A 54,372-nucleotide genomic window follows, 5' to 3' on the forward strand; every position below is an offset into this window, starting at 1 on the left:
GATCAGCTTGCGCGGAACGCTGCTCAGGCCGTCGGCAAACACCTTGGCATGCCGCTCCAGCGTGGCGCGCGAATAGACATAGACAGGCGTGCCTACTTCTTCCGCAATGCGGGGCAGGGGGATGTCCTCGGCATGCAGCACGCCGTCTTTCAGAGCGAAATGATCCATTGTCAGGCGGGCTTCTTACTCGGGAGGAAGGTCAAACGGGTCGTCTTCACGCTCTTCGGACCGGCGGCGCAATTCCACACTGCGTTCCGGTTCCGCCAAAGTGTCTTGCGCCAACAGCTCTTCTGCATCCGGCTTGCGCTCGGTTCCAAACGGTGCAGGCGGCAGGTCTGTTCCCGCGACCGGTTTCAGGTCGGCCTGCTGGCCACAGGCAGCAACCGCTGTGGCGATCACGAGAGCGAGTAGGGTACGCATCAATCCTCCATGCCAAGCGCCTGGCGCGCTTCCCGGGCTCTGGCTTGTACCTGATCCGGCGCGGTGCCGCCATAGGACCTGCGCGCTGCGACCGACGCATCAAGCGTCAAAACCGCGCGAACACGATCATCGAGGCGACTGTCGATGCCCTGCAAATCTTCCAGCGAGAGGTCTTCCAGCGTGCAACCCTTGCTGTCTGCCAGCTTCACCGCTGCACCCGTGATATGGTGCGCCTCGCGGAAGGGAATATCGGCGGCTCGCACCAGCCAGTCGGCAAGATCGGTCGCTGTGGCATGGCCAAGGCCTGCCGCATTACGCATGCGATCGGTATTGAAATCAGCGCCCGCGATCATGCCCTGCATCGCCGCCAGGCACAGATCGAGCAGCCCTGCCGCCTCGAACACCGGTGGCTTGTCGTCCTGCATATCCTTGGAATAGGCAAGCGGAAGGCCTTTCATGGTCACCATCAGCGCGGTTGTGCAACCGATGATGCGCCCGGCATGGCCGCGCACCAGCTCGGCGGCATCGGGGTTTTTCTTCTGCGGCATGATAGAGCTGCCGGTGGAAAGACTGTCGGGCAGGCGCACAAAGCCAAAAGGCTGGCTGGCCCACAGGATCAGTTCTTCGGCCAGGCGGGAGAGATGCAGGGCGCACTGGCTGGCCGCATTCAGGTAATCGAGCGCGAAATCGCGGTCGGACACAGTATCGAGACTGTTGGCGGTTGGCCGGTCGAAACCGAGCGCCGTGGCGGTCATGTCACGGTCCAGATCGAAGCCTGTCCCGGCCAGTGCCGCTGCGCCCAGTGGGCATTCGTTCAGGCGTTCCTGCGCGGCAGAAAAGCGCGCGCTGTCGCGCCGCAACATCTCGTAATAGGCCAGCAAGTGATGGCCCAGAGTGACCGGCTGCGCTGTCTGGAGATGGGTGAAGCCCGGCATCACGCTGGCGGCATGCTCGCCTGCCCGATCCACCAATGCGCGCTGGAGAGCGGCGATCCCGTCCAGCGCGCGGTCCATCGCGTCGCGGGTCCACAGCTTGAAGTCGGTTGCAACCTGATCGTTGCGGCTGCGCGCGGTGTGCAGGCGGCCTGCGACTGGCCCCACAAGCTCGGTCAGCCGTGCTTCGACGGTCATGTGGATGTCTTCGAGATCCCAGTCCTCAGGCACCCCGTCGCGCTCATACTCGGCTGCGATGGTTTGCAATCCGCCATCGATTGCCTCTGCATCCTCGGTCGAGACGATTTCCTGCTGGGCAAGCATGGCGACATGAGCGCGGCTGCCGGCGATATCCTGTCGCCACAGGGCCTTGTCGAACGGGATCGAGGCATTGATTTCGCGCATGATGGCACTAGGTCCTTCAGCGAACCTGCCACCCCACATCTGGTTGGAGCCTTTCGTGTCCCGAGTATCGCTCACGCTATTTGCATTCCTCTTCCTGCTATCCGGTTGCGATAGGGCCGCCACCGATGCCGCGCAAGAACAGGGCGCATTGGCGGGCGAGAAGACCAGCTTGGCCGGGGAAGTGGACCGCAGCAATGCCGGTGACCTGATGCCGGCAGTCACCGTCACCGACCCTGACGGGCGGGAGCTTAACCTCGCTGCCGTTCAGGGGCAGCCGGTGCTGATGAACCTGTGGGCGACATGGTGCGCCCCCTGTATCAAGGAAATGCCGCTGCTGGACGAGCTGGCCGTGGAGCGGGCCGATGGGCTGCGCGTGCTCACTGTCAGTCAGGACATGCAGGGTGCGGAAAAGGTCGTGCCGTTCTTTGCCGAGCGCGATTTCGAGATGCTGGAGCCTTGGCTCGATCCGGACAATACGCTGGGTTTCCACTTCCAGGCCGGATTGCCGATGACGGTGCTCTATGATGCCAGTGGCCGCGAAGTGTGGCGCATCGCGGGCGATTATGACTGGACGAGCGCCGAAGCAGCTGGCTTTATCGATGAGGGGCTGGATTAGGCATCTGGACGGGCGCTTGTTCGCGCCGGCGCCTGGTGGAGCTTCCACCTGGCGGTTTGCCCGCGATAGGTCTGGGTCGCGGAAGTATGGTGGGCGATGACAGGCTCGAACTGCCGACCCTCTCGGTGTAAACGAGATGCTCTACCAACTGAGCTAATCGCCCGAATCCAATCGGAAGCCGCTCTCTAACGCCCATTCGTTCAAAATCAATTGCGATGTGGCCACTTTTTGTTTCCCGCGCTAACGGCGCAGGGCATGAGCACCGCGAAAATCCTTGTCCTCGCCACAGGCGGAACCATTGCCGGCAAGGCCGGTTCTGCGACGCGGCATGATTATCGCCCTGGCCTGATCGGGATTGAAGAATATCTGGGCAAGGTCACCGAGTTGGGCCTGGATGCCGATCTGACCGGCCAACAGATTGCCAATATCGGCTCGGAAGATATGGGCCCGGCGATCTGGGCGGCGATCCATTCGACCATTTCCGCTGCGCTGGATGATCCGGAGTGCGATGGCGTGATCGTCACCCACGGCACGGATACCGCGGAAGAGACCGCCTTCCTGCTCGACCTGACACTGCCGACCACCAAGCCCGTCGTCCTGGTGGGCGCCATGCGGCCGGCCGATGCAGTTGGCTATGACGGACTCCGCAATTTCGCCAATGCCGTGCGGGTTGCGGGCGACCCCGATGCCGCCGGGCGTGGCGTGCTGGTGGTGATGAGCGACCGGGTCTTTGCAGCACGGGATGTGCGCAAGGCCCGCACGCGTGGCACCGATGCTTTTCGCGGCTTCCCCCGCGGATCGGTGGGTCTGGTCACGCCGAGCGCGCTGGAATGGTTCGGCGCGCCATGGCGGGTTGATGAAGCGGCGCGGTTCCCGTTCGCGCTGGATCGCCCCGACGTGCCGATCCTCTATATCCATGCCGGGATCACACCGGACTATGTCACGCGGCTTGTCACCAGTGCAACGCAAGGTGTTGTAGTTGCGGGGGTGGGAGAGGGGAACATGCCTGATCCTGTCCGCCAGGCGCTGGTCGAATTGGCGGCAGCGGGAATGCCGGTAGTGCGGGCGAGCAGGCTCGATGAAGGGCTGGTGGATCGCGAACCCGAAGACGACGCAAATCGTTTCGTCGCGGCCCGCGCGCTTAATCCGCAAAAGGCGCGCGTCCTGTTGCAGTTCCTGATCGCGGCAGGCGTGAAAGAGCCCGCCGCGATCCAGGAAGCTTACGACCGGCGCTGACCGGCCAGCGCTGACTGTTCAACGCATCATCAGCGATCAGCCGTGTGGCGTGACGAGGTATTTCTCGCCCGTTTTCATCTGCCGGTAGTCAGTGATCGCACCCTTCTCCAGCATGCCTTCCAGCGTAACCTTCTGCTTGTAACTGCTGGCAAAGGTGGTGGTGATATTCTCGAGCACCCGCTGGCGCATCCGGACCATGGTTTCCATCCCGGCATTGGCCAGGAACGGGGTCAGCAGCCAGCCCGACAGCGTCCAGCCGAAGCCGTAAGACGGAGTCAGGATCGTCGGACCCATATCGAGGCGACCATAGATGAACATGCGCTTCTGCTGGTTCGAGCCATAGCGCGAATATTCGGTCATCTTGCCGACCGCGACCTGCTCCATCGCCTTGAACACGTTGTCGGTCGCTTGACCGCCACCGATCGGATCGAAGCCGTAAAACGCGTCCGTTTCATCGATGGCCGTGCGCAGCTGCTTCATGAAATCATCATCGGATGAATTGACGACATGCTTGGCACCCAGACCTTTCAGCAAGTCGACATGCTCGGCCTTGCGCACGATGTTGACCAGCTCGAGATCGTCTTCCTGGCAAATCTTGACCAGCATCTGGCCCAAGTTTGAAGCGGCAGCAGTGTGGACGATAGCCTTTTGCCCGTCCATCTTGGCATTTTCGGCAAAACCCAGCGCGGTCATGGGGTTAACGAAGGCACTTGCGCCATCTTCGGAAGAGTTGTCGCCCAGCGGCAGGCACATTGCCGCGTCGGCGAGGCAGTATTCGCTATAGGCATTGCCCGGGACACAGGCGACGCGCTGGCCCATCAGGGCCTTGGCCATATCACCGTCACCGGTGGCGATGACTGTACCGGCGCCCTCATTGCCGGCAGGCAGTTTCTGGCCGTGGCGAGCCTTGGAGCCGGTGTTGAACGGCTCGGGCATCTTGGCGACGACTTTGCCGGGCGAGTATTCGGCATTCTCGAAATCGGCAGCGCCGGTCAGGATCGCGAGATCCGACGGATTGATCGGGGCTGCTTCCATTTTCACCAGCACCTGGTTTCCCGTCGGATCGGCTACGGTCACTTCTTCAATTTCAACGGTCAGCGTGCCGTCGCTTTCCAGCGTCGTGAAAAGTTGCTTGCCGGTGGTGGTCATTGGGGTCTCTCCTGTTGGGAATCCTGATCGGGATATTCTGCGGCCACGAAGTAGAGGCCGTGGGGTGGGGCGTTCAAGCCCAATTCCTGTCTGTCGCGTGCAAGCAGAGCTTCCTTTACCCGCTCCTCGCGCCAGCGGCCCATGCCGACAAGAGCGAGGCAGCCGACCATGCTGCGGACCTGATGGTGCAGGAAACTGCGCGCGGCGGCATGGACCAGCACATGGTCCCCATCCCGCTCGACAGCGAGGAGATCGAGCGATTTGACCGGATCGCGTGACTGGCAATGGGCCGACCGGAACGTGGTGAAATCGTGTTTTCCGACAAGGGCTTGCGCAGCGCGGTGCATAGCGGTGTGATCGAGAGACTGGGGCACCAGCCAGGCGCGGTCTTTCTCCAGCGTCAGCGGCGCGCGGCGATTGGCAATGCGATACACATAAGACCGGCCAATGCAGGAATGCCGGGCGTGCCAGTCATCAGACACGATCTCGCACGCTGTCACCGCGACCGGGTCGGGCCGTAGATGGGCATTGAGGGCTCCCATCATCCGAAACGGAGTGAGGTCACTTGCGACATCGAAATGGCTTCGCATGGCCAGCGCGTGGACACCGGCATCGGTACGCCCGGCGCTGAAAAGCGTGATGTCCTGGCCAGTCGCCGCGAGCGCGGCCTGTTCGACCGACTGCTGAACACTCGGCCCGTGCTTCTGGCGCTGCAAACCCTGGAATGGCGTGCCGTCGAATTCGAGGGTTAGCGCGTAGCGGGTCACGTTAGGGATGAGCCTTTCGAAACCGGATTACCGCGCAGGAAATCGTCAAGGTCCATGGCCGGCTTGCCCGCCTTTTGCAGGCGTAGGGGCTGGATCGCACCTGTGCCGGTGGCGATGGTCAGTCGGCCGTCGAGCACAGCGCCCGGTGATGCTACCTCGCCATCCGCAACCTGTGCCCGCAGAAGCTTCACCCGCTCGCCCTCGATTTCACACCATGCACCGGGGAAAGGGGCGAGGCCATGAATATGCCGCACAGTATCCTCGGCGGGTATGGTCCAGTCGATCCGTGCCTCCGCCTTGTCGATCTTAGGCGCGTAGGTTGCGTCCTCATCATCCTGGGCGACCGGAATATGGATAGCGAGATCGCGCAGTGTGCCGACCATCAATTGCGCGCCGAGTTCCGCCAGCTCCACGGTCAGCTCGCCGGTGGTCTTGTCCTCGATCGGGGTGCGGACTGTAGCAAGCATCGGGCCGGTATCGAGCCCGGCCTCCATCTGCATGATGGTCACGCCCGTCACCGGGTCGCCCGCCATGATGGCGCGGTGGATTGGCGCCGCTCCGCGCCAGCGCGGCAGGATCGAGGCATGGACATTGAGGCAACCTTGCGCAGGCGCATCGAGGATTGGCTGCGGCAAGATCAGACCATAGGCGGCAACCACCGCGACATCGGCCTGCAGCGCCGCAAACCGTTCCTGCTCCTCTGCCGACTTCAGCGATTTGGGATGCCGCACTTCGATGCCGAGTTGCTCGGCCCGTTTCTGGACGGGCGAGGGTTGTAGCTTCTTGCCACGTCCGGCCGGGCGCGGCGGCTGGGTATAGGCCGCAACCACATCGTGCCCGGCATCATGCAGCGCCTGTAAGGTCGGCACGGCAAAATCGGGGGTGCCCATGAATGTGATGCGCATAAGGGGTGCGGTGGCCTTTCGTGAATGCTGCGCAGCCCCTATCTTTCTGCCCATGGCATCGCAAGAGATCGAACAGCTGGCCTCGGCGCTGGCGCGGCTGCCGGGCCTTGGCCCGCGCTCGGCACGGCGTGCGGTGTTGTGGCTGGTCAAGAAGCGCGACACGGCCCTGCCGGGCCTGCTGGAGGCGTTGGAGCAAGTGCAGGACCGGCTGGTCGAATGCCAAACCTGCGGCAATGTCGATACCCGGAATCCGTGCGGCATTTGCGCGGATCATCGGCGGGACCAGAAGTCGCTGTGTGTGGTCGAAGATGTGGCGGATCTGTGGGCGCTCGACCGGGCGAAGCTTTTCACCGGGCGCTACCACGTGCTCGGCGGAAAGCTCTCCGCGCTTGACGGCGTGCGGCCTGAAGACCTGAACATCGCCAGCCTGCTTGGCCGGATCGAAGGCGGCGGCATCGACGAGGTCGTTCTGGCCATGAATGCCACGCTGGAAGGGCAGACCACCAGCCATTACATTGCCGAACGGCTGGAAGATTTCCCTGTCCGCATCACCCAGCTTGCGCATGGCCTGCCAGTGGGTGGCGAGCTGGACTATCTCGACGAAGGAACGCTGGCGCAGGCACTGCGTGCGCGGCGGCCAGTGGGGTGAGCCTGCGCATCGAATCGATCACAGACGCGGATTTTTCCGAGGTCGCTGATCTATGGTTCCAAAGCTGGCTGTCGACTGGCGCGGCGCATAGCGAAGGCGTGACTGCGGCAATTCTCGAGGATCGGTTGGCAAACGAGCCCTGGGATATGTGGCTGGCGCGTATCGGCAGAGATATCGCTGCTTTTCTGGCGATTGACCGCAGTGATGCTTGTTTGAGCCAACTGTTTGTCGCGCCCGAGTTTCAAGGCCGGGGCATCGGGCTGGAGCTGTTCAATCTGGCGAAGCTGGAATTGCCCGAAGGCTTCTGGCTACGGACCGATGAGGGCAATTCGGGTGCGCGGCGGTTCTATGATCGGCACGGTCTGATCGTGGACCGTATCGAAGACGGGCGCGCATACTACACATGGTGCCCGTGATCATCGCTCACTCTGATCGCAATCGCTGACTTGCAGGCCGCCACGCCAACGCCTAAATCGCCGCCATGGCTATTCGTGAAATCCTGGAAGTGCCGGACCCCCGGCTGAAAACCGTGTCGACTCCGGTCGAAACCTTCGATGACGAGCTCAAGAAGCTAGTCGAGGACATGTTCGAGACGATGTATGCCGCGCCCGGCATTGGTCTGGCGGCGATCCAGGTTGGCGTGCCCAAGCGCGTGCTGGTAATCGACCTGCAGGAGCCGGATATGGATGCCGAGCCCGAGGAGTGCGATCACGACCACGGCGACGGTGAGGGCAGCCACAAGCATTACCCGGTCAAGAATGACCCGCGCGTCTATATCAACCCGGAAATTCTCGATCCAGACGAGGAACTGGGCACCTACCAGGAGGGCTGCCTCTCGGTGCCGGAGATTTACGCCGACGTGGACCGGCCCAAGACCTGCACCGTCCGGTATCAGGATGTCGAGGGCAAGCAGCACGAGGAAGCGCTGGGTGGCCTCCTCGCCACCTGCCTGCAGCATGAAATGGACCACCTCGAGGGTATCTTGTTCATCGATCATTTGAGCCGCCTGAAACGCAATATGGCGCTCAAGAAGCTAAACAAGCTGCGCGCTGCGGCGTAAGCCGGGGAAAACTCAACGTGCAGCCTAGAAAGAGTTCATCTCTATCGTATGATTGCGTGTCCAGCCGAATAGGCGGTTAGGACGCGGGCGTTGGGCCCGTTCGAATTTTTTGTGCGGGCTAACTTGCGGCCCTTTTGCTCCGAGCGCATCCCTGAAACCGGAATACCGGTCAGCATAACGTGGACGGGCGACCTCGGCCGCAGACCTGCCACCACTAGGGTTCGAAAGCCTTAGTAGGAGATGTGCCATGAAACATTGGGACGTCGGTCTGCGTCAGCACGAGGGAAAATGGTTTTCAGCTAGCCTCGACAATCATGGTGTTGCCATTCTCGAAATCGAGGATGGAGTAGAAACGCCCAGCGAAGCTGTCAACCAGCTTCGAGAGATTTTGAGGGCTCAGAAAGAGCAAGAAGACTGGCAAGCCTATTTATGGGCTCGCTACCGCGTGTAAGTTGCAGGGAAACGGGGGCGGCACCTGCCGACCCCCGCCGACCTGCTGGAAGAGATCATGGACACCACAGTTTTGACATTGGTTGTACTGTTGGCCGGGATTGCGTTTGGTGCCGGTGCGGGTTGGTACTTAGGCTCGCGCCCAGTTGCGGACTGGCAGGCGCGCCATGCGGAGCGTGAGGCAGAGGCGAAAGAGCTGGGCGAGAAGCTGGGGCGCATGGCTCCTGAATTGGCGACCATGTCCGAACGCGCGGCACGGGCCGACGATCTGGCGCGATCGCTCGACCAAACGCGTGAGGAACTGACCGGCCTCAAAACGCAGGCGGCGGGTTTCGCGGAACAAAAGCGGCTGCTCGAGGAAAGCCGCGAGAAATTGCTCAAGGAATTCGAGAATACCGGCGCGAGAGTGCTGGGCGCAGCGCAGGAGCGATTCCTGTCGCGGGCGGATGAGCGGTTCAAGCAGTCGGAAGAGCAGGGCGAGCAGAAGATCAAGGCGCTGCTCCAGCCGGTGGGCGAACGCCTCGCCAAATATGAAGAGCAAGTTGTTTCGCTGGAGAAGCAGCGCGTCGACGCCTTCGGGTCACTGCGCAGCCAGATCGAACAGATGCGCCTGGGTCAGGAAGAGGTGCGGCGCGAGGCCCAGCGGCTCGGCAATTCCCTCACCAATGCCCCCAAGGCCCGCGGTCGGTGGGGCGAGCAACAACTCAAGAACCTGTTGGAGCAGGTCGGGCTGGCGCAACACACCGATTTTGAACTGGAGCAATCGATCGAGACCGAGGAAGGGCGCCTGCGCCCCGATGCGATCGTGCGCATTCCGGGCGGCAAGGTGCTGGTGATCGACGCCAAGGTCTCGCTCAATGCCTATCAGCAGGCGTTCGAGGCCGACAATGACGAGGCGCGCGATGCGGCGCTGGGCGACCATGTTCGCTCGATGCGCAACCACGTCCAGCAATTGGGGGCCAAGAGCTACCAGAGCCAGTTCGAAGACGCACCCGACTATGTCGTGATGTTTGTGCCGGGTGAGCATTTCGTAGCTGCCGCCTTGGAGCACGATCCCGAATTGTGGGATTTCGCCTTCGACAAACGCGTGTTGCTGGCGACGCCCACCAACCTCGTCGCTATCGCCCGCACGGTCGCACAGGTTTGGCGGCAGGATGCGCTCGCCGCCGAAGCGCGCGATATCGGGCGTTTGGCCACCGATCTGTTCGACCGCATTGCCATCGCCGGAGAGCATCTAAAGCGTGTCGGAGGCGGGCTCGATAGCGCGGTGAAGAATTACAACAAATTCGTCGGCAGTTTCGAACGCAATGTCTTGTCATCCGCGCGCAAGCTCAAAGACAAGGGCATCGAAACGGGCAAGCGCGATGCGGAGGAGGTTCCGCTGGTCGAGGGGACGCCGAATTACAATGCAGATGATGTGGCCGAGTTGGACGCGCTCGAAGATCAGTCCAGCGCGGCCAAGACTTCGTAAGCCAGCACGGCCGCTGCCACCGCAGCGTTGAGGCTGTCGGCGCGGCCTTTCATCGGCATGGTCACGCGCAGATCGCAGGCCATTTCATAGTCTTCGGGCAGACCCTGCGATTCATTGCCGACTAGCACAAAGCATGGCGCCTGATAGGGCGCGCCGCGATAGGGCACGGCGTCGCGGAGAGAGGCGGCAACCAGCTGCCCGTTTCCTGCCCGATGCCAGGCGATGAAGTCGTCCCACGTCGCTTGGACGACATGCTGGGTGAAGACCGCGCCCATACTGGCACGCACCGATTCCACGCTGAAGGGATCGGCACAGTCATCGATCAGGATCAGCCCGCCAGCGCCAACCGCATCGGCTGTGCGCAACATCGTGCCCAGATTGCCCGGATCGCGCAGCGCCTGCGCTACGAGCCAGATCGGGGCGCTGTCACGGTCTATCTGATCCAGAGATGTGTCCCATTCGGCGAAAACGCCCGCGACAGCTTGCGGGTTCGACTTGCCGGTGATTTTTGTCAGGATATCGGCGCTGGTTTCGATAATGTCGCCGCCGGCAGCTTCTACCGCGCGTTCGAGTGCGCCCAGCAGGGGGTGCGCGTCACGGCCCTCGGCCATCACCAGCGTTTCCGGAATGCGGCCGCATTCGCGCGCATCGGTAAGCAGGCGCAGCCCCTCGGCCAGGAATTTTCCCTCGCGCTTGCGGTGCTTCTTGTCGCGAAGCGAGCGCAGAAGTTTGACCGTGGGGTTGGAGAAACCGGTAATCTGGCGGCGCGGCACCGCTGCTTACTCTTCGCCGAAGCCGTCTTCGACCAGAGCGCACATTTGCTCCAGCACGGATTCCGCATTGTCACCGGCAACGCCAATCTCGATTGTGTCGCCCTTGGCCGCACCCAGCATCATCAGGCCCAGGATCGAGCCACCGGCGGCTTCGGTCCCGTCCTTGGCAACCTTCACGTCGACCCCTTCGGGCAAGGCGGCCACAGCGCCAACAAACTTGGCGCTCGCGCGGGCGTGCAATCCGCGCTGGTTGACGATCACGACTTGTCGCTTGAGCGCCGTCATGAAGCCTTTTTCGCCGGTGGCGCCTCGTTCTGGCCCAGGAATTCGGAGGCGACCGTGATGTAATTACGGCCCGCTTCCTGCCCGGCTGCAACGGCATCCTGCACGCCCATCGACTTGCGCGCGCCGGCCAGCCGGATCAGCATCGGCAGGTTGATCCCCGCAATCACTTCGACGCGTCCGGTTTCGAGCAGCGAAATGGCAAGGTTGGAAGGCGTGCCGCCAAACAGGTCGGTTAACACGATGGCCCCGTTGCCTGTGTCGACAGTCTCGATCGCGGTAGCGATCTCCGCCCGCCGTTGCTCCACATCGTCATTGGGACCGATACAGACAGTCTCAACCGCATCCTGGTGGCCGACGACATGCTCCATCGCCTCCACGAACTGGTCGGCCAGATGGCCGTGCGTCACCAGAATAAGTCCGATCATGGGTGGGTTGGTAACTCGCTTACAGGCGTTTGTCTTTAGCGGCGAAGCGCGGGGCAGACTTCTCAGGCTTTGGGGCCTTCAAACTGGTCGGCGGCGCGAGAGGCCAGATTTCGATGGATGACAGTGGGCGAAAATCCCGCCTCGCGCAAGGTCTCGGCCATGGTCTCAGCGGTGAAGACCGAGCGGTGGCGGCCGCCGGTACACCCGAAGGCGATATGGACATAGGCTTTGCCCTGGGCGCGATAGCGCGGCAGCAATGACAGGACGAGATCGCGGATGCGCTGGAAAACCTCGTCAAAATCGCCCTTTGCGGTGATGAATTCACCTACGGCAGCATCAAGACCGGTTTGTTCGCGTAGCGTGTCGACCCAATGCGGATTGTCGAGAAAGCGCATATCGAACACCAGATCGGCGAGCGGCGGCATCCCGCGGGCGAAGCCGAAACTGCTGATGGTGACTGCTTGGCGCGAAGGGTCATCATAATCGAACTGCTCGCGAATCAGCTGCTGCAACTCGTTGGCAGCAAGCTCGCTGGTATCGATGACGGATTCGGCCCAGCGCCGCATCGGCTCCATTAGTTCACGTTCGGACCGGATGCCCTCGAGCGCAGAGTGTCCTTTGGCCATCGGGTGGCGGCGGCGGGTTTCGTTGAACCGGCGCTCTAGCTCTCCGCTCGAACAGTCGAGAAAAAGGGTGGTGATCAGCAAATCGTCACGCGACACCAACTCTTTCACCAGGTCGATGACCTCTGTCGGCACGAAGCCGCGCGTCCTGGAATCGAAACCGATCGCCAGCGGGGCGGGCTGATCATGGCTCGCGGCCTCGACGATCAAGGGTTTCAACAACCGGATCGGGAAATTGTCGAGCGCTTCCCATCCCATGTCTTCGAGCACGCGCAGGGTTGTTGTTTTGCCGGCTCCCGACATTCCGGTGACTAACAAGATGTTCTGGCGCGACGACATTTGATTCCCGATTCTTGTTTTGACGGCACTGGTCGCGCATTTGGGACGAGCGGGGAAGGGTTTTCTTGTCTCAGCCCGCGATCTTCAGCCCGTGAAGGGAGAGCGCGTACTCCGCGCGCAGGGGGGCAACCGGGTCCTTGGCCGCGAAAGCGAGCATGGGGATGTCGGTTTTCATAAGCGTGGTTGTACCAGCCTGCTCGACGAAGCGCGGTGCCGCCGGATCGAGGCGCAGGACGAGGCTGGCAGGCGCCGACAAGGCTTCCATTTCGGCAATCCCGACATTGCGGATCTCGATCATGCCGGTGATCCGTGGCGGAGGGACAACCCACAAGGTCCCGTCGCGCAATTCCAGGCCGACGCCGTCATCCCCGACCAGCTTCGCCCCGCGATCGATCAGGGCCAGTGCGAGCGAAGTCTTGCCCGATCCGGATGGCCCCTCGATCAATACGGCCCGGCCGTCGATCGCGACGCAGCTTGCCTGGTAGGTTGTCACTGGGCTTCGCTGCGGGAATTGTCAGCTTCCGGAAGGGCCAGGATCAGGCAGGCGCCAGACTTACCGTCGACACGATCTTCCACGCTGAGCGAACCGCCATGCGCCTCGGCAATGGTCTTGCCCATGGCCAATCCCAAACCGCTGTGATTGCCGAAGTCTTCGTCTTCCGGCCGGACCGAGTGAAACCGTTCGAAAACCTTGTGCCGGGCGTCCTCGGGAATGCCTGGCCCTTCGTCGCAGACAGAGACGGTAATGCAGCCATCGTCATTGGCAATCTCGATCAGGATAGCGCCGCCCTTGGGCGAGAAAGAGACGGCATTGTCGAGTAAATTTTCGACAACGCGTTCGATCCGCACCGGCACACCCATAACCAGAGGAACGTTGCCGCTCCTGGTGATTTCTACGGTGACATCGCCATCGAACTGGCGGTTCTTCCTGGTGGCGACGATATTATTGACGAGCTCTGCCATGTCGAACAGTTCGAAGGTTGCGCGCGACAATTCCGCATCCACACGGCTGGCATCGGAAATCTCGGTCACCAGCCGGTCAATCCGGCGGACATCATGGGTTGCGATTTCCAGCAATTGGGCGCGCAGCTCCGGGTCTTCGACCCGGGCCAGCGATTCAACCGCGCTGCGCAGGCTGGCGAGCGGGTTCTTGATTTCGTGCGCCACATCGGCGGCGAAATGTTCGACGGCATCGATGCGCTGGCGCAGCGCGTCCGTCATATCGGACACGGCGCGGGCCAGCAGGCCGATTTCATCGCGTCGTTGCGGCAGCCGCGGAACCTCGACCTGGCGTTCGCGGCCAAGGCGCACGCGCTGCGCCGCCTTGGCCAGGGTCTGTAGCGGCTTCACAATTGTACGGGCGAGGAATAGCGAGAGCAGGATCGAGGCAAACAGGGCAATGCCGACCCCGATGCCGAGAGTGGAGCGGGCGCTGCGCACGGCCTCGGTAATATCCACCGCGTTGCGGGTGGTGAGCAAGGTGGCCCCGTTCAGACCGACGGGCGCAGCGGCAGTGATGATCGGGGTACGGTCCGCTGCCTGGCGCAGTTCGATCTGGGACAAACCCTGATCACGTGCCCTGACCAGCTCGGGCCAGGAATCGGCCGTCTGGCCTTCGGGTTCGATATATTCCGGCACGGGTTGGGCGCTGACCACCGTATCAACGGTTTGATCCAGAAAACGTGCAAAGCGGAGGCCGAATTCATCATCACTCGGATCGTCAATCGTAAAGCTGGGCTCTGCCAGTTCGAAACTGTCAGCCCACAATCGCCCTTCCGCATCGAACATGCGCAGCCGCATACGTTGTTCCTTGCCGATCTGGACCAGGAGGGCCTCCTGCCGTTCGCGCGTTGCGCCGGCCAGCGCCTCTGCCGTGATCTGCGCCTCGATCCGCGCCAGCTTGTAACGCTCGTCGAGCAGCTGCGCGCGATAGGAATCGAGATAGAAGATGCCGCCGCCCAACAATGCCAGTGGCAGGATATTGACCGCCAGAATGCGCGCCGTCAGCGACAGCCGATCGAGCAGCTTCATGCGTTCGAGCGGCATGGTAACCCTGCTGGCCAATGGTGCCTCAGCCATCAGTGAAGCTGTATCCGGCCCCGTAGAGGGTTTCGATCGCACCGAATTCATCGTCGACAGAGCGGAACTTGCGCCGCATCCGTTTGATGTGGCTGTCTACGGTCCGGTCATCGACATAGACTTCGTCCGGATAGGCCGCATCCATCAACTGGTTGCGGCTTTTGATAACGCCGGGCCGAGCCGCGAGCGCTTCCAGGATGAGAAACTCTGTCACGGTGAGCGAAACGGTCTGGCCATCCCACATCACCTGATGCCGGGCCGGGTCCATTGTCAGGCGGCCGCGTGAGAAAATTTCTCGCGATGGCCCGCCAGTTTCTTCGCTTGCCATGCCGGATTCTTCGTCAATACCGCTACGGCGCAGGATGGCGCGGATGCGGGCCACCAGCAGGCGCAAGCTGAACGGTTTGGCGATGTAATCGTCGGCCCCCATTTCCAGGCCGGCTTCTTCGTCGCGCTCGTCATCCTTGCTCGTCAGGAAAATGACGGGGAGGGGAGAGTGTTCGCGCAACCTGCGCAGCAATTCCATCCCGTCCATACGCGGCATCTTGATGTCAAACACAGCCAGATCCGGTGGATTCTCCAGCAAGGCCTTCAATGCGCTTTCGCCTTCGGAATAGACGCGCGTGTCGTAACCTTCTTCCTGCAAGGCGATGGAAACAGTGGTCAGGATATTGCGATCATCGTCGACCAAAGCGACAACCCGCCGCTTCGCCTTCACCTCTGCTACGGTAACGTCTTGTTCCACCATTCCCTGACCATACGATGTTGGTTGTGCGTTGCCACACCCTAACCTTTCGCGGCAGGCGAAACAACGTCGTGGTATGCTGGAATAGCTTACGGGCAAGACCCTCACGCGCGGGATTTGACGGAATCGGTTCGTGCCTCTATTCGCGGCGCTGCGTACGGTGCATACCTATGCATCGGCTAGTGTTCTGCGCATGTGCCGGGCCCCGGCTTACCAGATTTTCAGGAGACTCAAGCGTGTCTGCTCCGCTTTCCACTTCGCTTGCCGATCAAGGGATTTCGACCTCGGCGACTATCCATGCCAATCTTGGCACACCGCAATTGGTGGAACATGCCGTCGACAATGGCGAAGGCAAGCTTTCCAAATACGGTTCGCTGGTGGTTGAAACCGGCAAACACACGGGCCGTAGCGCGAAGGACAAGTTTATTGTCCGCGATGCTGAGACCGAGAGCAATGTTTGGTGGGATAATAACGCCTCCATTACACCGGAGCATTTCGCCGCGCTGAAGGAAGACTTCCTGAAAGCCGTGGGCGAGAAGGAAACGCTCTACGTTGCTGACCTGTTTGGCGGTTCCCAACCAGAGCACCGCGTGAATGTGCGCGTGATCAACGAATTTGCGTGGCACAATCTTTTCATCCGGACGCTGCTGTGCCGCCCGACCACGGACGAACTGCAAGGCTTCGCGCCGGAATATACCATTATCGACCTGCCCAGCTTCCGCGCCGATCCAGAGCGCCATGGAACGCGCAGCGAAACGGTGGTGGCCGTGAACCTGACCGAAAAGCTGATCCTGATCGGCGGCACCAAATATGCCGGCGAGATGAAGAAGAGCGTGTTCGGCATCCTCAATTACCTGCTGCCGACCAAGGGCGTGATGCCGATGCACTGTTCGGCCAACATTAGCGCTGATGGACAGACGGCTGTGTTCTTCGGCCTGTCCGGCACTGGCAAGACGACGCTATCTGCTGATGCCAGCCGCACGCTGATCGGCGATGACGAGCATGGCTGGTCCGATACAGCAGTCTTCAACTTCGAAGGCGGCTGTTATGCCAAGATGATCCGTCTCAGCGAAGAGGCCGAGCCTGAGATCTACGCCACCACGCGCATGTTCGGCACGGTGCTGGAAAATGTCGTGATGGACGAACAGACCCGCGAACTGGATTTTGACGACAACACGCTCGCCGAAAACACCCGCGGTGCCTATCCGATTGAGTATATTCCCAACACCAGCGAGCATAATCTGGGGCCGGTACCGACCAATGTCGTGATGCTGACCGCCGATGCGTTTGGTGTCTTGCCTCCGATTGCGCGGTTGACGCCGGACCAGGCGATGTATCACTTCCTGTCGGGCTACACCGCCAAGGTCGCTGGAACCGAGATCGGGGTGACAGAGCCGGAAGCGACGTTCAGCACCTGTTTCGGTGCCCCGTTCATGCCGCGCCACCCGAGCGTTTACGGCAATCTTCTGAAAGAGCGCATCGCCAAGGGCGGTGTGCAGTGCTGGTTGCTCAATACTGGCTGGACCGGTGGCAAATACGGCGTTGGCAGCCGCATGCCGATCAAGGCCACCCGCGCGCTGCTGAACGCGGCTCTCGATGGCAAGATGGACGATGTGGAATTCCGCAAGGATCCCAATTTCGGCTTTGACGTGCCCGTTTCCGTACCAGCCTTGGCCGAGGCAGGGATTGACCAGACGATCCTTGATCCGCGTGCAACCTGGGCCGACAAGGACGAATATGACGCCACGGCGCATAAGCTGGTGCAGCTGTTCGTTGACAATTTCGAACCGTTTGCAGCGCATGTCGACGAAGGCGTTCGCCAGGCTGCCCCGAATGCGGAGACGCAGGCCGCCTAAGCCTCGCCGCTACAAGTTGGAGAGGAGGGCCCCGCACCGCGACATACGCGGGCGGGGCCTTTTTCTTGGTGCTCGCCCGCCTTGCGCGTATCGTTGCGGCGACTCGAACGAAAGGGAAGCACGATCATGGGACTTTTTGACGGAATTCTGGGGCAGGCCAGCGAGCATGCCGATGTCGCCAACATGGCGGAAAAGCTCGGCATCAATCCTGATGTGGCGGAGAAGGCGATTGCAGCCTTGGGCCAGTCGCATGGCGAGCCGGGCGATACAGTAGAGGGGGCCGCGGCGAAGACCGGTCTCGACACCGGCGTGCTGGGTCAGATCGTCGATCAGATCGGCGGCGAGGGTTCGCTGGGCCAATATGCCGACGCGCTGAAGGATAACCCCAAGGCGGCCGGTATTCTGGACATGCTGGACCGCGATGGCGACGGCAATCCGCTCAATGATGTGGTGGGTATGGCCAAGGGCCTGTTCGGCAAGAAATAAGTTCTCGAACCGGGGAAGGGCGGCAGGCTATGCGCCGTCGCCGCTCTTCTGCCGGTCGATATAGCCCCATATTTCTGACACGACGACGGAGCCTTCGCCGACAGCGCTGGCAACCCGTTTGACCGATCCGTGGCGGACATCACCGACGGCATAAATCCCGTCGCATGATGTTTCGAAAGGGGAGGGCCGGCCGACAGTGTCGCCGGTTTTGACAAATCCTCTGTCATCGGTTTCGGCAAGGCCTGTCAGCCATCCGGTATTCGGCGCAGCACCGATCATGATGAACAAGGCGCGTGTATCGACGCGACGATCCCCGTCGGCAGTCTGGAACGTTACTCCTTCGAGGTGGTCTTCGCCGTGCAATGCACCAATCTGGGTCCCGTATTGGATCGTGATCCGCGAATCGGCTTCCAGTCTTTCTGTCAGATAACTCGACATGGATGCAGCAAGCGAATCGCCGCGGACCAGCACATGCACATGCCTGGCCGTCCGGCTGAGATACATGGCCGCTTGCCCGGCGGAGTTTCCGCCGCCGACCACAACCGCTTCGGTGTTCCGGCAAAAGCGGGCTTCCATGTCGGTCGCGGCATAGAACACGCCTGCGCCTTCCAGTTCTTCCAGCCTGTCTAATGGCAGGCGGCGATACTGGACGCCGGTGCTGACCAGCACGGCACGCGCGCAAACCTCGTCGCCATCATCCAGAGTCGCGCAGAACAGCCCGTCTTCGCGTTTCGCGAGTTTCTCCACCCGCCGTGGCATTGCAAAGCGGGTCCCGAATTTCAGGGCCTGGATTTGCCCGCGATAGACCAGGTCCGTGCCGCTGATGCCGGTGGGAAATCCCATATAATTCTCGATCCGGCTGGACGTACCGGCCTGGCCGCCGATTGCGGTGTCTTCGACCACCAGGGCTTCGAGCCCTTCCGCGCCGCAATAGACTGCTCCGGCCACGCCGGCCGGGCCACCGCCCACGATCAGCACGTCAAACACCCGCTGGCTGCAAATGTCGAGGTCGAGGTTCATCCGCTGCGCAACCTTGCGCGGGGTTGGATCCTCGATCAGTTCGTCGCGATCCATGATGACCGAAGGTTGGTGATCGGTGAGATTGCAGACCTCCAGGGTCTCGTCGTCCGACCCATCCATGTCGTAGCTTTGGAACGGGATGCGATTGCGCGACAGGAACCGTTCCACCTGCTGCACGGCGGGATCACGGTCGGCACCGATCAGCTTTATGGAACTGTTCTTCAGCTCGAACTGCTTGCGCCGACGGGCGGCAAACACGCTGATGATGTGATCGGACAATTCGGGCACGCGGCTCATCAACGCCAGCATGTCTTCGCGCGGAGCTTCGATCGTTTTGGTCGGTTTGGCCGCACGCATAGGCAGGAACCAACTGCCCCGATTGAGGAAACCGATCTCCCCTACAAACTGGGTCGGCCCGACAGAGGCATCCAGCAGACGCTCACGCGTGTAGGGATCGAGCACTTCGATTTCGCCGTCCACGCAGTATACGAATGTATCCATCGGATCGCCGACCTCGGCGACAATATCGCCTGATTGATACGTGCACTCGTTTCCGATCGCGCGGATCGCGGCGACATGGTCCTCCGACAGCGGAACGCGCTTCATCGTTTCGAGTTCGTCGCCAAAATTTTCCATGAATTGCGCCCTGAAAGTGGATCCCGCTAATCTACGTCGGGGCCGCTAGTCTGTTCCGGGTCACTCAGTCGATGGGTCAGACAATCGCGCGAAACGTCGAAGCGAAATGCCACGCACAAAAAAGGGCGGCCGAAGCCGCCCTTTCGCAAACCAAAGCCGATGGGACTTAGTCCGTCATGCTCGACGGAACGGTGCCGCCATTCAGGGCGATTTGCTGCATCGTGACCTTGTGCAGCCAGATGTTGTCTTCCGCCGTGCCCTCATAATCGGTCCGGCCCATTTCCTCCGCCAGTTCCTTGCGGTTGGCATAGGTCGGATCGAGGCCGAGGACTTTGAACAGATCGACGATCGAACTTTGCCAGTTGAGATTTTCTGCGCCCGGCATGGCAGACAGTTTCGCCACGACGTCAACATTGCTGACGACTGCCGGCTTAGGAGCTGGAGTACCCGGCGCGGCGGTTGCTGCTGGTGCCTCGGCTGCCTTTGCCTCTTCCTCGTCTCCGCCGAAGATTGCGTTCTTGATGCTCGAAAAAATACCCATGAGTCCCTCCTGTTCACGGCCATTCCGGCCGCAGTGATGATTGGCGCGAGTCCTTTGACCTGACGCCTCTGTAGTGCCATGCATATGACAGATCGCAAGGCCTGAAACGGCCATATGAGAGGGAATAGCAAATGAATCTTGGACAGATCTTGAACGAAACCGGTGCGATCGGAAGTATTGCGCAGGAATTGGGCGTTGACGAAGGTACCGCGCGGACGGCGGCTGGAGCTCTGTTGCCTGCAATTGTGGCCGGGATGGGTCGCAGCGCGACCGGCGGAGGAGGCGGCGATCCGCTCGGAGGCCTGGGCGGACTGGCCGGGGCGATCCTGGGAGGCGGCGGTGGCGGCCTGCTGGAATCGGTCCTCGCGCCCAAGCCGACCCCGGCCCAGCAGGGCAACGATATTCTTGGCAGCATTTTCGGCAGCAAGGACGTCAGCCGTTCTGTGGCTGGCGAAGTTGCCGGGATCACCGGCCTGGACGAAGGCATGCTCAAGAAGATGCTGCCGCTGCTGGCGATGGCGGTTGCCGGCTATATGGCCCAGCGTGGCGGGCAGAGCTCCGGTTCTGGCGGCGGGAGCCCGCTCGGCGGCATTCTTGGCTCGATTATCGGCGGCCTTGCCCGGCGCTGATCAAATTTCCTGGGATGGCCGCCTGACAGCTTCGCTCGGGCGGCCGAACACGGTGAAACTGGCCCACAATTTGGGGTCCCTCAGATAGGGTTGCTGTCCATCCGCATCGCGATGATGGAGCGTTTCCAACTGTGCCCGCTGCATTGCGAATTCCGGTGCGTAGCCTGCCTTTAAGTGGGTGACGAAATTGGTCATCAGCACGCGCGTTGCTGAATCGCTGACATTCCACAGGCTGCCGACGACCTGGCCCGCCCCGGCCGTGGTCCAGGTGCGTGCGATGCCGAAGCTTCCCCCTTGAAGGAAACGGCCCAGCGCCGTCTGGCAAGCGCTGAGAACGACCAGCGGGTTGTTCTGGCGCCAGCCATTGAAACGTGCGGTGCGAATGTCGCCAGCATGGAAATGACCGCCTGACATGGCAACATACCCGCGTGTGAGCGGATTGGTCGGGTGGGATACCGCATGCGACGCGATATAGACCATGCCGGTATCTTCGCGGGCCTGGATCGCATTGATCAGCCGTCTCTGGGTGGCATCGCTGCCCAGCAACACGCTGTTGCCGGGGGTGTCGAGCATCGCGGCAACAGCCTGCGCTTCGGCTCGCGCGCCGGGCAGCGGGCTCCAGCGCCAGGCGCGGTCGTCGGTGAGATCGGGATCGCCCACGATCACAGCCTTGTTCACGTCGACGCGGCCAAAATCGAAAGTCGGTTCTTCTTCTGCCATGCTGGCGAAATCCGGGAGCACCACAAACGACCAGTTTTCGGCGGCATAGCCGTTGGCCAGGGGGAGGGCAGCGAACGGGGCTGTGCCGGTGTCGAGCGCGGGCACCACTAGCAATCTCCCGCTACGGGTCCCCAAGGCATCGCGAATAGGTCCGGGCAGGAGCAGTTTGGCTGTTTCCGAGAGCGTCGCGCGGCGTTGTTCGATGGCTTGGGGTGTGCGGTCCGCTGCGCGGGCTGCCTCGATTTCGGCCTCGCTGGGTAGAGGCTCACCCCGTTTCGCGCGGCTGCGACTGATCGCGAGCCTGCGAACCCCGAGGCCCGACGACATCGGGCCGAGCCCTTTGTATTTGCGCGTCGAGACGCCTGTCAGGACCCCGCCATCCGGACTGATCAGCCACGCTTTCAAATACCCGTTGGCATCGGTGCGATGAAGTAGCGCGTAGGTCGGGATCGACTCGTCCGACAATGTGGCAAGCAAGGACCTGGCCTGTTCCAACTGGAATACCGCCTCTTCGTGGTCGAGGGAAATCTTTGCCTGCCGGACCTCGCCATCACGTTCCTTGCCGCGCAACACTTCCTGCACGAGACCGACGCGCGCAATGTCGTCCAGCAACTCCTGTTCAAGAGCTGGGTCGATCTCGGTCGGGATGGAAACGGGTTCGGGTGCAGGAGGTATTTTGGCGAAACGCGGGGCGGCTGCGGCGTCGCCGGTGAGTTGGAACGGAGTGCTTTCGTCAGTCGAAGGGTCGGTTTGCGTGTCGCATGCAGCAATGAGCAGGCAGGCGGCCGTCAACCAAGCGAATCTCGACATTTCCTAAGCCCCTGTAGTTCAGTTCTCCAATGCTACCCGTTTGTTCTCGTCCCGATGCTGCGCCCTTGCGGCGCCAGCGTCAAATGGATTTGCAAGCCCGCTAGGCTCCTGCTCCGCGAATATACCGGTCCACATTCTTGGCCAGCACGTCCATCGGTACATTGCCGCCCAGGATGACCGCATCATTGAAGGCCTTCATGTCGTAGGCATCGCCCAGCGCGGTCGCGGCTTTCTGGCGCAGGTCGGTGATGCGGCTGTGGCCCAGCTTGTAGCCGGTGGCTTGGCCCGGCCAGCTGCAATAGCGATCGACTTCGCTGGCGACTTCCTGTTCCTTCGAACCGTTGCGCTCGACGAAGAAATTGACCGCGCGCTGGCGGCTCCAGCCCTTGGAGTGAAGCCCAGTGTCGACCACCATGCGGCAGGCCCGGAAGGCGAGCGATTGCAGGTAGCCTAGCCGGCCAACCTTGAATTCATCATAGGCGCCCAGCTCGTCTGCCAATTGCTCGCCGTAGAGTGCCCAACCTTCCGAAAACGGATTGAAGGCGAGGATCGAGCGGATCAGCGGCAGGCGGTTGGAGTATTCGCCTTCCCACACATGGCCCGGAATCGCCTCGTGGAAAGTAAGGTCGGCGAGGTCATATTTGCGGTGCAGGTCGGTGGTGCGCAGATTGATCAGGAATCGGCCCGGTATCGTGCCGTCCTTGCTGCCGGCACCGCCATAGGCGCCGGGCGCGCCAGCCTCCTCGGCAATGGGAATGCGGACCACTTCGAGATTGGGATCGACCAGCGTGTTGAACGCGCGCGGCATCTGGCCCTTGATCCAGCTGATGCGGTCTTCGATGAAGGCGAAGATTTCGGCGCGCCCTTCGTCGCCCTCTGCAAATTTGTAGCGCGGATCGGCACTGAGGCCCTGCATCCGTTCGCCCACAGAACCGCTGGTATAGCCGATCTCGCGCAGGATCGGGTCCATCTGGGCGTGCAACGCGTCGAGTTCTTCCAGACCCTGACGGTGGATCTCGTCCGGCGTCAGGGTGGTGGTCGTGCTGGATCGCAACGCCCATTGGTACCATTCCTCGCCATAAGGTCGCTCGCGCATGCCCGGTGCGCCGGTCGCCTCTGCGCGCTGTGACTTGAGTTCATCGAGCTGGCGTTGCAGCGCAGCGACAACCGGCCCGCCTTCCACTTCCAATGTTCCCTCGATCGGCGGACGCTTTAGGCCGGCTGCCCCGGACCTTTCGCTCAGTGCGGAGGAGAACAACTCGCCCTTCTGGGCGCTAGCGATGGTCAGTTCCAGTTGCGGTATGGCCTTGTCGATCAGGAAATCGGGCGGGATTACGCCCAACGCACGGGCCTCTTGCATGCGCGCCAATTCGCCATCGAGAACCGACGGGAATTGTTCGATCCGGGCTAGGAAAGCGTCAGCATCGTCTTCCGAGCGAATCGGATGATCGAGCTGCATGAAACGCGGCACGCCGAGATAGGACCCGACATTCTGGATGACGACATAGGGCGCGGTGCGCCAGCTGCCGACAGGTGTATCACCATAGGGAAGGGCAAACCCGTCCAGCGCAAGCTGGTAACCGCTTTCGAGAACTTCGAAACTGGTGCGCTGTTCGTCATTCAGCAAGTTGCGGGGATAGGATTTGGTCATTTCCAGATCGCGCCGCAGGGTCGCTGCAAAGGCATCCTGCCCGGAGGGCGACTGGTCTTCCAACGTGCTGCGCAGATTGGCGTATTGCCCGGTGTCGACGCCGAGGCTGGTCGCTCTTTCCGGCTCATGGCCCAACAGATTGTATCCGACCTGCTCCAGCCATTCGTCAGGCGTTACCGAGACCGGAGCAATGTCCGGATCGCCGGAATAGGTCGAGCACCCAGTAAGGGCGAGCGCGGTGGTCGCGCCAAGCCCGGCGAGGGTCTGGCGACGGGTGACATTGAAGCGTGTTTCAGTCATGGCGCGCAGGTGTGGCGCGCAGGAGTGGGCAAGTCAAATTGCCGCTGCTAGAGCGGCACCACGATGCTCGATATTGTCCTGTCTTTCATGATGTTCGCAGCCTTTGCCCTGCTCGCCGGGGCCTTTGTCCTGTGGCGGCGCGGTGTGCGCAAACAGGCAGCCTTGATGGTGGTGCTGGCCATCATCGCGATTGGCAATGTGCTGATCTGGACGATCCCCGACGCCGGGGGTGAGGCGCCGGTGGACCGTCTCGAGAACGCTACCGAATAGCGTCCCTACTCGGGGATTTGCCAGCGGACAGCGCTGGAAAAGGTGCCCGGCACTTTCTCGCCCTTGTCATTCAGAGCCGCCTCGAAACGGGCGCGGCGACGGACAAGTTTGCAGGTGGCTGCATCCAGCGCAGGATGGCCGGTGGAGTCCACCACAGTGCACTCTTGTACGCGGCCATTGGCCCCGATGCTCAGCCGGAACCCTGCGGTGCCGGCCCATTCGCGGTTGATCCAGCTGCTGCGATAATCGCTGTCGGTAATCCAGCGGCCTGGATCATTGCGCGGTTTGGGCGCGACCGGATCGAACACCGCAGCGGGGGCCGGACCTGTGCCAAGTCCGGGAGACGGCGACGGGATGGGGCCCGCATTAGGCATCGGCAGTGGCATCGGGTCCGGCATGACATCGGTGGTGTCGACAACCGGCGGTTGCGGATCGAGCTGGAAGGGCGGTGCGGGGGTGAATACTTTGGGCGCAGTGGAAGCCTGCGGATCGTTCACCGGTTTTGGCTCTGGAGGTTTGGGAGGCGGGGGCTTTTTGAAATTGTGGCCGATGATGCGCTCTTCGACGATTTTCTCGTACACACCGCCTGCCAGACCGGTGACAAGCGCGAGTCCCAAAACCGCATGGATAGCGGCAACGCCAATCACGGCTGGCGCGCGCGCAGATGTGTTATTGCTGTCTGTGAAAGCCATGTTCCTCTCCTTCTTCACGCGCGGCCTGAAGGAATAGATCAGGCCACGCGACCCAAGTAGAATGTTACAACATAACATATGGGAGGCAAGGAGTATCGCGTGGCGAAATGGAACTCATCGCCAGTATAGGTCAGAAGGCGAGAGGCAAGCCTCTGATAGAACGGGATAATTAAGGTCGTCTGGCGCTCGCCAGCACTTGGCGAGCCTGCCTCTCAGGTAATCGGACAGGCAGGATCGAGACGGAAATCGAGGTAATTGTCGACCGAGGCCATCAACTCCTTCTGCTCGTTCTCGAAGAAGTGGTTGGCGCGCGGGATTTCCTCGTGGTGCACGGTGATGTGCTTTTGTGTGCGCAATTTTTCGACCAGTTTGCCGACCGAACTTGGCTGCACAACCGTATCCTGCGCCCCGTGGATGAAGATGCCGCTGGCAGGGCAGGGGGCGAGAAACGAGAAATCATACATGCTGGCCGGTGCACCGATGGAGAGCCAGCCGCGAATCTCGGGGCGACGCATCAGCAATTGCATGCCGATCAAAGCTCCGAAGCTAACGCCTGCCACCCAGGTCACCTGCGCTTCTTCATGGATCGACTGGACCCAATCGAGCGCAGCGGCAGCATCGGACAATTCTCCGATGCCATTGTCGAAGCTGCCCTGGCTGCGACCTACGCCGCGGAAATTGAACCGCAAGGTGGCGAAGCCGCGATCCACGAAAGTCTTGTAGAGCTTCTGCGTGATCTGTTCATTCATCGTGCCGCCGCCCTGTGGATGCGGGTGCAGGACCATGGCCACTGGCGCGCGAGGACGCGGTGGCGGAGAGAAACGACCTTCGAGGCGGCCTTCGGGGCCGGGAAAAATCACGGTGGGCATGGATGAATACCTGAACTGTTCGCATGGGCGCGGGTGACGCGCTGTTATTGCGCGCTATATAGGCACGATTGAGAAAATCGCAATTGCGCTAACCATCGGCAGAAACCTCCATTCCCGACCGCATCTATCTCGACCATGCCGCCACCACGCCGCTGCGCCCCGAAGCGAGAGCAGCGATGGAGGAAGGATTTGCAATCTGGGCCAATCCCAGCAGTCCGCATGCCGAGGGGCGCAAGGCCAAGAATGCACTGGAAGATGCGCGCGACCGGGTGAAGAAGTCTCTGGGCTGGGACGGGGAAGTGATCTTCACCAGCGGAGCGAGCGAGGCAGCAGCACTCGCCATCGCTCATGCCAAGGTCGATCGCAGGGCAGTGAGCGCGGTTGAGCATGACGCTGTGTTCCTGGATGGCGAGGGCAGCTTCGATTCGGTGATGCCGGTCGGCGAAAATGGCCGGGTTAGCCGCGGCGAGATTTACGAAGCGCTGGCCGTTACCGGCACTTCGCCGAATGATGGCAGGCCGACGACATTGCTGTGTCAACAGCATGTCAATTCGGAGACGGGCGCGTGTTTCAACGTCAGCGGAATGCACCGTGTCCTGGGCAATTTCCACGGCTGTCTGATGCTGTCCGATTGCTCCCAGAGTGCGGGCAAGCTGGAGCTGCCCAGCACCGACATGGCCATCGTTTCAGCCCACAAGTTGGGTGGCCCGATCGGCATCGGCGCGTTGTTGGTGCGCGATTATGCGCTGCTGAACCCGACCGGCGGGCATGAGCGCGGCTATCGGCGCGGGACCGAGAATCTGCCCGGAGCGATGGGTTTCGCAGCGGCTCTGGACGCGGGGGGGTGGTTGACCACGGCGGAACAACGCGAGGCGTTCTTTGCCAGCCTTGGTGATGCACGACTCAGCTTTGCCGGGCAGGTGGACTATATTGGCGCGGTGGCGCACCCGACGATCAGCGCGCAAGCCCTGCTTATCAAGCTCGACGCGATGGGTATTGCGGTTTCGGCAGGCAGTGCGTGTTCGTCCGGGACGCTCAAGAAAAGCCGGGTTCTCGATGCGTTCGGAATCGATGACAAGACGGCGAAGCGCACCATTCGGGTCAGTATTGGATGGAACACGACGCAGCAGGATCTGGAACGCTTTTCTGAAGCGTGGGTAGGTCTGACGTGATCTATCTCGATTATCAGGCCACGACCCCGCTGGCGCCGGAGGCGCGCGATGCGATGATGCGCTGGCTCGACGGGCCGGACGGCACCGGGTTTGGCAATCCGCATTCGCCGCATCGCATGGGGCGGCAAGCGGCCGCCGCAATCGAACTTGCGCGCGACCGGGTGGCGGCCCTGTTCCCGGCGGGCGGCAAGGTGATCTTCACCAGCGGGGCAACCGAAGCGCTCAATCTCGCCATTCGCGGTAGCGGCTCGGGTGGCAGTGTCGCGGTGTCCGCGATCGAGCATTCCGCGGTCGGTGATACGGCAAAGGACGCAGGCACAGCCCATGTGTTGGAGGTCGGCAAGGATGGCCTGTGCAATCCGGCGCAGGATTTGCCCGCCGATACGCGGCTGGTTGGTGTGATGCAGGTCAATAACGAGATTGGCGTGATTCAGCCCACCCTCGAATGGCATCGCAAGGCCAAGGCTGCGAATGCACTGTTCCTGTGCGATGCCGTGCAGGCCTATGGCAAGGCCGAAGTCACCGGCGCGGATATGATCGCGATCAGCGCGCACAAGTTTCACGGGCCCAAAGGCGTAGGCGCGCTGTGGGTGCGTGACGGGATTGAGCTGCACGAAGTGCAGACCGGTGGCGGTCAGGAGCATGGCCTTCGTTCGGGCACGCTCAGCCCCGCCTTGATTGCAGGCATGGGCGCGGCAGCCGACTTGGCCCGCGAGCAAATGGCGCAGGATGCCGACCATGTAGCGCAGTTGTGGCACTACGCCCGCGATCTGTTTCACGGCTGGACGCTCAACGGCAGCGCCGATGCCCGCTATCACGGCAATCTCAACATCCGTAAGGATGGCCTCGATGTTGCCCGGTTGATGAGCGATTGCCGTGACATCATGTTTTCCGCTGGCTCTGCCTGCGCCAGTGGCTCAGGTCGGCCCAGCCATGTTCTGCGTGCGCTCGGACTATCCGATGCGGAGGCAAAGAGCTCTATCCGGTTGGGTTTTGGCCGCTACACAACACTGGAACAGATCGAACAGGCCGCTCGCCAGATCAATGCGGCCGCGGAGGCGCAAGCGTGAAAGTGATGTTCGAAACCACACGGGGCGAAACCACCGTGGTCGAGGCGAAAGAGGGCGACAATCTGCTGTCGCTGGCGCAGGCAGCCGGATTGCCGCTGGAGGGTACCTGTGAAGGCCAGATGGCCTGTTCCACGTGCCACGTGATCGTGGCGAAGGAATGGTTCGCGCAATTGCCCGAGGCAAGCGAGGACGAGGACGACATGCTCGACCTCGCCTACGGTGTCACCGCCACCAGCCGTTTGTCATGCCAGATCGACCTGACGGCGGAGATGGACGGTCTGCACGTGAATATCCCCGCCGACAGTCACGATATGCGCGGCGCCTGAGGGCGCGCGCAGGCGACGCGTTTGGCATTGCATCTGGGCCTGCGTCGCTTAAGGGGCGGGAATGCGCGACAAGCTCCAGCACTTCATCGAAACCAAGCGGTTCGAAGCCTTCATCACTGCCGTAATCGTGGTCAATGCGATCGTGCTCGGCCTCGAAACCGTGCCGTCCGTCATGGCGGATTATAGCTGGTTGCTCGGCCTGCTCGATACCATCGCGATTTCCATTTTCGTGATCGAAATCGGGCTCAAACTGCTGGTCTATCGCCTCGGCTTCTTTCGCAATGGCTGGAATGTCTTCGACCTGCTGATTGTCGGCGCGGCGCTGGTCCCCGCTAGCGAGCAATTCTCCGTCCTGCGTGCGTTGCGGATTTTGCGGGCATTGCGCCTCGTTTCGGTGGTGCCGAGCATGCGCAAGGTGATCGTCGGCCTGTTCAGCGCCATTCCCAGCATCGGCACTGTGATCATCATGCTTCTGCTGCTGTTCTATATCAGCGCCGTGATGGCGACGAAGCTGTTCGGTGCCGCCTTCCCGGAATGGTTCGGCTCGCTGGGCGCATCGTTTTATTCGCTGTTCCAGATCATGACGCTGGAAAGCTGGTCGATGGGGATCGTCAGGCCGGTGATGGAGGAATTCCCATACGCCTGGGCGTTCTTCGTGCCGTTCATTCTGCTCACCAGCTTTATCGTACTCAACCTCTTCATCGGTGTCATTGTGAACGCAATGGCCGAAGCGACCGACGAAGAGGCGCATGGTGAGCGCGAGGAAATACTGATGCAGCTGCGAGCATTGCGCGAAGAGGTCAGCGCCCTGCGCCGGCCGGGTGACTGACGCGCGCTAGCTTTCCTCAGCAGCCGGCTTGGCTTCGGCTCCAGCAGCTTGCCCGCTCTTGCGGCCGAACAGTGTCATGCCGCTCCGCCGCCACAGCCAGCGCAGGCCGAGCAGGGCCAGGATCACGGGTATGCCGCCTGCGACCAGATAGATCAGGAAGCCGATTGTCGCGCCCATGATCGATCCCATGGACTGGAACGCCTCGACGATCGGGCGGGAAAAGCTGCCGCCGGTGCGAGCGCTGGAATTGTAATCGATACTGACCCGGCTGAAGGCGACCCGGCCCCGCATTTCGGTGAGCCAGCTGCGAGCCTGGTCGATCTCTTCATTCACTTGCGCGACACCGCGCTCTGCTTCGACCAGCTCCGCCACTGTGCCACGGCGTGAACGGAGAACTTCCATCAACCTGTCGCGCAGCAGGCTGCGGGCGCGCAACCGGGCTTCGGTATCGACGATCCTTTTCGAAAGGTCCTCGCCGGAAATGGCGACATTGACCTGCTCGCCATCCACGCTCTCTGCCGCCGCAGAGAGTTCCTTGCCGAAATCACGCGCAACCCCGGCGGCCACGGCCAGCTCCAGCTTGCCATAGGCATAGCTTCCTTCGGAGCCTGATTGCTGGAGCGAGATGACCCGGCAGGTCTGCGGCCCCTTCTTTTCGCACAGATCGACATGCCGTTGGGCCAGGGTGGAGATCTGGTCCGGTGCTACGCGGTAGCCATAATCGTACACATAGGCGATTTGTGGGGCACTGACCGGGATCGATGATGAGGGAACGCTTGAGGTGGTAGCCTCTCCAGACTCCTCTGCGATATCGACTGCAACGGCACGCTCGACAGCGGGTGCCTCGGCCATGGCGGAATCCGCTTCGATGGCCTCGTAGCTGGTCTGTTCCGCGCCCTGGCTACACGCCGCCACAAGGCTGACGGACGCCAGCAGAGCTATCATTTTCTTGCGCATCATTGCCTCTCTCCTCGCTAAATTCGCTGTCTCGCCTTATTTTCGCCATAATTGCGCCACTTTCGGGAAATGGCAAGCCTGCAACAGCAAAAGGCCCCGCTGCAGACAGCAGCGGAGCCCTTTTTCGTTCGACAATTTTGGGGGGTATCAGGCGTGTTCTTCGACGCGCTCCTTGACCCTTTTTATGAGCGCATCCGAAAAAGCGGGAATATCGTCCGGATTTCGGCTGGTAATCAGATTTCCCGACTGCGCCACCTCGACATCCACGACGTTCGCACCTGCATTCTTCAGGTCGGTGCGAATGGAGGGCCAGGCGGTGACGGTTTCGTTCTTCACGATGTCCGCTTCGGCGAGTAGCCATGGTGCATGGCAAATGGCCGCGATCGGCTTCCCGGCCATATTGAAGTCCTTCACCAGAGCGATCGCGCGATCGTTCATCCGCAACACGTCCGGATTGATCTGCCCGCCCGGCAACAGCAGGGCATCATATCCGGCACAGCTCCCGACTTCATCCAGGGTCTTGTCGACAGTCACGCTGTCGCCCCAATTGCCATCCTTCCATCCCTTGATCTTGCCCTCTTCCAGACTGACCACGGTGGTTTCAATTCCGGCATCTTCCAGATTGGCCTTTGGGTCCATCAGTTCCGACTGTTCAAACCCGTCGGTGGCGAGGATCAGTACGCGCTGCGTCATAAAGTAACTCCTTGATTTGCTGTTGCTCTTCCAATGCGCGAGGGTGAGAATCGTTCCGGGGCGACGACGGATCGAGGCCTTGATGCGGTAGGCGGTGGAGAGGGTAACGGTTGACCCGAACGGGCCATGCCGCGATGCCTGTTGCAACGCGCATTGCGAGAGGGAACACCATGCTGACACGTCGAACAATCCTGCCCGTGATCGGAGCCCTGGTCCTGGCTGCCAGCGTGCAGGCGCAGGACGCCGCCGAGGATGCGCCGCCACCCGCTTTCCCGGAAACCGAGATATTCCTGTTTGACTATGATGCGGATGCCGGGGGCGATGCGCTGTCGAACGGCCGCAACGTGACCCAACGCGCGGGTTACGACAACCAGCCCTATTTCACGAAAGACAGCGCCACCTTCCTCTATGCGCGCGATGACGGGACGCAGACCGATATCTGGGAATACGATATCGCCAGTGGCACGCATAAGCAGATCACCGCTACGCCCGAGAACGAATTCTCCCCCACGCCATCGCCCGACAACCAGACAATCTCGATGGTGTTCGAGCGCAATCGGTCAATCTGGCAAGTCGATCGCGACAACCCGGGGGAGCCGAAATGGGTGCTGGAGGCTGCCGGCGTTGACGAACCGGTCGGCTATTTCGCGCGCAATTATGCGACCGGCGATATCCTGTACTGGTCACGCTATGGCTTCAACGTCGCGCTGACCAGCGCAGAGGAACCCGCCTATCACTTCATCAGCGGCCACGCCGTCCCCGCGACCCCGCATGTGATCCCGGGCAGCGCCGAAATCAGCTTCGTCCACCGCCAGACCAACGAGCAGGTGTGGATCAAGGCCTTCGACCCACAGACCAAGGCGATCCGCCCGCTGACCCCGCTGGTCGGCAGCAACGCCAACTACACCTGGACCCCCGACGGCGCGATCCTGCAGATCGAGGGCGGAAAGGTGCACCGCTGGCGTGAAGGTGGTGAAGGTTGGGAGGTGATTGGTGACCTTGCCGACTTTGGCATTGTGTCGGCGAACCGGATTGCGGTTAGTCCTGACGGGAAGCGGATTGCTGTGGTGGGGTTGACCGGCGACTAGAGCTGTCCGCTTTCAGCTGCGATATACAAGGTATTCGCTGGGGCTGAGTTTTCTGACTATGATCCAAAATTAGGGCATAAGCAATGTGGGCTGAGTTCAAAGAAAAGCCGTTCGAAACCTATTTCCTCGCCGAAATGGCGCGGATTACCGACGTACTCTTCTCACCAGATCAGACTGATGAAGGCATCCTCGGTTTCGATGGTGCCTTCTTTGTTCCCGACCCACACTTCCGTTTCCTTTTTCCCTTTACCCGATCACGGAGGTGGCCACATTTTCTAGGCATGACTGCTTCGGAGATTGGTGATCTCGGCGGTGCGCTCGACGCGCGACTGCCACCATTTAATCTCAATCTGTTCGTGCAATACAAAAGGCCTGAATGGATGCGGCGGTCTACCGCCACAGAATGGGCGAGTTGGAACGAGGCTTACTATCGCTATACGATCGACCAGAAGCAGCAAGGTTTGTTAGAGAAGGTCTTCTCAGCCGCTGCGGGTCGCGCTGCGGTCGTTTATGCTTGTGCTGCCTTCTGGACGAACAGAGACCTCTTCGCGCTAGCAGGCACTAATGAGATCATCGCGAACAGCAACATTGCGAGCGCGGACCTGCTGACGGGTCATAATCGTTTCACTTATACGGCTGCGGGTGGTCAAGGGATCGCTCATTCTGATCCGGAAAGAATAGAAAGCGCGTCGCTCGACGCCATCTTCGCTGCCGCTGCCAAAAACGAACGGTTGCCCTTCACAAAGCATGTAAAGGCGACCGCCGATTTAATCGAACGCAGCCTAGAAGAAGGTTCGGCTGATTATGTCCTTTGGCGATCGGCGCGTGATGCGATCCTTGGCGGTGATATCGCGGATGATTTTCCGCGCGCGCGAGGCACTTGGATGGATGCTGTGTTGTCGATGATGGCTTTCTCGCAAGCATTCGAAATCCGCGTCGCGGCGGTAGGCATCGAATGACAGTGGGCCGCTATCAGCATTGCTACAAAGACGTGTCTGATTGAGCTGCCTGAGGTCAACGTCAGAAAAAATAGCGCCAAGTAAACTTGGTCGCCGGTAAGTTGAGGAACAGGCTCCAAACCAACTTCGCAAAAGACCAATCCTGTGGAAACCCCTCTCCCTAGCTGCACTCCACCTTGCTAGACGGTCAGCCAATGTCCGACCCGACCGAAATCACTGAACCCGATCCCTTCGACGCCATCGTCGATGCGCCGTTCGATTCTGCGCTGGAAGAGCGCTATCTCGTCTATGCGCTTTCGACCATCACCGCGCGTTCGCTTCCCGATCTTCGCGACGGGTTGAAGCCGGTCCATCGCCGCTTGCTGTGGACCATGCGGCAATTGAAGCTGGACCCGACCAACACGTTCAAGAAAAGCGCCCGCGTCGTGGGTGAGGTGATCGGCAAATATCACCCGCATGGCGATACCGCCGCCTATGATGCCATGGTCCGCCTCGCGCAGGATTTTGCGCTGCGCTATCCGCTGGTCGAGGGGCAGGGGAATTTCGGCAATATCGATGGCGATAATGCCGCCGCCTATCGTTACACCGAAGCGCGGCTGACCCGCACGGCGATGGCGCTGATGGCGGGGCTGGACGAAGGCACGGTCGATTTCATCCCGACCTATAATGGCGAGGAAGAAGAACCCGAGCTGATGCCGGGCCTGTTCCCCAACCTGCTCGCCAATGGCGCGAGCGGGATTGCGGTGGGCATGGCGACCAATATCCCGAGCCACAATGTCCACGAGATTATCGATGCGACGCTGGAGCTGATAGACAATCCGCATGTCGAGCATGCGCGGCTGATGGAGCTGTTCCAGGGGCCGGACCTGCCGACCGGCGGCCTGATCGTCGATAGCCCGGAGGTGATCTCCAACGCTTACGAGACCGGGCGCGGGAGCTTCCGCATCCGTGGCCGCTTCCATGCCGAGGAGGCGGAGAAGCAGGCGGACAAGGATGCCGGGATCGAGCGGCTCGGCGGCGGGCAGTGGCAGCTTGTCATCTCCGAAATTCCCTACCAGGTGCAGAAGGGCAAGTTGATCGAGCAGATCGCGCAGGCGATCGCCGACAAGAAGCTGCCGATCCTCGACGATGTCCGCGACGAAAGCGACGAGCAGATCCGCATCGTGCTGGTCCCGCGCAGCCGCAATGTTGATCCCGAACTGCTCAAGGAATCGATCTACAAGCTGACCGATATGGAGACCCGCTTCGGGCTCAATTTGAACGTGCTCGACGCCACCCGCACGCCGATGGTGATGGGGTTGAAGGAGCTGTTGCAGAACTGGACCGCGAGCCAGATTGAAATCCTGCAACGCCGCACGCAGCACCGGCTCGACCAGATCGCGCGGCGGCTGGAACTGGTCGAAGGCTATATCGCGGCTTTCCTCAATCTGGACCGGGTGATTGAGATCATCCGCTACGAGGATGAGCCCAAGGCCGTGATGATGGCCGAATTCGAGCTGACCGAGCGGCAGGCCGAAGCAATCCTCAACATGCGCCTGCGCAGCTTGCGCAAGCTGGAAGAAATGCAGCTGCGGGACGAGAAAGCGGACCTGCTGAAAGAGCAGGAAGAGCTGGCAACGCTGCTGGGCTCTTCCGCCCGCCAGCGTACCCGCTTGAAGCGCGACCTGAAGGCGCTGCAGAAGGAATACGGGCCGGACACCGATCTGGGCGCGCGCCGCACCACAATTGCGGAAGCTGCGCCGGCAGTCGAATTCAGCATGGATGCGATGATCGAGAAGGAGCCGGTTACGGTGATCCTGTCGCAAAAGGGCTGGATCCGCGGTGCCAAGGGGCATGTCGACCTGGATCAGGACTTCAAGTTCAAGGAAGGCGACGGCCCGGCCTTCACATTCCATGCCCAGACGACCGACAAGCTGCTGCTGGCGGCCGACAATGGCCGGTTCTTCACGCTGGGCGCAGACAAGCTGCCGGGTGCGCGCGGCTTTGGCGAACCGATCCGCAACACACTGGATATCGATGCCGAAGCGAACATCGTGCAGGTCATTGTTCACCAGCCCAAGGGGCGTCTGTTGCTGGGCGCAACAACGGGCAAGGGCTTCGCCGCAGAAACGGCCGAATTGCTCGCCGAAACGCGCAAGGGTCGCCAGGTGGTGAATCTGAAGGGCGACGCCAAGCTGAGCGTGGTGCGCCCGATCGAAGAGGGCCACGATCACGTTGCGGTGGTAGGTGACAATCGCAAACTGGTGGTGTTCAACCTAGACGAATTGCCGACGCTCGGGCGCGGGCAGGGGGTGCAGCTGCAACGCTATCGCGATGGCGGTATGTCTGACGCCAAGACCTTCACTTTGGAGGAAGGCCTCAGCTGGCAGATGGGCGGCAAGGGAGACCGGACGCGCACCGAGAACGAGATCTGGCAGTGGAAGGTCGCGCGGGGCGGTGCCGGCCGTTTGCCCCCGCAAGGTTTCCCGCGGAACAACACGTTTTCCTGATCCACTGAATCGAAAAGGGCCGGACATCGATGAGATGCCCGGCCCTTCTTCAATGCAGATGGAGTGGCCTTATTCGGCCGACGAAGCGTCTGTCGCGCTGGCTACGGCCGCTGCGATTTGCTCAGCCGTGAACAGGGCAACCAGTGTGCCGCTGGCGTTCAGCGCAAAATGCTCGCGCTTGAGAGCCACGGAACCGTCGGTCAGGGTCACGACGACATCGTCACCGTCAATCGAGGCGACGTTGCCCAACATGGCATCGTCTGCCGAATGGACCATTGCGCCAGCCACGAGCGCAGCATCGCGCTTGGCATCGGCTTCGGCCTTCTGCTGGTCCATGATCTGGTTCAGCTGGACTTTGGTGACCGAGATTACCGGACCGTCGGGGCCATCGGCGAGGACATTGGCAGGAACCGGAGCCTGGTGCTTGCCGGTATCGATGGTGACAGTCGCGGCATCTGCGGCGGTGACTGTGCCCACTTCATTGCCTTCCGGACCGAAGACAGTCGCACCCACTTCGGGGGCGGCAGCAGATGCAGATGTGGCAAGGGCAAGAGCAGCGGCAGCGCCGGCGATCTTGATGAATTTCATGTGATAACTCCGTTTGTTTTCAAGCGCTCCTCTCCCCGTACGCTATGCGCGCGCGACCCGGTTGGTGGAGCTGGATATGATGCGATCAATGCACCAGGAGTGCGGGTGATCTGGTGTCCGGAGCACCGGACGGGCGCGTCCATAACTAAACCTCGTCCGCCATGACAACAGGCAGCTTGGTATTTCATCGCGCCTGAAGCTCGCCTTAAGCGGAATTGGCCGTACGCAGTTCTTCGGCGAGCAATTGCTGAACCCTCAGGCGACCCGGAAAACCCTCGTCGATCCACCGTGCCTCGACAGCTTGCAGGATGCGCGCGACCTGCGGGCCTGCGGTAATTCCGCTGGCCACAATCTCTCCGCCTTTGAGCGGCAATTCAGGCACCACCCAGCCATGCAGCGGCGCGACCGATGCACCTGTCAGCAGCAAGCGGTCGATCGCGTGCAACGGCCCCTCACGATAGGCCAGCGCTTGGGGCTGTTCGCTATCATGCGAAGAACGGTTGGCCGCGGTGGCGAGGCGAGAGCGCTGCGCCCGTGACAGCCGCAAGCGCACAGCGACGCTTTCCGCGATAGTGGGAACCGCAGGAAGCAAGGCGCCAAGGCGCCGCAGCGCGTCCCCGGCAATGCCGGATGCCTTCTCATGCGCGACAAGCTCCGCCAGATGCGCGACCTCCTGTCTGCCAGCCTCGGGCAGGATCACCGGCAGCACGCCCTGGTCTTTCATCCGCGCAATGGTCGGGGCGGGATCGGGCAGACCCAGAATTGCCAACAGCTCCATCGCGACGCGTTCGCGGCTCAGGCCTTTGAGCGTCCCGGCCAAGTCAGCGCAGGCTTCCTCCGCGACGGGATCAAGTTCTGCCCCGAAGCGGGCCTGGAAACGGTAATAGCGCAGAATACGTAGATGGTCCTCGCGGATCCGTTCACGGGCATCGCCTATGAAACGAACCCGGCGGGCTGACAGGTCCTCCAGACCGCCGAAGTAATCGCTGATTTCCAGCGTCTGGGGATGGGCATAGAGCGCGTTGATGGTGAAATCGCGCCGCGCCGCGTCATCTTGCCACTCGCTGGCAAAAGCTACGGTGGCGCGGCGGCCATCGGTCGAGACATCGTGCCTCAGGGTGGTGATCTCGACCGGCCCCTCGGGCAGCACAGCAGTGACGGTCCCATGATCAATCCCGGTCGGGACGACCTTGATGGAGGCGGCCTGCAGGTGCTGCGTGACGTCCTCCGGAAGCAGCGGTGTGGCCGCATCGACGTCTTTCACGTCCATACCCAGCAGCGTATCGCGTACGGCACCGCCGACCCAGCGAACATTATCTGCGCCCAATGCTGCAACAAGCTGCGCAAGATCGGCGCGCTGGGTCCATAGGCAGGTCGGAAGTGTCTGTGTCATGGCATGCCCTTACACCGGCGCTTTTCACAATGCGCGGGCAAATTCAATCGAACAGTTCGGTCAGCTCCAGCCGCCGCGCAAGATTGGCGATGATCGCCGCTGTCACGCCCCAGATGCGATACCCTTCGTAGTGCATTTCGAAATAGGTCCGTTCGGCCCCGCGCCAGAAGACGGTATTGGCCTTGTAATTCGATTGATCGAACAGCTGGACCAGAGGCACTTCGAACCAGCTCTCGACTTCGCCGGGATTGGGCACCAGCGGCAGGTCGGGCGGGACGACACCCAGAACCGGGGTCACATCGAAGCCGGTTCCGGTGATATAATTGTCGGTCGCACCGATCACCCGCACATGGTGGGGCGGCATGGCCAGCTCTTCATGCGCCTCGCGCAGTGCCGCCTCGACGGGGTTCTCACCTGGGTCGATCTTGCCGCCGGGGAAAGCGACCTGGCCGGGATGGCTGCGCAGATCATGCGGGCGCTGGGTCAGGATTACGCCGGGCTGCGGGCGATCGGTCACCGGGATCAAGACTGCTGCCGGACGCGCTTCGCTGTCGAGAAATTTCTCGTCCGTCAGCAGGTCCGGCAATTCTTCGCCGTGGCCATCATCAAACACGCGCTGGAGCCTGTCAAAAAACAGGCTCATGCGGGGATCAGCGAATAGCTCTGGCCGCTGCTCTCTACTGTGAAATCATCGCCGGTGGCGAGGGCATGTTCGACCACTTGTTCATAGGTGCTACGGTTGAGCCGTGCTTCCACGCCATTGCGGACGCCCAGATAGAGCGCCGGCGTTTCAGGATCGCCGCGCGCAACCAGCGGATGATCGGGTCCCGCAATCAGCAATTCATCGGTATTGAGGCGGAAGGCCAGCGCGCCGTCCCGTTCGACCATGTCGGTCGCAATGAAGGCGGCATCCTCGACCTCGATCGACAGCATTTCGAATGGCGAGAGCAAGTGATGCTGGCCGGCATCGTCACGCACCAGCAGGCCAGAGAATGCGCGGACCATGGCATCGCGGGTTATCCGGCCACCATCGTGGAACCAGGTGCCATCAGCCGCGATCCGCATGCGGCTGTCGCCGTTCTTTTCCGGGGCCCACTGATCAACCGGGGGTAGTTTGCGCAATTGCACCTGCTCGGCGATTTGCGACAAGGTCAGTCCGGCCAGTTCGGGGGGAGGTTGGTACGGCATCGCCACCGCATGGCAGAATGCGCAGGCAGGCTCAACGGGTCCTGAAGTCTGTTATCCGGCCTCGCTACCCCGCCCACGGACCCAGCATGCCCTCATCGGGCAGGATGCCGGGATTTTCGCAACGCAGCAGCAGGCGATCCTGCTCGAACGGGCCGGGGCAGTGCCAGTTGCCGGTGTGATCGGCATTGAAACCCCACCGCCCGTAATAGTCAGGATCGCCGATCATGACCTGCGGCAAGGGTGCGTTCCCATCTCCAGCCATAGCCTCGACCGCCCCCAGGGCCGCCCCCATCAACGCTTTGCCGTAACCTTCGTTCTGGAGATCGGGCAGGACGGCCACCGGACCGACCATGATCAGCGGGTGGCCGCGCCCATCCGGGGTCGCCAGCGCCACTGGCCACAATTGGATCGTTCCGGCGAGGAAATCCTCGTCGTCCAGCACGGCAAAGCTCAGCCCTTCCAGCCAGTGGCAATTTTCGCGAATGCGATAGGCTGTGCGCGCCCGACGGTCTTCACCGAAGGCCGCATCGAGCAATTGCTCGATCAGAGCGGGGTCAACCGCATCGAGGGGTATGATCGTCGCCATCCGGCGCGGCGGTTAGTGGGGCAGGGGGCCCGTGTCGATATACATTCGATTGGGCACACCCTGTTCCAGCTTGCCCGATCAGGGCTGACCACAGGTCAGGCGGCGGGGCTGACCTTGATCAGCTTGCCGCCTTCACCATCCTCGATCACCCAGACATTGCCGTCCGGCCCCTGCGCAATGTCACGCAGGCGTGCGCCAAAATCATGCCGCGCGACCTCGGTGGCCTTGTCGCCATCGATCGTGACATGGATGATGGCGTTGCTGCTCAGGCCCGCAGCCAGCACGTCACCCTTCCAACCGGCAAATGTGTCGCCAGTGTAGAAAATGAAGTCGCCCGGCGCGATGACCGGGGTCCACCCAATCGCGGCGGTGCGGAATTCAGGCCGCGTATTGTGGTCTGGAATGGGATCGCCATTGTAATGGTCACCGTCCGAAACCGTTGGCCAGCCATAATTCACGCCCATTTCGACACGGTTGAGCTCGTCGCCGCCAGCAGGGCCATGCTCGAGATCCCACAGGCTCCCGTCGGGCGCGAATTGCAGGCCCAAGACATTGCGATGGCCATAGGACCAGATCTGGTTGGTTGGTGCAGCCTGGTCCGCGAAGGGATTGCCGGCTGCCGGGGTGCCATCAAGGTTGAGGCGCACCACAGTGCCCAGCGTGTTCGAATTGTCTTGGGCAGGCTCCAGCTTCTGGCGATCACCGCTAGCGATGAACAGATATTGCTCGTCGGGAGAGAATGCGATCTTGTGCGAATAGTGGCCCCGCCCGGTCACCTTGGGGGCCTGGCGCCAAATCACGTCGAGGCCTTCGATACGGCAAGCGTCGGCTTCTTCGCAGATCAGCGTGCCGCGCCCTACAACTGCGCCGCGCGTATCGCCGTCACCGGCCTCGGCCCAGCTCAGATAGATCGTTCGACGGTCAAGCGTGTCAGACGCTTCGGACGGCAGGAAGGCCACATCGCCAAAGCCGCCCTGGCCGCCGTAATCGACTTCGGGAACGCCGGTGACCGTGCCGGTGCGACCGGTGGCGGTATCGACGAATTTCATCGTGCCCGCCTTTTCGGTCAGGAACACCGTCTTGGTGCCGGGTGCGAAGGCAATTGCCCACGGGCGGTCAAATTCGCCCATCGCCTCGGTCGCGATGCTGACATCGGCTGACGCTGATTGGGTATCCCCCGAATTGGTCGAACCGCAACTTGCGAGCGCGATGGCCGGGAGGGATAGAAGGGCGATATATTTGCTGTTGGTCTGGGTCATGCTTGCTGGAACTCCTCAACCGTCATTCGGGTCCGACATTGCGCCGGATGATTTGATCTTTGGCGTAGACGAGGCCGGGCGCGGCCCGCTTGCAGGGCCTGTGGTGGCAGCGGCGGTCGTGCTGTGCAAGCCTCTGCCCGACGAACTGGCAAGCGGGCTCGACGATTCCAAGAAACTGTCGGCGAAGAAACGCGGTGCGCTCGACATCATGGTGCAGGAACATTGCGGCTGGGGCGTAGGCGTAGTCGATGTCGACCAGATCGATACACTCAATATATTGGGCGCGACGATGCTGGCAATGACGCAGGCGGTTGCGCAACTGGCGGCCGTGCTGGGCCACGATCCCCGTCATGTGCTGATCGATGGCAATCTCACGCCGCAGGGCCGCTGTGACCAATGGCGCTGGGATGGCCGCCCGATCATCGGTGGCGACGGGATCGAACCATGCATCTCGGCCGCCAGCATTGTTGCCAAGGAATGGCGTGACCGGATGATGGTGGCTGCGGCCAAGGAACATCCGCAATATGGCTGGGACCGCAACAAGGGTTACGGCTCTCGCGAGCATATGGCGGCTTTGCGGCTGCACGGGCCGACACCGCTGCACCGCCGCAGCTTTGCCCCGGTGGCCCAGCTTTCGCTGATCTAGCCTGCCGGTATTTCCAGAATGGTGCGTGCTTCGTCTGCAATCAGGTCGGAGATACGGCGATACGTATCGGCAAAGGCGGTCCGTTCGCGCCACACAGCCGCGATGGATCGCGATGCCGACCAGTCAGACACCTGCAATTTCTTGACCATGTCTGATCCGCCGGTTTCTGCGCGCAGATAGAGTTCGGGCAACAAGGCCAGGCCCAGGCCTGATCCGGCCATCTGGCGCAGGCTGTCGAGGCTGGTGCCCTGGTAGTCGCGCAGCAATTGCGCACCCAGATCGGCACAAATGGCCTCGGCCTGACGGTGGAAATGGTGGGCCGGATCGATGCTCAAAAACGGTTCGCCTGCGAAATCGCGGGCTGCCGGATTGGATTTGATCGACAGGGCATGGTCCGGCGCCGCAATCAGGTGGATCGGCTCGCGAAATAGCGGCTCGACCTGCAGGGCCGGCTCGGTCACGGGCAGGGGGCACAGCATCATGTCAATTTCGCCCCGGGCCAGATCGGCCAGTTGCTGGTCCGGAATGCCTTCGCGGATATAGAGCCTCAGGTCGGGAAATTCGCGGTGCAGACGCACGATGGCGGTGGGCATCAGATACGGCCCCAACGTCGGGGTGATGCCGAACCGGATCGTGCCCGCCATGCCGCCCTGGCTGCTTTGCGCCAATTGGCGGATATCGTTGACTTCGGTCAGCACGCGCCGCGCCCGTGCAGCAATTTCGCGCCCGGTCGGGGTCATCCCCGGGGGCGATCCCCGCTCGACCAGGGTGACTCCAAGGCGCTGTTCCAGCTGGCGGAGCTGCTGGCTCAGCGTGGGCTGGCTGACATGACAGCGCGCAGCGGCCCGGCCAAAATGGCCAAGATCATCGAGCGCGACGAGATATTCCAATTGACGGATCGTAGGCATGATAGATTCTATCTATCGAAACGCTTGCATTCTTTCAATTGGGATTATCGGCACCAAACCGCCAGATCGGCTTTGCAGGGGTAACAGACCACCTGAGGAGAGTTTTATGTCCAACCATCTTGATCGTTTGCGTCGGCGTCACCGTCGCCTTGATCGGTTGATCGATACGACCAAGGCGCTGGGCAAGCAGGACGATCTGAAGACCCTGAAGCGAATCCGGCTGAACTTGAAAGACCGGATCGCTCGTTTGAACCCCGAACCCCGTTCCTCCCTGAACGGGTGAACCTGCGGCGCGCGAAGCCTAACCCTTCCCATCCCCTCCCGGGCTCGCGCGCCGCACCCTTTTCGGGTAGGGGCACCCTCCACATTTCGTATTTCCGGAGAATCCGATGCTGGCTACTGCCGCCCAGTCGCTGCGCGACTTTCTGAGACAGGAAAGCGCCGGTGGCATCGTCTTGATGGTTGCCGCAGTCCTGGCCCTCGTGCTTGCCAATAGTGGCGCAGCCGATGCCTATTTTGCCGTGCTGGCGACAGAGATCGCCCTGACTGTCGGTGGTTCGGGCATCGAGAAGCCGGCTTTGCTGTGGATCAATGACGGGTTGATGGCGCTGTTCTTCTTCCTCGTCGGGCTGGAAGTGAAGCGCGAAGTGCTGACCGGCCAGTTGTCGAGCTGGAAACAGGCCTCCCTGCCGCTGATTGCTGCGCTAGGTGGCATTGTGCTGCCAGCTCTGGTCTTTGTCGCCATCAACTGGAGTTCGCCGGAGAATATTGACGGCTGGGCCATTCCGGCTGCGACAGATATTGCGTTTGCACTGGGCATTCTCGCCCTGCTGGGCAAGCGTGTGCCGGTTGCGCTCAAGGCCTTGCTGCTCGCGATTGCCGTGATTGACGACATTGCTGCGATTGCCATCATCGCCATCTTCTACACGCCTGGCGTCGAGCTCGCGATGCTGGGTGCTGCAGCCATCGTGTTGCTGGTCCTCAGCGCCTTCGGACGGGCGAAGGTCGGTTCTTCCATTCCTTATGTCGTGCTGGGCATTGCCTTGTGGTTCTTCGTCCTGAAATCCGGCGTCCATGCGACACTGGCCGGTGTTGCGCTGGCGATGACGGTGCCGATGGTGGATCGCAAAGGGAACCAGGTGCTCGAGCATATGGAACATGCGCTGCATAGCTGGGTCGCCTTCCTGGTGGTGCCGATTTTCGCACTCGCAAATGCCGGCGTTTCGTTCGACGGTGTCGAGCCTGCCGCCCTGCTGGCCCCGCTGCCGCTGGGCATTGCGTTGGGCCTGATCGTGGGCAAGCAGATCGGTATCCTCGGCTTTGCCTGGGTGGCGGTGAAGAGCGGCTTTGCTCAATTGCCGGAATCGATCAACTGGCCGCAGGTCTGGGGCCTGTCGCTGATCGCCGGGATCGGCTTCACCATGAGCCTGTTTATCGGCAACCTTGCCTTCATGGACCCTGACCAGATTGCCGCGGTCAAGCTGGGCGTGCTCTCTGGCTCGTTGATTTCAGCAATTGCCGGGGTGACAATCCTCAAGCTGTCGGCCAAGCGCGCTGCATGACTGAAGCGATCATTGCGATTGTCCTGGGGCTGCTTGGGCTGGCCTTGGGCGGTGAACTGCTGGTGCGCGGTGCCGTGGGCATCGCGCGCAAGCTGGGCATATCGAACCTGCTGACCGGGCTGGTGATTGTCGGCTTTGCCACCTCGATGCCGGAAATGGTCGCCAGCGTAGAGGCCGCCCTGATGGGCTCGCCCGAGATCGCATGGGGCAATATTGCCGGGTCCAACCTCGCCAACTCGCTGCTGATCCTGGGCGCGACCGCGCTGATCGCGCCGATTGTGGTGACCGGCATTGGCAAACGTGATGCCGCGATCGCACTGGGCGTATCTGTTCTGCTGTGGCTGATTGCATTCTTCCAGTTCGGCATGTTCTGGATCGGTGCCGGCCTGCTCGGCTTGCTGCTCGCCTATATCGCTTGGCGGTATAGCCACCCGCAAATCGCGGATCACGAGGAAGAGGGCATTCCGATGCCGCATCTCGGGCTGTCGATTGGCCTGACTGCGGGTGGATTGGTGGCGCTGGTGCTGGGTGGCCAGTCACTGGTCGGCGGCGCGATCGACATTGCCAGGCTGGCAGGGCTGAGCGAGACCGTGATCGGCCTCACCATCGTTGCCATCGGCACCTCGCTGCCGGAACTGGCGGCATCGGCTGCGGCGGCGTTCCGGGGCAAGCCGGGCCTGGCGATTGGCAATGTCGTGGGGTCGAACATCTACAACATTCTTCTGATCGGCGGGGCGACCATGATGATCGCTCCGGTCCCGATCCCGTTCGAACTGGTGGATGTGGAATTGCCGCTGGTGATCGGCACCGCGGTCCTGATCTGGGCGCTGCTCGCTCGCGGGCAGCGGATCGGCCGGATCCTGGGCGCAGTGTTGCTGCTGGGCTTCACCGCAACCATGGCGGGGCAGTTCGTCTAGAAAAAGCTGCGGGCGCGAGTCCTCAATGTCACACCCCATCATATCGAGTCTGGGTAAACGGTGCAGACTCAACATCTTGTGCGGGACTCTTTTTGTTCCGACTAAGGTTACTGCCTGTTAACCATAGCTGATCGATAATCCCTGCTTGACGTGGAGTCCCGATGGACTCACCCTGTGGATAAGTCTGCAAATGGGGAAGATGGTATGGGGGTCGTGGAGACCACGAAACAGCGCACTGCGCGCAAGGCAAAGCCGGTTGCGGTGCCCAAAGAGGCGTTGCCTCTGGGGCAGATCCTGTCCGGCGATTGCATCGAGGCCATGCGCAGCCTGCCCGACGCCAGCGTCGACCTCGTCTTCGCCGATCCGCCCTATAATCTCCAGCTTGGCGGCGATCTCAACCGCCCGGATGGCAGCCATGTCGATGCGGTCACCAATGACTGGGACCAGTTCGACAGCTTCAAGATTTATGACGATTTCACACGCAATTGGCTGACCGAAGCCAAGCGCATTCTCAAGCCGGATGGCGCGCTGTGGGTGATCGGCAGCTATCACAATATCTACCGCGTCGGCGCGATCCTGCAGGATCTCGGCTTCTGGATCCTCAACGATATCGTCTGGCGCAAGACCAACCCGATGCCCAATTTCCGCGGCACCCGCTTCACCAATGCGCACGAGACGCTGCTGTGGGCGAGCCAGGGCGAGAAGGCGAAGTACCAGTTCAATTACAACGCGATGAAAACGCTTAATGACGAGCTGCAGATGCGCAGCGACTGGGTCATCCCGATTTGCAACGGCGGCGAACGGCTGAAGGAAAACGGCCAGAAAGCGCATCCGACGCAAAAGCCGGAGGCACTGCTCTATCGCGTGCTGCTGGCGACGACCGAGAAAGGCGACGTGGTGGTCGATCCGTTTTTCGGCACCGGCACCACCGGCGCAGTGGCCAAGCGTCTGGGCCGCGAATGGATCGGCTGCGAGCGCGAGGATTTCTATCGCGGCGTGGCGCAGAAGCGGATCGACAAGGAACTGCCGCTTGACGAAAGCGCGCTCAAAATCATGCAAAGCAAGCGCGCCGCGCCGAAGGTGGCGTTCGGCGCGCTGGTGGAGGCCGGCTTCCTCAAGCCCGGCACCGAAGTGTTCGACAAGAAACGCCGCTGGGTCGCGACTGTGCGGGCCGATGGCTCGCTCGAATGTGGGAAGCAGACCGGTTCAATCCACGGCCTCGGCAAAGATCTGCAAGGCGCCCCCAGCTGCAACGGCTGGACCTTCTGGCACTACGAGGATGAGGGCGTGGTGAAGCAGCTGGACGCCGCGCGGCAGTTGTACCTGCTGGCCGTGGAGGATTGATGAGTGCTATTCTTGTGGTGGTAGGCTCGTAAATCCTTCGTCGCCGCGTCTGAGGAATGTGTTGAAGAACACCGCGCTAATCACTGATTGGGGACAATTGAAATCCCGTCTTGAGTCTCGCAAGTCCCATCCCTGAGCGATGAACCTTTCTGCTTTTCTTTGGATTGCGCCCACAAAGTTATTCTTGCCACGATATCGTGGAATTCCCTCTTTGACATTGTAATCAGTAACGTCGCGAACTGCTTGCCAAGTCAGATTGTAGATTTTTGAAAGAGGAAATCTTTCTATTAGAAAATCGAATACAGTGTGTGTTTTCTCTCCAATAGCATCTATCTGATAATCCCGCTGCTCCAACAGGTGAAAATAGTACTCGAGGGCTTCTTCCTTCACAATTTCGCGCCACAAGCCCGCGATGTCATCCAGCCATTCTTGCTTCCATTTTGCGTCAATGAGTTCGGCGAGCTCATTGAGAAATGCACGTTTATGGTCTTCTTCGATGGCTGGCAAAAAATGCCAATCAACCTTGGCGGGATAATACTCCGGCGCACGGGTGAGCTCGTCGTCGAATACAAATGCCTCAATTGAACTTTCAGTGTCCACGCCGATCAGGTCTTCGCGGTAGAGATGGCGAACAATGCTTCGCACGTGGCCGTGGGTCGGAGCGAGCGGAGGAGAGTGCATTTCATAAGGCGTTGCAAATTTCAGGTCTTCGCTTGTTGCATAGCGCGCCAATGCAGAAACGTAGACTGCGTCACGCAGTGTGAGCTCGCTTAGGTCGCGACGTGCATAGTCTCGACCATAATCCTCACGAATTATCTCTCGCTTGATTTCATCGAACCTTTTTCGCTCCCATTCTTGTTTGTCGCGACAATTCTGACAGTAGCAATTTCTGACTTGCTTATGGCCGCAACTTGGGCATTCGGGCGATGGATCGTGATGGCTGCTCTTACTCGGTCGTCTGGAAATCATAGGCTCGTCCGAACAGTACGGGCAGAGCAGGTCATCATGAACTAGCGGGGGAAAGAGGCTGACCAATCGGCTTGGGTTAACGGAAATGTTATAGCGCTCAATCAACTCAACATTTGAGAGTCCCGACTTATAGTACTCTCGAACCAGGTTTTCGATTTCTTCATTGGTAAGATGCTGAAGTTTGGGGCTGATCTCCATTCGAAGAAAGTAGCGTCAGAGCGAAGTGGCTGTCCAGTTGGCTTACCTGAAACGTGTTGTCTTCCTGTGCAAGAATTCTGCTCGCCCAATTGATCCTTCCACACTCTCCTACACCCCCACACCCGACGATACACCCGTGCAAATGCACACCCACGCCCCTTCCAATCCGCCCCACAAAAGGCGACACGCACCCTCTGGCTTTTTCACCCCAGGACAGTGGTCCATGCGGTCCATGTCTCCCAACAAACGCAGGTGCGTGCCCCTATGACGACCGAATCGATCTACATCCGCCCGATTGGCTTTGTGCCGGGTCCGCAGGCGGAGGAGGGGGATGCGATCCGGTTGGCGGGGAGCATGGTCTATGCGCATCGCTTTGCTGTGATCCTGCGCCGGGATGGCCAGGTGGCGGAAAGATGGACCTGCTCGCCCGAGCATATCGCGCAGGTGCTGGGTGAATTGCCCGACAGCGTGGGGGCGGAGGCGGAGACGCAGTGGGCCAACCTTACAGTGGCGCATCCGCCGCTGTCGCTGGGCGAACGCACCGTGCGGCTCGACCAGCCGCAGGTGATGGGCATCCTCAATGTCACGCCCGACAGTTTCTCCGATGGTGGCAAGTTCCTCGACGATCCCGAAGTCGGCAAGGCACAGGCCGCCGCGATGCTGGAGGCAGGGGCCTCGATTATCGACATCGGCGGGGAAAGCACCAAGCCTGGCGCGCAGGCCGTGTTCGAGGATCAGGAGATCGAGCGCATCCTGCCCGCGGTACAATATTGTGCCGCAATGGGCGCTGCGGTCAGCATCGACAGCCGCCGTGCCGGTGTGATGGAGGCGGCGCTGGATACGGGCGCGGGTATCGTCAACGATGTGTCCGCCCTGCAATATGATCCGCGCAGTGCTGAGTTGGTCGCGGCGCGCGGATGCCCGGTGATCTTGATGCATGCGCCCGGAAGCGGGCAGGATCTGCATGAGGGCGGCGATTATGCCAGCGTCGTGTTCGACGTGTTTGACCAGCTCAAGGCGCGGCGCGATGCGGCGGTGCAGGCGGGCATTTCTGCGGATCGCATCATGCTCGATCCCGGTCTCGGTTTCGGCAAGACACTGGCCGACAACACGGCACTGATCAATGCGCTGCCGCTGTTCCATGCGCTGGGCCATCCGGTCCTGCTGGGGGCCAGCCGCAAGCGGATGATCGGTGCGCTCAGCAACGAGGCTCCGGTCGAGCAGCGGCTGGGCGGCAGTGTGGCGCTGGCGATGGCGGGCATGGATGCCGGCGCGCATCTGCTGCGGGTGCACGATGTCGCCGAGACAGTGCAGGCGCGCAATGTGTGGCGCGGCCTGCGCGATGCGGCACTGACCGACTTTTCCGATCTTGCTATATAGAATTATCGATCAAACCGATTTGTAGTTGGCCGTAACCGATAGCGAATTCCATCCGAAACCGAGCCTGACCGCGCATCACCCCCAAGAACCCCGATGCGCAGCACGATCAGTTTCATTCAAGGAATTCCCCCATGCGTATTGCCACAACCCAGATTTTCTCGCTTCTGCTCGCCACCGGCGCGGCGATCCTCCTCCCCACCGCAGCCTTCGCCCAGGACGGCGGCGACGAGCGCTTCGAGCCCGAGGGCGGGTTCTATGTCACGCTCAATGCTGGTGTTACCTCGCCAAGCGACGAGACCTTCGAAGGGATCCAGGCTCCTGTCGCGCCGTCGCCCGGTGTTGCTGGTGCTCCGGCCAATGTCGCGGTTGGCTTCGATGACGACTTCACCTTTGCCGGTGCGGTCGGCTATCAGATTCCCAAGCGCCTGTTCGGTGTCTTCCAGCCGAGTGTGGAACTGGAATACAGCTATGCCAGCCCCGATGTATCCGGCGGTGCCTTCAATGGTGGCAACCAGACCTTCGAAGGTGACATCGACGTCAACACCTTCACCATCAACTACCGCTCCGAACTGCGCCTGAAGGACGATCAGCGTGTCGTTCCATTCTGGGGTGGCGGTATCGGGATCGCCGATGTCGACGCCAATGTCGGCTATTTCCCCAATAATGGCGTTGCAAATGCGCCGACTTTCGGAGTGCAGGGCAGTGACACCGGGTTGGTGCTGCACAGCAATGCGGGTGTCAGCTTCCGTCTGACTGACAAGATCGATCTGGAGGCGCGCGTGCGTTACCAGCGCGTGTCGGGCCTGGATTTCGAACGCACCTTCGTTGCCGGCGGCAACAGTGCGTTCAACGCCGATGTTTCGGGCCGCTATGAAACCGTCTCTGGCCTGGCCGGATTGCGGTTCCGCTTCTGATCCCTCGATGCAAGGTCGCCCTGTCAATCGGGCCGGGCGACCTTGCGTCAAATTCTTGTCACTTTATGGGGTCACTCATGCGGTGTTTTCGCCGCCACTTGAGGAGTTCCCTGCGATGCGCTCGATATTTGCTGCCCTTCCGCTGGCCTTGGCTGCACCGGCCATGGCCCAGGATGCCCAAGTGACGGTCGGCCCCGACGCCTTCCTCGAAGGCTACTATGCGAGCATCAAGGATAGTGTCGCCATGCCGACGGCCCCGGTCGGTGCGCCCCTGCCATCCAATGTCGCGACGATCACCCGGATCGCCTTTGGCAGCTGCAACCACCAGTCGCGCAGCCAGCATATGTGGGACCAGATCGCGGCAACCAACCCGGACATGTTCCTGTTCATCGGCGACAATATCTATGGCGACCAGACGTGGTCGGGGGATGCGGCGCTGACGACTTTGCGTGAGGCCTATGCGAAACAGGCGAGCCATCCCGAGTTTATCCAATTCCGTTCGACCATTCCGATGATGGTTTCGTGGGATGATCACGATTTCGGCTTCAACGATGGCGGCGGCAATTTCGCATTTCGCGGTTTCGCCGAGGATATCTACGAAACATTCTGGGACTCGTCGGAAGAGGTAAAGGCGCGCCCGGGCATTTATGAAAGCAAGGTTTTCGGCAATGCAGGTCGCCGGGTCCAGCTGATCATGCTCGATACGCGCTTCTTCCGGGCCGATTTCGAACGCATGCCGTTCCGCGAAGAACGCCCGCCATTGGGGCCGTATGTGCCCAGCCAGGATGCGGGCAAGACCATGCTGGGCCAGGCGCAATGGGCGTGGCTGGAACAAGAACTGGCCAAACCTGCGGACCTCCGCATCCTGGTCAGCTCGATCCAGGTGCTGACCGATGCGCATGATTATGAAAGCTGGGAACAGCTGCCGCTGGAACGGGCCAAGCTCTACAAAATGCTGGGTGCGCGCGCGGATAGCGGGTTGGTAATCCTGTCAGGTGATCGCCACGCCGGCGGCATCTATACCGACACGCCGCTGGCTGCCGGCGAGCAATTGTGGGAGCTGACCAGCTCCTCGCTCAATCTCGCGTTCAACAGTACCGAGCGCAACACGGCACGCGAGCCTGATCCGCGCCGCATTACCGACTTCATCTCGGAGGAGAATTTCGGGCTGGTCGAAATCGATTGGGACGCCGAACAGCTGACCCTGTCGCTGCGCGGGGCGGCGGGTGAAGTGCGGGTGACCGAGACAATCGGGTGGGCGCCGCCGGTGAGCGACGCCCCGCCGATCATGGGCGAACCTGCGACCTCAGGATCCCGGTGACGCTGCCGATCCGGCCAGCAAACCGCCATCCAGAGTGAGCTCGGTCCCGGTCATGTAACCGCTTTCGGCGGACGCAAGGAAGACGCACAGCGCGGCGACTTCCTCAACCGTGCCGAACCGCTTGAGCGGGGTGTCGGCTACCAGAGCCGCCATCTTCTCTTCACGGTCCGGTCCGTCGCCCAGCATTGGCTCCCAGATACCGGTCAGGATTGCGGCCGGGTGGATCGAGTTACAGCGGATCTTCCATCCCTGCTGCGCACAATAGAGCGCCACGGATTTGGAATGGTTGCGGATCGCTGCCTTGGAAGCGGCATAGGCGGCTGCGCCGGGGATACCGACAAGGCCCGAGCGGGAGGACATGTTGATGATTGCGCCTTCGCCCTTCGCCTTCATCGCACCAATCGCATAGCGACAGCCAAGGAACGTGCCGTCCATGTTGACCGCGTTGACAGCACGCCAATCGGCGAGCGATGCGTTCTCCGGATCATGCGGACCAAGGCTGTCTTCAAAGCCGGTCACACCGGCATTGTTGAACAGCACATCGATCTGCGGGAACGCGCGGGCAAGTGCATCCCAATCGCCTTCTTCACGCACATCGAGCTTGTGAAAGGTGCAGCCCAGAGCGTCTGCCGCGTTCTGGCCGGCGTCTTCGTCGATGTCCGTCAGGACGACGTGTGCGCCTTCCTCGACAAATGCCTTGCAAGTGGCACGGCCAATACCTTGCGCGCCGCCAGTTACGACGCACGTCATTCCATTCAATTTTTGCATAGTACCTCAGGGGGTAGAAATGATTCCGCAGGCATATCTGCCCATCGTTTCAGGATGTCCGCTCAGCGGTTGCGCTTGGTCACTTCACTCACTCCCTCGGAGGCTGATCGAATCTTCTAGGTCAAACAGGCCGGATTGTCGATGCCGAGGATGCGAAAGCCCGTGCGTCAGCTGCCGATGCGTGTCACCAGCGCCGAAAGCGTCGAGGCCATCCAGGCTGCGTCAACATTCTCGTATTTGGTATGGACAGGATCGCCATTGGCGACCTTGAACTCGCTGCGTTCGATAGGGCCGATGGCAGCAATTGCGCGCCCTTTGTCGAGCGCAATAGCAAGCGCGGCGACCCGCATTCCGTGGACCTTGATTACGAAACGCTTGGTGTTGCCTTCGCCGCCTTCTTCATTGATGTCGATATCGCTACGGTTCTCGACCACGCCTTTGACAAGTTCCACCAGCCGGACAAGCTTCGGCGCTTCGTCCCGCGCCCAGCGCATACGCTCGAAATTGCCGGCATCGATCGCTTTTGAAAGCCCATCCAGCGCCTTGGTGAGCGTTTCGTCGGTGTCGGGCGCGCTGGAGTGTCCAGCGAGATCGGCGGGAGATGCTGGGCCGTCAGCCATTGTCGGTTTGCTCAAGCCGCATTGTCGATGCCCAGATCGCTAAGCTTGCGGTAAAGCGTGGAGCGCCCGATGCCGAGGCGGCGGGCGACTTCGGTCATCCGGCCACGGTAGTGGCCGATTGCCAGGCGAATTACGTCCGCTTCGATCTCTTCGAGCGGGCGCAGGTTCCCGTCCTGGGTGTAGAGCATCACGCCGATCGCTTCGGGCAGGGACGCACCGCTGTCACCCAGATCCCCCAGGATGGCGGACAATTGCGGGAAATCCTGCCCGGTCAGCGCTTCGCCTTCGCAGAAGACGGCAGCGCGGAATAGCACTGCTTGCAATTGGCGGACATTGCCTGGCCAGTCGAATGCAGAGAGCAGCACAAGGGCGCTGTCGGCGAGCGACAAATGGCGCAATCCGGGCTGCTCGCCGATCCGGCCCAGGAAATGGCGTGCAAGCGCCGGAATATCGCCGGGCCGTTCGCGCAGTGGCGGAAGCTCGATCTTGGTGGCCGACACCTGTTCGAGCAAATTCGGGTCGAAATGACCGGCATCGACCAGATCGGAGAGCGGCAAGTTGCTCGCACTCAACAGGCGCAAATCGATTTTGAAACCGTGAGTGGCTCCGACCGGGCGGACGATCCCTTCTGCCAAGGTTGCAGCGAGGCGTTCCTGCAGGTCGGTGCTCAGTCGGTCAATCTCGTCAAGGACCAGCGTGCCGCCATCGCAGAACTGTATTGCTCCGACCTGGCGGTCAAAGGCCCCCGGGAAGGCGCCCTGCTCATGGCCGAACAAGGTCGATTCGATGGAATTGGCGGCGATGCTGCCGACATTGACGAGGCGGAAGGCCGATTTCGCGCGCGGACTGGCCGCATGCATGGCCCGCAGCAACATTTCCTTGCCGGTGCCACTTTCGCCTTCGATCAGGACATGGCCGTGTCCGCGTGCCACTTTGGCGGCGCGGGCCAGGGCCGTGCGGAAGCTCGCTTCGGAGCCGATCATGGCATCGAAATCGAGCACGGCCGGCATCTTCTCAGTTAGCGGCTGGAGCTCGTCTTTCGGAGCTTCGTGTTTGGTCGCGCTACGCAGGGCGCGCATCAGGCGCTCTGGTGCGACCGGCTTGATCAGATAGTCTGTCGCTCCGGCCCGCATGGCTTCTACAGCCAGCAGTGGGCTGGCACTCTGGGTCAGCATCAGGATCGGCAGAGCGGGGCGGCGGGTCTTGAGTTCTTCGATCAGCTGGCAGGCATCGTCGCCCGGCACCCACTGGTCCAAGATGATGGCCGACAATTGCATGCCCTGGCGCGTGCCGAGCGTGGCAATGGCGGTTTCGGAATCCTTGACCACCAATGTGCGCCAACCCTCACGCGCGGCGAGGGCTGTGACAAGGCGGCTCTGGGCCGGCTCGTCATCAATCAGCATCAGCAGGCGTGTGTCGTTCTCAGCCATCGTTTCCCAAACCGTCCCGTCGCGGTACAGTCCGTTCAGATAGCGGCAGGGGGTAAAGGTCCGATTAAGGCTGTTGGTGCGGTCGCATCCCCCTTGGCAAGCGCGCAGGGCGGCGATAGGAACTGCGGCCAACAGTGCCACACCGAACGAGGGACGTAATATTATGGCCGCCAACGACATGAAGTCGGCAAAATCGACCTATTCCAGCTTCATAGCCGCCGTGAAGGTGGCGGTGCCGATACTTGCGTTGATCACGCTCGTCGTCGTCGTCCTGATCGCCGAATAACGCATTTTGCGGATCGCGGTTCTCAAGGAACGCGCGAGCGGGGAAACCCGTGTCGCGCTGACGCCGGAAACGGCGAAGAAATTCATCGCCCTGGGTGCGAGTGTGGCCGTTGAAAGCGGTGCGGGCGCACATGCCTCGATTTCCGACGCGGCCTTCGAAGAGGCGGGCGCGCAAATCGGCACAGCCGAGGCGGTGACCAAGGATGCGGGCATCGTGCTCGGCGTCCAGGCGCCAGATCCCGGCCTTCTTTCTGGCGCGCAGCAAGGCGCGATGGTCGCCGCGACCTTCGATCCTTTCCAGCAGGGCGACCGTGTCGACGCCTATGCCAAGGCGGGTCTCGAAGCCTTAAGCATGGAATTCATGCCGCGTATCACCCGTGCACAGAGTATGGATGTGCTCTCCAGCCAGTCCAACCTGTCCGGTTACAAGGCTGTGATCGCGGCGGCAGACCAGTATGGCCGCGCTTTCCCGATGATGATGACAGCGGCAGGTACGGTGCAGGCCGCGCGGTGCTTCGTCATGGGCGTTGGTGTGGCCGGTCTGCAGGCGATTGCCACGGCCAAGCGTTTGGGCGCGCAAGTTTCCGCGACCGATGTGCGGCCCGAAACGGCCGAGCAGATCACCTCGCTGGGCGCGAAAGCAATTTTCGCCGAAGGCCTCGAAGCATCGGGTGAGGGTGGTTACGCCGCTGAACTGACGGACG

60 protein-coding genes and 1 tRNA gene (2 of these 61 only partly in view) are annotated in these 54,372 nt (G+C 61.3%); 28 read left to right on the forward strand and 33 right to left on the reverse strand.

All coding sequences use genetic code 11. From position 1 onward, the window contains the following. The 3 genes in view from lysA to argH are tightly spaced (at most 15 nt apart) and all read right to left on the reverse strand, a layout consistent with a single transcriptional unit that may run on beyond the window. On the reverse strand, positions 1-168 hold the beginning of the coding sequence (lysA, locus tag ABD653_RS13235) for a diaminopimelate decarboxylase (protein ID WP_160779109.1). Its footprint begins 1,092 nt before the window's first position; 168 of the gene's 1,260 nt are visible here — the first part of the coding sequence; it begins with the start codon at positions 166-168; the stop codon falls past the left edge of the window. A gap of 15 nt (positions 169-183) precedes the next feature. After that, positions 184-420 carry a hypothetical protein gene (locus ABD653_RS13240; RefSeq protein ID WP_160779110.1) on the reverse strand — a complete coding sequence of 79 codons (237 nt, stop codon included), beginning with the start codon at positions 418-420 and terminating at the stop codon, positions 184-186. Then, the gene (argH, locus tag ABD653_RS13245; RefSeq protein WP_234032160.1) at positions 420-1,757 is read right to left on the reverse strand and encodes an argininosuccinate lyase; all 1,338 of its coding nucleotides are present in this window, start codon (positions 1,755-1,757) and stop codon (positions 420-422) included. The genes ABD653_RS13240 and argH overlap by 1 nt, the downstream gene beginning before the upstream one ends. Here argH and ABD653_RS13250 point away from each other — a divergent pair. Next, positions 1,756-2,373, forward strand: coding sequence for a TlpA family protein disulfide reductase (locus ABD653_RS13250; RefSeq protein ID WP_160779112.1), 618 nt, complete (start codon positions 1,756-1,758; stop codon positions 2,371-2,373). The genes argH and ABD653_RS13250 overlap by 2 nt on opposite strands. Before the next feature lie 87 nt (positions 2,374-2,460). Here ABD653_RS13250 and ABD653_RS13255 read toward each other — a convergent pair. Next, a tRNA-Val gene (locus tag ABD653_RS13255) sits at positions 2,461-2,536 on the reverse strand. 92 nt (positions 2,537-2,628) lie between these two features. Here ABD653_RS13255 and ABD653_RS13260 point away from each other — a divergent pair. Continuing rightward, the gene (locus ABD653_RS13260) at positions 2,629-3,609 is read left to right on the forward strand and encodes an asparaginase (protein ID WP_160779113.1); all 981 of its coding nucleotides are present in this window, start codon (positions 2,629-2,631) and stop codon (positions 3,607-3,609) included. A 36-nt stretch (positions 3,610-3,645) separates the two neighbouring features. Here the strand turns inward: ABD653_RS13260 and ABD653_RS13265 are convergent, their stop codons facing one another. From ABD653_RS13265 to fmt, 3 genes are read right to left on the reverse strand one after another with little or no spacing between them, the layout of a single operon-like run. Then, positions 3,646-4,758, reverse strand: a complete 1,113-nt coding sequence (locus ABD653_RS13265; protein WP_160779114.1) for a zinc-binding dehydrogenase — start codon at positions 4,756-4,758, stop codon at positions 3,646-3,648. Beyond that, the gene (truA, locus tag ABD653_RS13270) at positions 4,755-5,525 is read right to left on the reverse strand and encodes a tRNA pseudouridine(38-40) synthase TruA (protein WP_160779115.1); all 771 of its coding nucleotides are present in this window, start codon (positions 5,523-5,525) and stop codon (positions 4,755-4,757) included. The genes ABD653_RS13265 and truA overlap by 4 nt, the downstream gene beginning before the upstream one ends. Next, entirely contained in the window at positions 5,522-6,430 is a 909-nt protein-coding gene (gene fmt / locus ABD653_RS13275; protein WP_160779116.1) for a methionyl-tRNA formyltransferase, read from the reverse strand. The genes truA and fmt overlap by 4 nt, the downstream gene beginning before the upstream one ends. A 52-nt stretch (positions 6,431-6,482) precedes the next feature. On the opposite strand from fmt, the gene recR reads away from it, so the two are divergent. From recR to ABD653_RS13300, 5 genes are all read left to right on the forward strand, one after another. Beyond that, entirely contained in the window at positions 6,483-7,079 is a 597-nt protein-coding gene (recR, locus tag ABD653_RS13280) for a recombination mediator RecR (protein WP_160779117.1), read from the forward strand. Next, positions 7,076-7,495: a GNAT family N-acetyltransferase gene (locus ABD653_RS13285; protein ID WP_160779118.1), complete on the forward strand. Its 420-nt coding sequence runs from the start codon at positions 7,076-7,078 to the stop codon at positions 7,493-7,495. Before recR ends, ABD653_RS13285 begins: the two co-directional genes overlap by 4 nt. A 65-nt stretch (positions 7,496-7,560) precedes the next feature. Beyond that, complete coding sequence (locus ABD653_RS13290; RefSeq protein ID WP_160779119.1) at positions 7,561-8,139, forward strand: peptide deformylase; 579 nt, start codon at positions 7,561-7,563, stop codon at positions 8,137-8,139. Positions 8,140-8,386: 247 nt separating this feature from the next. Then, entirely contained in the window at positions 8,387-8,590 is a 204-nt protein-coding gene (locus tag ABD653_RS13295) for a hypothetical protein (protein ID WP_160779120.1), read from the forward strand. Positions 8,591-8,647: 57 nt separating this feature from the next. Continuing rightward, positions 8,648-10,060: a DNA recombination protein RmuC gene (locus ABD653_RS13300; RefSeq protein ID WP_160779121.1), complete on the forward strand. Its 1,413-nt coding sequence runs from the start codon at positions 8,648-8,650 to the stop codon at positions 10,058-10,060. Here ABD653_RS13300 and ABD653_RS13305 read toward each other — a convergent pair. From ABD653_RS13305 to ABD653_RS13335, 7 genes are all read right to left on the reverse strand, one after another. Beyond that, positions 10,033-10,833 (reverse strand): TrmH family RNA methyltransferase, encoded by an 801-nt coding sequence (locus ABD653_RS13305; RefSeq protein WP_160779122.1) that lies wholly within the window; start codon positions 10,831-10,833, stop codon positions 10,033-10,035. The two genes, ABD653_RS13300 and ABD653_RS13305, sit on opposite strands and share 28 nt — an antisense overlap. A gap of 6 nt (positions 10,834-10,839) precedes the next feature. After that, positions 10,840-11,118 carry an HPr family phosphocarrier protein gene (locus ABD653_RS13310; protein ID WP_160779123.1) on the reverse strand — a complete coding sequence of 93 codons (279 nt, stop codon included), beginning with the start codon at positions 11,116-11,118 and terminating at the stop codon, positions 10,840-10,842. After that, entirely contained in the window at positions 11,115-11,543 is a 429-nt protein-coding gene (locus ABD653_RS13315; RefSeq protein WP_160779124.1) for a PTS sugar transporter subunit IIA, read from the reverse strand. The genes ABD653_RS13310 and ABD653_RS13315 overlap by 4 nt, the downstream gene beginning before the upstream one ends. A gap of 62 nt (positions 11,544-11,605) precedes the next feature. Further along, complete coding sequence (gene rapZ, locus ABD653_RS13320) at positions 11,606-12,505, reverse strand: RNase adapter RapZ (RefSeq protein WP_160779125.1); 900 nt, start codon at positions 12,503-12,505, stop codon at positions 11,606-11,608. A 70-nt stretch (positions 12,506-12,575) separates the two neighbouring features. Next, positions 12,576-12,998: an HPr kinase/phosphorylase gene (locus ABD653_RS13325; RefSeq protein ID WP_160779126.1), complete on the reverse strand. Its 423-nt coding sequence runs from the start codon at positions 12,996-12,998 to the stop codon at positions 12,576-12,578. After that, entirely contained in the window at positions 12,995-14,584 is a 1,590-nt protein-coding gene (locus tag ABD653_RS13330) for an ATP-binding protein (protein WP_160779127.1), read from the reverse strand. Before ABD653_RS13330 ends, ABD653_RS13325 begins: the two co-directional genes overlap by 4 nt. Next, positions 14,577-15,332, reverse strand: a complete 756-nt coding sequence (locus tag ABD653_RS13335; RefSeq protein ID WP_160779128.1) for a response regulator transcription factor — start codon at positions 15,330-15,332, stop codon at positions 14,577-14,579. Before ABD653_RS13335 ends, ABD653_RS13330 begins: the two co-directional genes overlap by 8 nt. A 233-nt stretch (positions 15,333-15,565) precedes the next feature. On the opposite strand from ABD653_RS13335, the gene ABD653_RS13340 reads away from it, so the two are divergent. Beyond that, positions 15,566-17,185: a phosphoenolpyruvate carboxykinase gene (locus tag ABD653_RS13340; protein ID WP_160779129.1), complete on the forward strand. Its 1,620-nt coding sequence runs from the start codon at positions 15,566-15,568 to the stop codon at positions 17,183-17,185. Positions 17,186-17,311: 126 nt separating this feature from the next. Then, complete coding sequence (locus ABD653_RS13345) at positions 17,312-17,671, forward strand: hypothetical protein (protein ID WP_160779130.1); 360 nt, start codon at positions 17,312-17,314, stop codon at positions 17,669-17,671. A gap of 27 nt (positions 17,672-17,698) precedes the next feature. On the opposite strand, the gene ABD653_RS13350 is transcribed toward ABD653_RS13345, so the two are convergent. Both ABD653_RS13350 and ABD653_RS13355 read right to left on the reverse strand, forming a co-directional pair. After that, a complete protein-coding gene (locus ABD653_RS13350; RefSeq protein ID WP_160779131.1) occupies positions 17,699-19,327 on the reverse strand; it encodes an FAD-dependent oxidoreductase in 1,629 nt (542 codons plus the stop codon). Positions 19,328-19,493: 166 nt separating this feature from the next. Next, positions 19,494-19,868: a DUF3597 domain-containing protein gene (locus tag ABD653_RS13355; protein ID WP_160779132.1), complete on the reverse strand. Its 375-nt coding sequence runs from the start codon at positions 19,866-19,868 to the stop codon at positions 19,494-19,496. 131 nt (positions 19,869-19,999) lie between these two features. Here ABD653_RS13355 and ABD653_RS13360 point away from each other — a divergent pair, with 131 nt between their 5' ends. After that, positions 20,000-20,497 carry a DUF937 domain-containing protein gene (locus ABD653_RS13360; protein ID WP_160779133.1) on the forward strand — a complete coding sequence of 166 codons (498 nt, stop codon included), beginning with the start codon at positions 20,000-20,002 and terminating at the stop codon, positions 20,495-20,497. Here ABD653_RS13360 and ABD653_RS13365 read toward each other — a convergent pair whose 3' ends face one another. Both ABD653_RS13365 and ABD653_RS13370 read right to left on the reverse strand, forming a co-directional pair. After that, complete coding sequence (locus ABD653_RS13365; RefSeq protein ID WP_160779134.1) at positions 20,498-22,027, reverse strand: CHAT domain-containing protein; 1,530 nt, start codon at positions 22,025-22,027, stop codon at positions 20,498-20,500. A 100-nt stretch (positions 22,028-22,127) separates the two neighbouring features. Further along, complete coding sequence (locus ABD653_RS13370; RefSeq protein WP_160779135.1) at positions 22,128-23,978, reverse strand: DUF885 domain-containing protein; 1,851 nt, start codon at positions 23,976-23,978, stop codon at positions 22,128-22,130. 63 nt (positions 23,979-24,041) lie between these two features. Here ABD653_RS13370 and ABD653_RS13375 point away from each other — a divergent pair, with 63 nt between their 5' ends. Beyond that, positions 24,042-24,248: a hypothetical protein gene (locus ABD653_RS13375; RefSeq protein WP_160779136.1), complete on the forward strand. Its 207-nt coding sequence runs from the start codon at positions 24,042-24,044 to the stop codon at positions 24,246-24,248. 5 nt (positions 24,249-24,253) lie between these two features. Here the strand turns inward: ABD653_RS13375 and ABD653_RS13380 are convergent, their stop codons facing one another. Continuing rightward, positions 24,254-24,940: a TonB family protein gene (locus ABD653_RS13380; protein WP_160779137.1), complete on the reverse strand. Its 687-nt coding sequence runs from the start codon at positions 24,938-24,940 to the stop codon at positions 24,254-24,256. Between the two features lie 212 nt (positions 24,941-25,152). After that, on the reverse strand, positions 25,153-25,809 hold the full coding sequence (locus tag ABD653_RS13385; protein WP_160779138.1) for an alpha/beta hydrolase: 657 nt from the start codon (positions 25,807-25,809) through the stop codon (positions 25,153-25,155). 176 nt (positions 25,810-25,985) lie between these two features. Here ABD653_RS13385 and ABD653_RS13390 point away from each other — a divergent pair, with 176 nt between their 5' ends. The 4 genes from ABD653_RS13390 to ABD653_RS13405 all read left to right on the forward strand — a co-directional run bounded on the left by ABD653_RS13390 (position 25,986) and on the right by ABD653_RS13405 (position 29,206). Then, on the forward strand, positions 25,986-26,981 hold the full coding sequence (locus ABD653_RS13390) for a cysteine desulfurase family protein (protein WP_234032161.1): 996 nt from the start codon (positions 25,986-25,988) through the stop codon (positions 26,979-26,981). Next, the gene (locus ABD653_RS13395) at positions 26,978-28,051 is read left to right on the forward strand and encodes a cysteine desulfurase family protein (protein ID WP_160780395.1); all 1,074 of its coding nucleotides are present in this window, start codon (positions 26,978-26,980) and stop codon (positions 28,049-28,051) included. The genes ABD653_RS13390 and ABD653_RS13395 overlap by 4 nt, the downstream gene beginning before the upstream one ends. A 5-nt stretch (positions 28,052-28,056) precedes the next feature. Then, complete coding sequence (locus ABD653_RS13400; RefSeq protein WP_160779139.1) at positions 28,057-28,377, forward strand: 2Fe-2S iron-sulfur cluster-binding protein; 321 nt, start codon at positions 28,057-28,059, stop codon at positions 28,375-28,377. 61 nt (positions 28,378-28,438) lie between these two features. Then, a complete protein-coding gene (locus ABD653_RS13405; RefSeq protein WP_160779140.1) occupies positions 28,439-29,206 on the forward strand; it encodes an ion transporter in 768 nt (255 codons plus the stop codon). Between the two features lie 6 nt (positions 29,207-29,212). Here ABD653_RS13405 and ABD653_RS13410 read toward each other — a convergent pair whose 3' ends face one another. Beyond that, entirely contained in the window at positions 29,213-30,166 is a 954-nt protein-coding gene (locus ABD653_RS13410) for a DUF4349 domain-containing protein (RefSeq protein WP_160779141.1), read from the reverse strand. 144 nt (positions 30,167-30,310) lie between these two features. Then, a complete protein-coding gene (locus ABD653_RS13415) occupies positions 30,311-30,856 on the reverse strand; it encodes a type 1 glutamine amidotransferase domain-containing protein (RefSeq protein ID WP_160779142.1) in 546 nt (181 codons plus the stop codon). A 170-nt stretch (positions 30,857-31,026) separates the two neighbouring features. On the opposite strand from ABD653_RS13415, the gene ABD653_RS13420 reads away from it, so the two are divergent. The 3 genes from ABD653_RS13420 (at position 31,027) to parC (ending at position 35,392) form a co-directional block, all read left to right on the forward strand. After that, a complete protein-coding gene (locus ABD653_RS13420; RefSeq protein ID WP_234032162.1) occupies positions 31,027-31,944 on the forward strand; it encodes a TolB family protein in 918 nt (305 codons plus the stop codon). Positions 31,945-32,027: 83 nt separating this feature from the next. Next, entirely contained in the window at positions 32,028-32,903 is an 876-nt protein-coding gene (locus tag ABD653_RS13425; RefSeq protein WP_160779143.1) for a hypothetical protein, read from the forward strand. 194 nt (positions 32,904-33,097) lie between these two features. Then, positions 33,098-35,392 carry a DNA topoisomerase IV subunit A gene (gene parC, locus ABD653_RS13430; protein ID WP_160779144.1) on the forward strand — a complete coding sequence of 765 codons (2,295 nt, stop codon included), beginning with the start codon at positions 33,098-33,100 and terminating at the stop codon, positions 35,390-35,392. 69 nt (positions 35,393-35,461) lie between these two features. Here parC and ABD653_RS13435 read toward each other — a convergent pair whose 3' ends face one another. The 6 genes from ABD653_RS13435 to ABD653_RS13460 all read right to left on the reverse strand — a co-directional run bounded on the left by ABD653_RS13435 (position 35,462) and on the right by ABD653_RS13460 (position 40,406). Then, positions 35,462-35,980, reverse strand: coding sequence for a hypothetical protein (locus tag ABD653_RS13435; protein ID WP_160779145.1), 519 nt, complete (start codon positions 35,978-35,980; stop codon positions 35,462-35,464). Positions 35,981-36,185: 205 nt separating this feature from the next. Further along, complete coding sequence (locus ABD653_RS13440) at positions 36,186-37,373, reverse strand: CCA tRNA nucleotidyltransferase (protein WP_160779146.1); 1,188 nt, start codon at positions 37,371-37,373, stop codon at positions 36,186-36,188. A 43-nt stretch (positions 37,374-37,416) separates the two neighbouring features. Then, positions 37,417-38,016, reverse strand: a complete 600-nt coding sequence (locus ABD653_RS13445; RefSeq protein ID WP_160779147.1) for a CoA pyrophosphatase — start codon at positions 38,014-38,016, stop codon at positions 37,417-37,419. Continuing rightward, positions 38,013-38,561, reverse strand: coding sequence for a DUF1285 domain-containing protein (locus tag ABD653_RS13450; RefSeq protein ID WP_160779148.1), 549 nt, complete (start codon positions 38,559-38,561; stop codon positions 38,013-38,015). The genes ABD653_RS13445 and ABD653_RS13450 overlap by 4 nt, the downstream gene beginning before the upstream one ends. Positions 38,562-38,625: 64 nt before the next feature. Then, on the reverse strand, positions 38,626-39,147 hold the full coding sequence (locus ABD653_RS13455; RefSeq protein ID WP_160779149.1) for a GNAT family N-acetyltransferase: 522 nt from the start codon (positions 39,145-39,147) through the stop codon (positions 38,626-38,628). 95 nt (positions 39,148-39,242) lie between these two features. Further along, on the reverse strand, positions 39,243-40,406 hold the full coding sequence (locus tag ABD653_RS13460) for a PQQ-dependent sugar dehydrogenase (protein WP_160779150.1): 1,164 nt from the start codon (positions 40,404-40,406) through the stop codon (positions 39,243-39,245). Here ABD653_RS13460 and ABD653_RS13465 point away from each other — a divergent pair. Beyond that, a complete protein-coding gene (locus tag ABD653_RS13465; RefSeq protein WP_160780397.1) occupies positions 40,405-41,052 on the forward strand; it encodes a ribonuclease HII in 648 nt (215 codons plus the stop codon). The genes ABD653_RS13460 and ABD653_RS13465 overlap by 2 nt on opposite strands. On the opposite strand, the gene ABD653_RS13470 is transcribed toward ABD653_RS13465, so the two are convergent. After that, on the reverse strand, positions 41,049-41,960 hold the full coding sequence (locus ABD653_RS13470) for a hydrogen peroxide-inducible genes activator (protein WP_160779151.1): 912 nt from the start codon (positions 41,958-41,960) through the stop codon (positions 41,049-41,051). The two genes, ABD653_RS13465 and ABD653_RS13470, sit on opposite strands and share 4 nt — an antisense overlap. Positions 41,961-42,066: 106 nt before the next feature. Here ABD653_RS13470 and ABD653_RS13475 point away from each other — a divergent pair, with 106 nt between their 5' ends. The 4 genes from ABD653_RS13475 (at position 42,067) to ABD653_RS13490 (ending at position 45,783) form a co-directional block, all read left to right on the forward strand. Beyond that, on the forward strand, positions 42,067-42,243 hold the full coding sequence (locus ABD653_RS13475) for a DUF465 domain-containing protein (RefSeq protein WP_160779152.1): 177 nt from the start codon (positions 42,067-42,069) through the stop codon (positions 42,241-42,243). 106 nt (positions 42,244-42,349) lie between these two features. Next, a complete protein-coding gene (gene nhaA / locus ABD653_RS13480; RefSeq protein WP_160779153.1) occupies positions 42,350-43,522 on the forward strand; it encodes a Na+/H+ antiporter NhaA in 1,173 nt (390 codons plus the stop codon). After that, a complete protein-coding gene (locus tag ABD653_RS13485; RefSeq protein WP_160779154.1) occupies positions 43,519-44,439 on the forward strand; it encodes a sodium:calcium antiporter in 921 nt (306 codons plus the stop codon). Before nhaA ends, ABD653_RS13485 begins: the two co-directional genes overlap by 4 nt. A gap of 204 nt (positions 44,440-44,643) precedes the next feature. Then, a complete protein-coding gene (locus tag ABD653_RS13490) occupies positions 44,644-45,783 on the forward strand; it encodes a site-specific DNA-methyltransferase (protein WP_160780398.1) in 1,140 nt (379 codons plus the stop codon). A 6-nt stretch (positions 45,784-45,789) separates the two neighbouring features. Here ABD653_RS13490 and ABD653_RS13495 read toward each other — a convergent pair whose 3' ends face one another. Next, positions 45,790-46,950: a hypothetical protein gene (locus ABD653_RS13495; protein WP_160779155.1), complete on the reverse strand. Its 1,161-nt coding sequence runs from the start codon at positions 46,948-46,950 to the stop codon at positions 45,790-45,792. A 264-nt stretch (positions 46,951-47,214) separates the two neighbouring features. Here ABD653_RS13495 and folP point away from each other — a divergent pair, with 264 nt between their 5' ends. The 3 genes from folP to ABD653_RS13510 all read left to right on the forward strand — a co-directional run bounded on the left by folP (position 47,215) and on the right by ABD653_RS13510 (position 50,565). After that, a complete protein-coding gene (gene folP / locus ABD653_RS13500; RefSeq protein ID WP_160779156.1) occupies positions 47,215-48,330 on the forward strand; it encodes a dihydropteroate synthase in 1,116 nt (371 codons plus the stop codon). A 131-nt stretch (positions 48,331-48,461) separates the two neighbouring features. Continuing rightward, entirely contained in the window at positions 48,462-49,244 is a 783-nt protein-coding gene (locus ABD653_RS13505) for an outer membrane protein (protein WP_160779157.1), read from the forward strand. Between the two features lie 115 nt (positions 49,245-49,359). Then, positions 49,360-50,565, forward strand: a complete 1,206-nt coding sequence (locus ABD653_RS13510) for an alkaline phosphatase D family protein (protein ID WP_160779158.1) — start codon at positions 49,360-49,362, stop codon at positions 50,563-50,565. Here ABD653_RS13510 and ABD653_RS13515 read toward each other — a convergent pair. The 3 genes from ABD653_RS13515 to ABD653_RS13525 form a co-directional block, all read right to left on the reverse strand. After that, a complete protein-coding gene (locus ABD653_RS13515) occupies positions 50,551-51,333 on the reverse strand; it encodes an SDR family oxidoreductase (RefSeq protein ID WP_160779159.1) in 783 nt (260 codons plus the stop codon). The genes ABD653_RS13510 and ABD653_RS13515 overlap by 15 nt on opposite strands. A gap of 167 nt (positions 51,334-51,500) precedes the next feature. Continuing rightward, positions 51,501-51,953: a hypothetical protein gene (locus ABD653_RS13520; RefSeq protein ID WP_160779160.1), complete on the reverse strand. Its 453-nt coding sequence runs from the start codon at positions 51,951-51,953 to the stop codon at positions 51,501-51,503. An 11-nt stretch (positions 51,954-51,964) separates the two neighbouring features. Beyond that, a complete protein-coding gene (locus ABD653_RS13525) occupies positions 51,965-53,383 on the reverse strand; it encodes a sigma-54-dependent transcriptional regulator (protein ID WP_160779161.1) in 1,419 nt (472 codons plus the stop codon). Between the two features lie 163 nt (positions 53,384-53,546). Here ABD653_RS13525 and ABD653_RS13530 point away from each other — a divergent pair, with 163 nt between their 5' ends. Further along, positions 53,547-53,669 carry a hypothetical protein gene (locus ABD653_RS13530; RefSeq protein WP_267904704.1) on the forward strand — a complete coding sequence of 41 codons (123 nt, stop codon included), beginning with the start codon at positions 53,547-53,549 and terminating at the stop codon, positions 53,667-53,669. 6 nt (positions 53,670-53,675) lie between these two features. Further along, positions 53,676-54,372, forward strand: partial view of an NAD(P) transhydrogenase subunit alpha gene (locus ABD653_RS13535; protein WP_160779162.1) — the 5' portion only. The gene runs 416 nt beyond the window's last position; only the first 697 of its 1,113 coding nucleotides appear in the window; the start codon lies at positions 53,676-53,678; its stop codon lies beyond the right edge, outside the window.

The organism is Parerythrobacter jejuensis, assembly GCF_039536765.1.
GTDB lineage: Bacteria > Pseudomonadota > Alphaproteobacteria > Sphingomonadales > Sphingomonadaceae > Parerythrobacter > Parerythrobacter jejuensis.

Bases quoted from the DNA above. Each gene is read 5' to 3' on its own strand.
- ABD653_RS13240 (WP_160779110.1), bottom strand. From the start codon at position 420: ATGCGTACCCTACTCGCTCTCGTGATCGCCACAGCGGTTGCTGCCTGT.
- ABD653_RS13250 (WP_160779112.1), top strand. From the start codon at position 1,756: ATGATGGCACTAGGTCCTTCAGCGAACCTGCCACCCCACATCTGGTTG.
- argH (WP_234032160.1), bottom strand. From the start codon at position 1,757: ATGCGCGAAATCAATGCCTCGATCCCGTTCGACAAGGCCCTGTGGCGA.
- ABD653_RS13260 (WP_160779113.1), top strand. From the start codon at position 2,629: ATGAGCACCGCGAAAATCCTTGTCCTCGCCACAGGCGGAACCATTGCC.
- ABD653_RS13265 (WP_160779114.1), bottom strand. From the start codon at position 4,758: ATGACCACCACCGGCAAGCAACTTTTCACGACGCTGGAAAGCGACGGC.
- fmt (WP_160779116.1), bottom strand. From the start codon at position 6,430: ATGCGCATCACATTCATGGGCACCCCCGATTTTGCCGTGCCGACCTTA.
- recR (WP_160779117.1), top strand. From the start codon at position 6,483: ATGGCATCGCAAGAGATCGAACAGCTGGCCTCGGCGCTGGCGCGGCTG.
- ABD653_RS13290 (WP_160779119.1), top strand. From the start codon at position 7,561: ATGGCTATTCGTGAAATCCTGGAAGTGCCGGACCCCCGGCTGAAAACC.
- ABD653_RS13295 (WP_160779120.1), top strand. From the start codon at position 8,387: ATGAAACATTGGGACGTCGGTCTGCGTCAGCACGAGGGAAAATGGTTT.
- ABD653_RS13300 (WP_160779121.1), top strand. From the start codon at position 8,648: ATGGACACCACAGTTTTGACATTGGTTGTACTGTTGGCCGGGATTGCG.
- ABD653_RS13310 (WP_160779123.1), bottom strand. From the start codon at position 11,118: ATGACGGCGCTCAAGCGACAAGTCGTGATCGTCAACCAGCGCGGATTG.
- ABD653_RS13315 (WP_160779124.1), bottom strand. From the start codon at position 11,543: ATGATCGGACTTATTCTGGTGACGCACGGCCATCTGGCCGACCAGTTC.
- rapZ (WP_160779125.1), bottom strand. From the start codon at position 12,505: ATGTCGTCGCGCCAGAACATCTTGTTAGTCACCGGAATGTCGGGAGCC.
- ABD653_RS13330 (WP_160779127.1), bottom strand. From the start codon at position 14,584: ATGGCTGAGGCACCATTGGCCAGCAGGGTTACCATGCCGCTCGAACGC.
- ABD653_RS13335 (WP_160779128.1), bottom strand. From the start codon at position 15,332: ATGGTGGAACAAGACGTTACCGTAGCAGAGGTGAAGGCGAAGCGGCGG.
- ABD653_RS13345 (WP_160779130.1), top strand. From the start codon at position 17,312: ATGGGACTTTTTGACGGAATTCTGGGGCAGGCCAGCGAGCATGCCGAT.
- ABD653_RS13350 (WP_160779131.1), bottom strand. From the start codon at position 19,327: ATGGAAAATTTTGGCGACGAACTCGAAACGATGAAGCGCGTTCCGCTG.
- ABD653_RS13355 (WP_160779132.1), bottom strand. From the start codon at position 19,868: ATGGGTATTTTTTCGAGCATCAAGAACGCAATCTTCGGCGGAGACGAG.
- ABD653_RS13360 (WP_160779133.1), top strand. From the start codon at position 20,000: ATGAATCTTGGACAGATCTTGAACGAAACCGGTGCGATCGGAAGTATT.
- ABD653_RS13365 (WP_160779134.1), bottom strand. From the start codon at position 22,027: ATGTCGAGATTCGCTTGGTTGACGGCCGCCTGCCTGCTCATTGCTGCA.
- ABD653_RS13370 (WP_160779135.1), bottom strand. From the start codon at position 23,978: ATGACTGAAACACGCTTCAATGTCACCCGTCGCCAGACCCTCGCCGGG.
- ABD653_RS13375 (WP_160779136.1), top strand. From the start codon at position 24,042: ATGCTCGATATTGTCCTGTCTTTCATGATGTTCGCAGCCTTTGCCCTG.
- ABD653_RS13380 (WP_160779137.1), bottom strand. From the start codon at position 24,940: ATGGCTTTCACAGACAGCAATAACACATCTGCGCGCGCGCCAGCCGTG.
- ABD653_RS13385 (WP_160779138.1), bottom strand. From the start codon at position 25,809: ATGCCCACCGTGATTTTTCCCGGCCCCGAAGGCCGCCTCGAAGGTCGT.
- ABD653_RS13390 (WP_234032161.1), top strand. From the start codon at position 25,986: ATGGAGGAAGGATTTGCAATCTGGGCCAATCCCAGCAGTCCGCATGCC.
- ABD653_RS13400 (WP_160779139.1), top strand. From the start codon at position 28,057: ATGTTCGAAACCACACGGGGCGAAACCACCGTGGTCGAGGCGAAAGAG.
- ABD653_RS13405 (WP_160779140.1), top strand. From the start codon at position 28,439: ATGCGCGACAAGCTCCAGCACTTCATCGAAACCAAGCGGTTCGAAGCC.
- ABD653_RS13410 (WP_160779141.1), bottom strand. From the start codon at position 30,166: ATGATGCGCAAGAAAATGATAGCTCTGCTGGCGTCCGTCAGCCTTGTG.
- ABD653_RS13415 (WP_160779142.1), bottom strand. From the start codon at position 30,856: ATGACGCAGCGCGTACTGATCCTCGCCACCGACGGGTTTGAACAGTCG.
- ABD653_RS13420 (WP_234032162.1), top strand. From the start codon at position 31,027: ATGCTGACACGTCGAACAATCCTGCCCGTGATCGGAGCCCTGGTCCTG.
- ABD653_RS13425 (WP_160779143.1), top strand. From the start codon at position 32,028: ATGTGGGCTGAGTTCAAAGAAAAGCCGTTCGAAACCTATTTCCTCGCC.
- parC (WP_160779144.1), top strand. From the start codon at position 33,098: ATGTCCGACCCGACCGAAATCACTGAACCCGATCCCTTCGACGCCATC.
- ABD653_RS13435 (WP_160779145.1), bottom strand. From the start codon at position 35,980: ATGAAATTCATCAAGATCGCCGGCGCTGCCGCTGCTCTTGCCCTTGCC.
- ABD653_RS13440 (WP_160779146.1), bottom strand. From the start codon at position 37,373: ATGACACAGACACTTCCGACCTGCCTATGGACCCAGCGCGCCGATCTT.
- ABD653_RS13445 (WP_160779147.1), bottom strand. From the start codon at position 38,016: ATGAGCCTGTTTTTTGACAGGCTCCAGCGCGTGTTTGATGATGGCCAC.
- ABD653_RS13450 (WP_160779148.1), bottom strand. From the start codon at position 38,561: ATGCCGTACCAACCTCCCCCCGAACTGGCCGGACTGACCTTGTCGCAA.
- ABD653_RS13455 (WP_160779149.1), bottom strand. From the start codon at position 39,147: ATGGCGACGATCATACCCCTCGATGCGGTTGACCCCGCTCTGATCGAG.
- ABD653_RS13465 (WP_160780397.1), top strand. From the start codon at position 40,405: ATGCTTGCTGGAACTCCTCAACCGTCATTCGGGTCCGACATTGCGCCG.
- ABD653_RS13460 (WP_160779150.1), bottom strand. From the start codon at position 40,406: ATGACCCAGACCAACAGCAAATATATCGCCCTTCTATCCCTCCCGGCC.
- ABD653_RS13470 (WP_160779151.1), bottom strand. From the start codon at position 41,960: ATGCCTACGATCCGTCAATTGGAATATCTCGTCGCGCTCGATGATCTT.
- ABD653_RS13475 (WP_160779152.1), top strand. From the start codon at position 42,067: ATGTCCAACCATCTTGATCGTTTGCGTCGGCGTCACCGTCGCCTTGAT.
- nhaA (WP_160779153.1), top strand. From the start codon at position 42,350: ATGCTGGCTACTGCCGCCCAGTCGCTGCGCGACTTTCTGAGACAGGAA.
- ABD653_RS13485 (WP_160779154.1), top strand. From the start codon at position 43,519: ATGACTGAAGCGATCATTGCGATTGTCCTGGGGCTGCTTGGGCTGGCC.
- ABD653_RS13490 (WP_160780398.1), top strand. From the start codon at position 44,644: ATGGGGGTCGTGGAGACCACGAAACAGCGCACTGCGCGCAAGGCAAAG.
- ABD653_RS13495 (WP_160779155.1), bottom strand. From the start codon at position 46,950: ATGGAGATCAGCCCCAAACTTCAGCATCTTACCAATGAAGAAATCGAA.
- folP (WP_160779156.1), top strand. From the start codon at position 47,215: ATGACGACCGAATCGATCTACATCCGCCCGATTGGCTTTGTGCCGGGT.
- ABD653_RS13505 (WP_160779157.1), top strand. From the start codon at position 48,462: ATGCGTATTGCCACAACCCAGATTTTCTCGCTTCTGCTCGCCACCGGC.
- ABD653_RS13510 (WP_160779158.1), top strand. From the start codon at position 49,360: ATGCGCTCGATATTTGCTGCCCTTCCGCTGGCCTTGGCTGCACCGGCC.
- ABD653_RS13515 (WP_160779159.1), bottom strand. From the start codon at position 51,333: ATGCAAAAATTGAATGGAATGACGTGCGTCGTAACTGGCGGCGCGCAA.
- ABD653_RS13520 (WP_160779160.1), bottom strand. From the start codon at position 51,953: ATGGCTGACGGCCCAGCATCTCCCGCCGATCTCGCTGGACACTCCAGC.
- ABD653_RS13525 (WP_160779161.1), bottom strand. From the start codon at position 53,383: ATGGCTGAGAACGACACACGCCTGCTGATGCTGATTGATGACGAGCCG.
- ABD653_RS13530 (WP_267904704.1), top strand. From the start codon at position 53,547: ATGGCCGCCAACGACATGAAGTCGGCAAAATCGACCTATTCCAGCTTC.